The organism is Kocuria sp. ZOR0020 (assembly GCF_000800955.1).
GTDB lineage: Bacteria > Actinomycetota > Actinomycetes > Actinomycetales > Micrococcaceae > Kocuria > Kocuria subflava.
Map to the genome: position 1 here is coordinate 1 of NZ_JROX01000159.1, position 47,176 is coordinate 47,176.

The window sequence follows — 47,176 nt, forward strand, 5'->3', positions numbered from 1 at the left end:
CCCAAGCGCCCTCACCATGACCGATCAGCAACACGGGCCGATCAGGCGAGAGCTCGTCAACCAGGGCGTGGAGATCGGCCGCGTGCGCTGACAACGACGGTCCACCGTCCAACGGGGAAGGCGCGTGGCCCCTCAGATAGGGGGCAACTGTCACGTATCCGTGAGCTGCAAGGTGGCGTCCCAAGGCATCAAAGGTGGCGGGGTGGTCAGCAAACCCGTGCAGAGCCACAACCACCGGGCCACCAGGGTTTCCAACTGCCCGCACGGCGAATCGAGCCTGTGCGGTGTCAACGTGAACATCAGTCACGGCGTAATCCACCGGCGGTCTCCCCCCATCATGTCCGGCACCTCGACCTATTCAACAGCATGAAGTTGGCCGAGCCTCCTCAGCGCACGTCCACAGAACCGTGCTGAATGCAGAGGAATACTTCTCCAGTGATGCCACTGATTGACACAGAACGCTTTACTGGACTTTGGTCCAGGGTGAAACAGAATAAATGCACCCATCTGCATGGAAATCAAGGTCTAGATCAGACTTTTTTAACCGGAAAATCCAGTGGTGGGCATTGTTTGATGCGACTGCCGCAGCGCACCATTCCGCGCGTGATGTGTCACCAAACGGAAATGAACCCGCATGCATCCACCCATCCCCCGTTGTGCGATCCGTTGTCACCACAGCCCGATGATCGATACTGTGTGCGTGTTTGAACTAGTCAAACCTGGTTGGATCGCAATTGGATCCATTGGCCACACCTGTCACCCCTGGGCCCGTGACAGTTGTGTCCAGTTGTCCCCCGTCTCCGCAGTCCGTGGGTGAAACCATTCATCCGCGGGAAAGGACTCAACCATGAAAACCCTCATGCGAATTGGCGCTGCCGTTGCAGCCACTGCATTGGCCATGTCCACCGCCCCTGCCGTTTCTGCCCATGAAACCGGGGCAGATCACTCCCACCAGAAACCCAGTTGGCAACAATTCGAATCGGAAACTTTCCGCGACACGGACGGGCAGTACATTGTGGACGGCGACATTCCCGTTCCCAACACGGGCTCCCTGTTCAAGTTCTACGATTCGCTGCCCAGCGGACCGGTGGCCCCGGAGTCCGGCGGAACAGGTGACCTGATTGCCAACACGGACGTCTACGGCAACGCCACCCTGTGGCCTGCTTCCCAGGCCAAGAACCTGACCTATTGCGTGTCCAACAACTTTGGCTCCCGCAAGGCCACGGTAGTCAACGCCATGCAGCGAGGGGCCGCCATGTGGGAGAACTCCTCGTCCGGCATTGACTTCCGCTACGTGTCCTCTCAGGACGGCAACTGCAACACCCGCAACAACTATGTGGTGTTCTCCGTGGAACCCACCTCATCCACCGGATACATTGCACGCGCGTTCTTCCCCAATTCGCCCAAGTCCAGCCGTAACGTGCTGGTGGCCGACCAGTTCTACTCCTCCGGATGGCAGCAGGAGGCCATCATGGCTCACGAACTCGGCCACACATTGGGCTTCCGTCACGAACACACCCGACCTGAGGCCGGCACGTGTTTTGAGGACAACAACTGGACACCCCTGACTCCGTACGACTCGGTGTCGATTATGCACTACCCGCAGTGCAACGGAGGCTCAGCCAACTTGAGCTTCTCCCCCTATGACCGCAGCGGTGTCCAGCGAGCCTACGGTTCCTGACACGCTCTGACCGGCTGCCATCACCGCCAGGCGCCGTGGACGGGGGTGAGATCCCCCGCATCCACGGCGCCTGGCGGTGTGTTGGGCGTAGCATCGAGCGGGTGAATTCCCACCCCCACCCCGCGCCCGAGGGCAACTCACCAGACCCCAACCGTGGGCGCATTCTGGTGATTCTGCTGTCCTCCTTGTTCATGGCGCTGATGGCCGTGAGCATCGTCAACGTGACTCTCCCGTCCATCCAGGAGGGTTTGGGAGCCACGGACACCGGGCTGCAGTGGATCCTTTCCGGATACGCCTTGTCCTTCGGCATTGTGCTGGTTGCAGCAGGCCGTGCCGGTGATCTGCTGGGCAGGGAACGCATCTTCATTGCCGGAATTGCACTGTTCACGGTGTCATCACTGGCGGCAGCCCTGGCGCCGTCGATCACCTGGCTCAATGTGGCCCGGGTGGTCATGGGTGTGGCCTCCGGACTGGTCAACCCCCAGGTGGCCGGGCTGATTCAACAGCACTACCAGGGTGTGGAGCGGGCCCGAGCCTTCGCCTCCTTTGGTGCCGTGGTGGGTGTGGCCGTGTCCGTGGGACCGGTGATCGGCGGCTTCCTCCTGGGGATCTTCCCTGTGGAGGTGGGTTGGCGCACCACGCTGGGCATCAACGTCCCCGTGGGCGCGGCCATCACGGTGCTGGCTTGGCGTTGGATGGACCTACGGCCCCGGCCCAGGGGCGGCCGCAAGCTGGACATTGATCCTGTGGGGGCAGCCCTGTTGGGCACCGCGGTGCTGGCCATCATGCTCCCGTTCATGCTGGCCTCACGGCATCCATCCGCATGGTGGTTGGTCCCGGGAGGCTTGGTGCTCACCTGGATCTGGGTGCGCTGGGAGCGGCGCTACCAGGCAATCGGCAACCAGCCCATGGTGGACCTGGATCTCTTCCGGATCCGCAGCTACACCCTGGGTTCCATGATGATTGGCGTGTACTTCATGGCGGCCACCTCCATCTGGGTGATCCAGGCCCAACTGGTGCAGCAAGGGTTCGGCGAATCGGCACTGACGGCAAGCCTCCTGACCCTTCCGGCGGCCGTGTTCACGGCGGTGTCGGCTCAGCTGGGCGGCCGCCTGGTGGTCCGCATCGGACGCTGGACCGTGGTGATCGGGCTGCTCATCATGCTGGTCGGCTTGATCGCCACGGTGATCATGACCCCGCTGATCACTCAGCAGAGCGTTCCCCTGTGGATCCTGGCCGTTTCCATGGCGCCCATTGGCATCGGCGGCGGGTTGGTGACCAGCCCCAACCAAACGCTCACACTGCGGGAAGTGCCGGTGGCACAGGGCGGTACGGCTGCAGCCATCACCCAGACCGGTCAGCGCATCGGCACCGCCGTGGGAACCGCCGGGATGACGGGTGTGTACTTCCACCTGTTGCCGCATGGTGCAGACGTTGCCGCGGACACCACCTACTCCCTGATCGGGGTGGTGTTGGTGGTTGCTCTGGTGATTTCAGTGGTGGATGCGCTGGGGACCCAACGGCGCCAGCACACCTCCAGGCTATGAGCCTGCCGTTGCCCGGTTGACCCCATCCAACAGGGATTTCAGGTCCTCCACCGGAATCTGTCCCGGGGCGGATGCCCGGCCCACAGACCCGAAAGAGGCTGCGGATCCGAACACGTGTCCACTGATCCGGGAGACTGCACCCAGCCCGGCCATGGACATGGTGATCACAGGGATTCCGGCACGCTCCGTGTGACGTGCGGTGGCAAGCAGGAGGGTGGCCACATCTGCGGCCGTCTGCGGCATCACGGCCACCTTTGCCATCCCGGCCCCCATGTCCTCCTGTTCTTTCAAGATCGCCATGATCTCCTCCGCAGGCGGAGTGGAATGGAAGTCGTGGTAACTGGCAACCACCGGTACATCGTGCTCGCGGGCCAGCGTGAAAAGTGCTTGCGCACCGTCCCTGCGGTATTCGATGTCCACCAGATCAGCACTGTGCGCCCGGATCACGGACTCCAGCAGCTGCGTGTACTGATCGCCTTCCGGACCCGCTCCGCCCTCCGCCGTGGTACGCACTGTGAACAGAACGGGTACGGCACCAGCCGCCTGCCGCAGCTGGGTCAACACTTCCGTCAGGCCTGGCCCGTCAGACCCGGCACCGTGGCAGGCCAACCAATGGTCGGCCCTCCACTCCACGATGTCGGCACCGGCCTCCACAGCACCCCGAACTTCCGCGACCAGATCATCAGCGGCAACTGAAGTCAACGGCACGATGACGGCGGGGGCAGCAGCGCTCAGCACTTCTGCCCCCACCTTGACGGAAGCACTCACCGGTTCAGCTCCGTCAGCTCAGGGCCGCTACGGCGTCGTCGTAATTGGGTTCCCGGGTGATCTCCGGAACCAATTGCGTGTAGGTGACCGTGCCGTTCTCATCCAGGACCACCACGGCACGGGCCAGCAGACCCTCCAACGGTCCGTCCACCATCTCCACGCCCCAATCCTGACCAAAAGTGGAACGGAAGCTGGAAGCCGCCACCACGTTCTCGATGCCCTCGGCGCCGCAGAACCGCTCCTGTGCGAAGGGCAGGTCAGCTGACACACACAGCACCGTGGTGTTCTCCAGGCCCGCAGCCAATTCATTGAAGCGGCGCACCGAGGCGGCACAGACGCCGGTGTCCAGGCTGGGGAAGATGTTGAGCACCACGCGGCCCCCGGTCAGATCCTGCGCACTGACGGTTGAGAGGTCCGTACCCACCAGGGTGTACGACGGCGCCTGCTCACCTTCAGCGGGCAACTGGCCAACGGTGTTTACGGGATTGTCCTGAAATGCAGTCTCCATGGCCCCACCATAACCAAGAATCGGGTGACGCCCACCACTCGCGTAAAATTGGACGCGTCCATTGCGACGCCCGAACCCGTCCGCCGTGTGCACCTGCGCCGGCATTGAAAGGTCTACTCATGATCCCGGAACCACTTCCCCCCGCAGCCGGCGAGAAACTCCCCGTGAAAAACGTCCGCGGTGCCGTGGTGCTGTGGGTGGTGATCGATGTGCTCCTGATCTGCGTGTTCGCCACTGTGGGTCGTGCAGCGCACGGAGAGAACCCCTTGGGCTTCCCGGACACCGCATGGCCGTTCCTGGCAGCCGCTGCCGTGGGCTGGGTGGGAATCGCCATGGCCGGGCGACCCGGGATCTCGATCCAAGGAGGTCTGCTCTTGTGGATCGTGACCGTTGTGGGTGGCATGGCCCTGCGCACGGTCTCCGGGCAGGGAGTGGAGCCATCATTCATCCTGGTGGCGGCCACGGTGCTCTTGGTGTTCCTGGTCGGGTGGCGGGCCATCGTCTGGACCGTTCTACGACGACGACGCCACACCCGCTCCGCGTCCAACACCTCGGCCTGACCCCCGGCACAGTCTGCGCCACCCTTAACCAGTCAAGGAGACACCAATGCTCACTGCCATCGTGATGGTCCGCACCGAACCCCAGCGCATCCCGGAGGTCGCGCAGGAGATTTCGGAGATCCGGGGTGTCTCGGAGGTCTACTCCGTCACTGGCGACTGGGATCTGATTGCCATGGTTCGCGTGCAGCAACACGATCACCTGGCAGAGGTGATCGCGGACAAGCTGTCAAAGGTTGAAGGTGTGGTGGAGACTGTGACTCAGATTGCCTTCCGCATGTACAGCCAACACGATCTGGATGACGCCTTCTCCTTGGGGATGGATTGACCCGCGGCTCAGTCAGTACCACGGGAATGCTCAACCCATCGGTGGAGCACGTTCGCGGCAGCACCTGAGTCGATGGAGGTGGCTGCTCGCTGCACGGCGGACTCGAAGCGCTGTTCGAACGGCGCCTGAGCTGATTCGTCAAGTGCCACCAGCGCCGCTGCGGCGTTCAGCAACACGGCATCTCGGACCGGCCCCTGCTCCCCCGCCAGAATGCGGCGCGCGACGGCGGCGTTGTATTCGGCGTCCTGGCCCCTCAGATCCTCCACCGTGGCCAGGGCCATGCCCAGATCTGCTGGATTGAGGATGTGCTCGGTGACTTGACCGTCACGGACCTCCCAGATCTCTGAGGTACCGGTGACGGTCAACTCATCCAAGCCGTCCTCGCCGCGGAAAACCAAAGCACGGTCACCACGGTCACGGAAGACCCCGGCCATCATGGGCGCCAGATCACGGTCGGCAACACCGATGGCGGAGGCCTTGACCCGTGCCGGATTGGTGATGGGCCCCAGGAAGTTGAAGGCCGTCGCCACCCCCAGTTGTTTACGGGTGCCGGCTGCGTACTTCATGGACGGGTGGAAGGTCTGGGCGAAACAGAACGTGATTCCCACGTTCTCAGCGCAGGAAGCCACCATCTCCAGGGGCATGTCAAGTTGCACACCCAGGGCCTCCAGACAGTCTGCAGAACCTGACTTGGAGGATGACGCGCGGTTGCCGTGCTTGACCACCTTGGCTCCGGCACCGGCGGCAACCAGTGCAGCCATGGTGGAAATGTTCACCGACCGCAGGCGGTCCCCTCCCGTACCGACGATGTCCACGGCCGACCCAGGAACAAGAATGTCCCGAGCGTGAGCCACCATGGCATCGGCAAGGCCTCTCAGTTCCTCAACGGTCTCACCCTTGGCACGCAGTGCCACCAGAAAGCCGGCCAAGACCACATCAGCGACCTCACCGGACATCACGGAGTCCATGGCTGCATAGGTCATCTCGGACGTCAGATCCGTGCCACCAATCAGGTCCGTGATCATCTGGAACCAGTCCACCTCTCGGGGGGCGCGAGCTGCTGGGTACGACGTCGAAGAATGTGTGGAAGTCACGCCTGCGATTCTAACGGGGGCATGACGTGTGCCATAAGTTGCCTGTAATCGGCCGCCCTGCTCGTCCTGGTTGCCGAGTTGCCACGTACCGGGCACACCACTGCTCAAGCCCTGTCACACCTGGGAACGCAACAGAGGAACCTCCACCCAGATACTTGGAAGTCAGAACTTCGGTTGCTTCACGGGGTGTCTCGGTTGGTCCGGGCGACCGTTTGGCGACATAATGTCGTTCGTGACGACAGCAACCCATGCCCCAGCAGCGCGGCAGCCCGCCCCGGCCATCAATCGCCCGAACCTCACCGCAGTGGGGACCATCGTGTGGTTGGCCTCCGAGCTCATGTTCTTTGCGGGTCTGTTCGCCATGTACTTCACCCTCCGCGCCACCCAGCCTGAGCTGTGGACCGAGGAAGCAGCCAAGCTGAACATTCCCCTGGCACTGGCCAACACCACTGTCCTGGTGTTGTCCTCCGTGACCTGCCAGTTCGGTGTGTTCGCAGCAGAGCGCTTGCAGCCTCGCCGCACCGGCAGCATCTTGCAGGTCGGCAAGTGGGGCATGATCGAGTGGTTCATCCTCACGTTCTTCATGGGCGCGGTCTTCGTGTCCGTGCAGACCTTTGAGTACGCCGAACTGGTCTCCCACGGCATCACCATCGCCGCCAACGCCTACGGCTCGGCCTTCTACATCACCACCGGCTTCCACGCCATCCACGTGACCGGCGGTTTGATCGCCTTCCTGATCATCATTGGACGCGCCTATTTGGCCAAGCGGTTCGGGCACTTTGAGGCCACCTCGGCCATCGTCGTGTCCTACTACTGGCACTTTGTGGATGTCATCTGGATCGCGCTGTTCATCATCGTGTACTTCCTCCGGTAACGCGTTCCACCGCTCAAGTCCCGCTCCGCTCAACCCTTAAGGAACTTCTGACGTGAAGGCTCTCTCACAGAAGCGACGCCACCCGCTGGCCCTGCTGGCCCTGCTCATGTGCGCTCTTCTCCTGACCGGTGGTCTCTACGCTGTCGCCACGACCACCAACCAGGCCAAGGCCGCCGATGACTACACGGCTTCAGAGGTTGATGAAGGCTCCAAGTTGTTCATCGCCAACTGCTCCACTTGTCACGGCATGAACGGTGAAGGCTCCGACGCCGGCCCGTCCCTGGTGGGCGTGGGTGCTGCATCGGTCGACTTCCAGGTCAGCACCGGCCGTATGCCCATGCAGATGCAGGGCCCCCAGGCCCAGGTGAAGCCGGAGCAGTTCACTGACGAACAGACCCGCCAGCTGGCCGCCTACGTGGCCTCCTTGGGCGCCGGACCGGCCGTTCCTGAGGACGAGTACCTGGACGTGACCCAGGGCGATCCCGCCAACGGTGCCAAGGTATTCCTGGCCAACTGCGCCATGTGCCACAACGCAGCCGGCGCCGGCGGCGCCCTGACCCGCGGCAAGTACGCTCCCTCCCTGATGGGCGTGGACGAGGCTCAAATTTACGAGGCAATGCAGACCGGCCCCCAGAACATGCCGGTCTTCAACGACGCCAACATCACGCCTGAAGAAAAGCGCGATGTGATCACCTACTTGAAGTCGATCGACAACAACACCGATCCGGGCGGGTTCGGTCTGGGCTCCTTGGGCCCGGTCTCCGAGGGCCTGTTCATCTGGACCATCGGCCTGTTGATCATCATCGGCTTTGCCGTCTGGCTCACCTCACGGTCTGCCTGATCATCAACTGCACTACGCCGGGCAACCGGTGAACAAGCGCCACATTTCACACTAGAAAAGAAGAAGAGGGACCACATGGCTGACCACCGTGACGGCCTTCCCCAGGGGAAGAAGGGAAACGTGCTGGACCGCACCGCGTCCGCACCGGAGATCTTCCAAGACCCGGGTCTGCCTCCGCACCGCCCCCGCAGCACCGACGTCGACTCGGGTGCGGCCAAGCGAGCTGAGCGCCAGGTGGCGCTGCTGTTCGCCGTATCCATCATCGGTTCCGTGCTCTTCTTCATTGGGTACTTCGGTATCCGCGTGGACGGGGACATCTACTCGGTCACGGATCCTGAGGCCACCTCCACCTTGCGCCTGCAGAACCTGCTGCTCGGCGGCGGCATTGCCCTGGGCATGCTGGGCATCGGTGTGGGCGTTGTGCACTGGGCCCGCACCTTGATGCCGGACCACGAGCTCGTGGAAGAACGCCACGACGTCGTGACCGAGGCTCAGCGTGCTGAGGCGGAGCAGATCATGGGCACCATCCTGGACGAGTCCGGGATCAAGCGCCGTCCGCTGATCCGCAACACCCTGATCGGTGCAGCTGTCCTGGCCCCGCTTCCGTTCGTGGGTCTGCTGCGAGACCTGGGGCCGTTGGATCTGACTCCCCTGCGCCACACCCTGTGGGAGGACGGCGTTCGCCTGGTACGTGACCCCTCCGGCACGCCCATCAAGGCCTCTGATGTCACCTTGGGTTCCACCTTCCACGTGCTCCCGGAGAACCTCTCCGGCCTCAGCCACGACGACGGCTACCTGGACGAGAAGGCCAAGGCCGTTGTGCTGCTCATGCGTTTGGACCCGGACACGGTGAACGTGAGCCCGGGCCGCGAGGACTGGAACGTGGACGGCATCTTTGCCTACTCCAAGGTCTGCACCCACGTGGGTTGCCCCATTGCTCTGTACGAGCAGCACACGCACCACCTGCTGTGCCCCTGCCACCAGTCGACCTTCGACCTGGCCAACGAGTGCGAGGTAATCTTTGGACCGGCCTCCCGTCCGCTGCCCCAGTTGCCCATCTCCGTCGATGACGAGGGCTACCTGGTGGCCACCGGTGACTTCCCGGAGCCGGTCGGTCCCACCTATTCCCAGCGCGTGATCGCGGTCAACGAGATGGAAGAGGAAAACGGTAACTGATGTCTGCCTCCACCACCACGTCCACTCACGGCACGTCCGCTGAGTACCAGGCCGACACCAACGTCGGCAAGATCGCGAACTTCGTGGACACCCGCGTGGGTCTGTCCCCGATCATCAAGGAATTCGGCCGGAAGATCTTCCCCGACCACTGGTCCTTCATGTTCGGTGAAGTCGCGCTCTACTGCTTCATCATCCTGCTGCTCTCCGGCACCTTCCTGGCCTTCTGGTTCGACCCAACCATGGCCACCACGGAATACACCGGAAACTACGTCCCCATGCAGGGCGTGGAAATGTCAGCGGCCTACGCCTCCACGCTGCACATCTCCTTCGACATCCGCGGCGGTCTGTTCCTGCGCCAGCTGCACCACTGGGCAGCTCTGCTCTTCTCAGTGGCGATCATGGTGCACATGGCCCGCATCTTCTTCACCGGTGCCTTCCGCCGCCCGCGTGAACTGAACTGGGTGGTCGGCTGCCTGTTGTTCGTCATGGCCCTGGTGGCCGGCTTCTCCGGCTACTCCCTGCCCGATGACGTGCTCTCCGGCAACGGCCTGCGCATCGTGGACGGCCTGGCACGTTCCATCCCGCTGGTTGGCGCTTACATCTCCATGCTGATCTTCGGCGGCGAGTTCCCGGGTCACGCCATCATCGGCCGTATGTACATCGTGCACGTGTTCATTGTGCCGGTGATCATCCTGGCCTTGATCGTGGTGCACCTGTTCATGGTGGTTGTGCACAAGCACACCCAGTTCCCCGGCCCCGGCCGAACCGAGAACAACGTGGTGGGCTTCCCGGTCGGCCCGGTTTACGCGGCCAAGGCGGGTGGCTTCTTCTTCATCGTCTTCGGTGTGCTGGCGGCCATTGCCTCGATGGTGCAGATCAACGCGATCTGGAACTACGGCCCCTACGATCCCTCCCCCGTGCAGGCAGGTTCCCAGCCTGACTGGTACATGTTGTGGACCGATGGCGCGCTGCGTCTGATGCCGGGTAACTGGCCGTTCAACTGGGAATGGGACCTGTTCAACCTGGTTTCCCTGCCCATGGCCGTGCTGTTGCCGATCCTGGCTCTGACGGTCTTTGTGATCGGCATGTTCATCTGGCCTTGGGTGGAGCGTTGGGTCACCAAGGACAACCGGGTGCACAACATCCTGGACCGTCCGCGCAACGCCCCCACCCGCACGGGCTTGGGTGTGGCCGCCATGGTCTACTACGGCGTCTTGATGATCGCCGCCACCGGTGACCTCATTGCCACCCACTTCCACGTGGCTGTCAACGATGTGATCTACCTGCTGCGGTTCCTGTTCTTCTTCGGACCGATCATCGCGTTCATCATCACCCGCCGCATCTGCCTGTCCCTGCAGCGCAAGGACCGCGAGATCGTGCTCCACGGCCGTGAGACCGGACGCGTGCAGCAGCTGGCCCACGGTGAGTTCATCGAGGTGCACGAGCCCCTGGACGAGTACCGCCGCTACACGCTGGTGTCCTACGAGGACGCCCAGGTGATGCCTGCTCAGGAGAACGCCAAGGGCAAGATCACCGGCTCGGAGAAGGTTCGCGGACGCTTGTCCCGCTTCTTCTACGAGGACCGCGTGGCCCCGGTGACCCCCACCGAGTTGGAGGCCGCTCACCACGAGCACGCCCACGACGTCGACGAACTCGAGTCCGCGGGAAGCACCTCGACGCGCCACTGATGATCACAGGGGTTCACAAGAACCTCGGTGGTCCCCACCAACAAGGGCCCGGTTCAGCGCTGCTGAACCGGGCCCTTGTTACAACGACCTTGAAACGATCCGACACGTCGCACCAGCTCCTCCTGTGCATGTGAGTACGCTTACAGGCAGACGGAACACCCGTTGCGACCACATGCACATGCGTTTCGCGCATCCCGCGCGCAGCTGACACTGACGGAGGGCACGATGACTGGCACCATCATTTTGATTGCACGTACTGCTGATCTGGTACCCCGCTCCAGCTCTGCCCAACTGCCGGGGCGTCATGCCGAGCCAGATGATCAGGAAGCGTTGGCCCACCTGTTCCATGCCGCCTATGAAGCCGTGGGTCTGGACAGTGCCAACGGCGGGGTGGACAACCTGGATCAGGCCAAGGAGATCGTGGCCGGACTGTTCGCCGGCGAGTACGGAACGTTTCTGCCGGAGGCCTCCCCGGTGGTACTGAATGACGAGGGCGAAATCGTGGCCGCGTCACTGGTGGTGGAGCGCAGGGCGGGTGAAGGCCTGCCGGATGCCCCGTACATTTTTGAGCTGTTCACCCACAGCGCCCACAGGCGTCAGGGTCTGGCTGAGCGCTTGGTTCGGGAATCCGCAGCCGCTCTGAAAGAGGCCGGCCACGAACGGGTGAGTTTGCGCATCCGTGAGGACAACTCCCCCGCCCTGGCCTTGTATCTGACCTTGGACTTCAACCGTTGGCAGCAGGAAGCCGAGGACGACTACCTCTGACGGTCAGAGACCCAGATCACGCAGCACGGCGGCAGTCTCAATGGCTGCCGCCGTTGCTTCGTAGCCCTTGTCCTCCTGCGAATCGGCCAGTCCTGCGCGATCCAGCCCCTGCTGTTCTGTGTCGCAGGTCAGGACGCCGAATCCCACGGGCTTGCCAGTTTCCACGGAAACCTTGGTGATGCCATTCGTAGCAGCCTGGCAGACGTAGTCAAAATGGGGGGTACCACCGCGAATCACCACACCCAAGGCCACCACAGCGTCGTAGGTGGCAGCCAGTCGAGCAGCAGCCACCGGCAGCTCAAAGGAGCCCGGGACTCGCACCGTCACGCTGTTGCTGATGTTGGCATCCTGCAGGGCACGCCGGGCACCGTCCAGCAGACCGTCCATGATGGTGGTGTGCCAACTGGAGGCGACCACGGCAACGGACAGTCCTTGGGTGTTGATGGTGGACAGTTCTGGGGTGGGTGCGCCGTGACCGCTCATGATGGCTCTCCTCCGATGTGTTCTTGATGTGGGGGCAGCACGTCGTCGATGTGCTGCAGTTTGTGGTTCATGCGGTCCCTCTTGGTGACCAGGTATTCGTGGTTCTCGGCTCTGGCATGGACCTCGTTGGTAACGATTTCCACCACGTCAATGCCAAGTGTTCGCAATGCCGCTTCCTTGGCCGGATTGTTGGTCAGCAAGCGCACCTTGTCCAAGCCCAACTCCCGCAGGATGGTGGCAGCCGCTCCCCAGTCCCGGGCTTCTGCGGGTAGCCCCAACAATTCATTGGCCTCAACGGTGTCCGCACCACCGTCCTGGAGGCGATAAGCCTTCAGCTTGTTCACCAAACCGATGCCTCGCCCCTCATGGCGGCGGACGTAGATCAGGGTTCCCCCGTGTTGAGCCAACATGTTCAGCGCTTGGTGCAGCTGCGCTCCACAATCACAACGGAAGGAACCGAACACATCCCCCGTGAGGCATTCGGAGTGCAATCGCACCAGGGGCGGGTTCTCCGAGATCATGGGTCGATCGGTGCCCGGGTCAAGGGCGGTCAGGCTGAGGTGCTCACCGATGGTGGTCCCGTCAGCATCCGGGACCTGCCAGCCGCGGACCTGGAACCTGCCCTCAGGCATGGGAATCACCACGGCTTCAGAGGTGGCCGTGATGGTGCGTGGGACTGCAACTGCAGGCACCACGTCAGCCGCATCACCCTGGTCCGTGGCTTGCGCCGCAACATGACTGACCAGGTCTTCAATGCTTATCAGAGGTAGTCCGTGCTCCGTGGCGAATTCCCGCAGGGCGGGCAGACGCATCATGGATCCGTCGTCGTGCACCAACTCCGCAATCACACCAACGGGCTCCAGCTCGGCCAGGCCGCACAGCTCCACAGCGGCTTCCGTGTGACCGGGACGTTGCCTGACGCCACCGGCCACCGCACGCAGCGGCAGCATGTGCCCGGGGCGGGTGATGGCTTCAGGCCCGGAATCCTTGGCCGCCAGGACACGGGCGGTTCTGGCACGGTCAGCTGCACTGATCCCCGTGGTGACCCCAAGGCGGGCATCGCAGGTGACGGTGTAGGCCGTTCCCTTGGAATCCTGGTTGACGGCCGTCATGGGCGGCAGACCCAGAGCATCGGCGCGCTCTGCCTGCATGGGAACGCACAGCACCCCGGAGGTGTGGCGCACCGTGAAGCCTGTGAGTTCTGCCGTGGCGTGCTGGGCCGCAAAGATCACATCGCCTTCGTTCTCCCGGTCCTCGTCATCAACGACGACGACCGCCCCACCTGTGCGGATGGCCTCCACCGCGGCCTCAACAGGATCCAGGAAGGTCTCTTGTGGTTGTACAGTCACTGGTGGTCACCTCCGGCAAATGCCGCCAGGCGTGCGGCGTACTTGGCCATCACGTCCGCTTCCAGATTCACCCGAGATCCCTCCGTCTTGTGCCCCAGCCCGGTGGCTGCCAGCGTTGCGGGGATCAGACCGATTTCGAACCAGTGCTCGGTCTCCCGGGCTGCACTGACCGCGGTGACTGTCAGGGACACACCGTCCACGGCAATGGCACCTTTCTGAGCCAGCAACGGTGCCAGTTCCCGCGGGACGCTGATCCGTACCGTCTCCCAGGCGCCGTGATCCACGCGCTGAGTGATGGTGCCCGTTGCATCCACGTGACCCTGGACCACGTGCCCGTCCAATCGCCCGGCGACAGGCAGGCAGCGTTCCAGGTTGACGGTGTCTCCGGGTTGCAATCCGCCCAGAGTGGTCCGGGCCAAGGTCTCCCCCATGACATCTGCTACAAACTCTCCAGCGGCTGGTCCACCGGTGGCCTGACGGGCACCGTCATTGTCCGCAGTGACGTGATCGGCCCGCGTGAGGCACACGCCGTCAACTGCCAGTGAGCCTCCCGGCGGCAGATCATCCACGATCTCCCCCGCCTGGATGCGCACGGTCACGGTGCCATCCCCTGCCCCGGGTGCACCTGGGTGAAGGGCCACCACAGTTCCGGTGGTTTCCACGATTCCGGTGAACATCAGTGGTTCTCCTGACGGTTGGTGAGGGTGTGAGGTTGGGGTTCCAGGTGCCACAGCAGGTCATCGCCCAGGTGGTGCAGTGCGCCGCCGTCGCTGACATCAGCGCGGTAACGGCGGGCCTGTCCCAGTGTGTGAATGCCCAGGTTCGGGAAGGAACTGCGCCCTGCGCCAAGAATCATGGGGGCCTGATAGATCGTGAGTTCATCGGCCAGGTCAACTTCCAGAAAGGCACCCACCACGGTGGCGCCACCTTCCACCAAGGCGTGCCGGACGCCGTCGTCGTAGAGCTGGGTGAGAGCGGCGCGGGGATCCCGGGTGTTCAGATGCCGGAAGCGGCCATCCGTTCCGCGCATGCGGGCCGCGGCCGGGACGCAACGATGCCCCATGGCCACCCGCAGCGGTGCGGGATCTGCTGGGGGATCGGGGGCAGCAGCGGCCTGGTGCCGCACGGTCAGGCGCGGGTCATCGGCCAGAACGGTGCCGGTGCCCACAACAATGGCCTCCACCCTGGCCCGGATGGAATGGGCGTGTTCTCTGGCAGCAGCACCGGTGATCCACTGACTGGTCCCATCGGCTGCAGCAATACGACCGTCCAGGGTCTGCGCCGTCTTGACCGTCACGAACGGGCGCCGCTGCTCCTGCGCCATGATCCAGCGGTGGTTGAGTTCGGTGGCTTGGTCTGCCATCAGGCCGTCCTCCACCTGCACGCCGGCAGCGCGCAGAGTGGCCGCTCCGCCGGAAGCCGCAGTGGTGTCCTGTGCCGCATGGACCACCCGAGGAATCCCTGCAGCCAATATCGCCTGGGCGCAGGGCCCGGTCCGGCCGGTGTGGTTGCACGGTTCCAGAGTCACCACCATGGAGCACGCCTGTAGGTCCGTTCCGGCTGCCTGGGCCTGCCGGATGGCGTCCACCTCAGCGTGGGGCGTGCCTGCCCCGCGGTGGTGGCCCACATGAAGTACGCCGCCATCCGGTCCCACCACCACGGCACCCACCAGGGGGTTGGCCCCGCGCGGGCCCAACCGTGCGGCATCCAGGGCCGCTCGCATGGCCGACTGGTCTGCGGGTGAAAAGGACTGTCCCACCTGCTGAGTCATTCCGGCTTCCTCTCAGCCGATTCCACCGTGACCGTGACATCCGGGAAGGCTGTTTCCACGGAGACCACCTGGTTGTTCGCGGTGTTCACGAAGCCGTGGGCTCCGGTGGCCGTGCCAGCGGATTCTTTGCGCTGCACGCGCCACCACACGAAAAATCCGATCAGGGTGAAGGCACCGTAGAACAGGTACATGGCCGCCGAGGCCCAGTAACCGGTGCTGATCAACAGGGGTACGCCCACAATGTCCACGGCCACCCACACCAGCCAGAACTCTGTCCACCCCCGGGCCATGCCCCATGTGGCAACCACGGAGCCCACAAAGATCCAGGCATCGGCCCAAACAGGCTCGTAGGATCCCAGTGCGCGGAAGATGGGGGTCAGCACCACAGTGCCCAGGATCAGAAGTACCACCAGGAGGATGCGCTCACGTCCTGAGGCCCAACGTGGTGTCACCGCGGCTTTGCCGCTTCCGCGGCTCTGCTGCCAGCGGATCCATCCGTAGATGGCCACCGCAATGAACATGATCTGGCGGCCTGCTTGGCCCAGGAGGTTCACCGGATTCGGGGATCCGAAAACGGCCCCCATGAACACTGTGAACAGCAGGACGTTGCCGATGATCCCCACGGGCCATGCCCAGATCTTGCGGCGCATTCCACCCAGGGCGGAGAGCAGGCCGAACACATTGCCCAGCACCTCACGCCACAGGATGAAACCGTCGCCAATGTGCAACTGTGCTTCAAAAAGCCACCGCAAGACGTCCACGCCGGGGCCTCCACCGCTTCCCATCCGGTGTGCACGTCACCAGATGCCTGCCGAATTGATCTCGTCATCGGCCGGGCTGTGCTGGCGCCGGCCGTCTGGCGACCGGCGCGTTCGAGACTGGTGGCATGGGAGAGTCGCGGCACGCCACATGGGCGGACCGCTGGTGCCCCTCCCATCCAGACTGTTCTGTCGGCACCGGAATTTTCACCGGTTAGGCCGAGGTAGCAACCAGTGGGATCTGCTGTAGTGGAGATCTCCCCTGTTGCTGCACTCGGTTAGCGGGCTGTCACCGCCGGCTCGGAATTTCACCGATCTCGAGGCACGTCGTGTCGTCAGTGCCGATTATCGCACGCAGGCAGCAGCGGGCGTGCACGTTCGCCGGCGGCGCCAGGACCCGTTGGTTCGAGTCCTAGGATGCGTTGGTTGCGGCCTCACGCAGTGCGGCGATCGCGGCAGCCGGATCTGAAGCACCGTAGACCGAGGAGCCGGCCACAAAAACATCGGCGCCGGCCTCGGCTGCCCGCACAATGGTCTCCTCGGTCACACCACCGTCCACCTGCAACGCCACCTGACCGCCGCCTGCCTTGATGGCCTCCGCTGCGCGTCGGATCTTGGGCAGGGTCACGTCCAGGAACTTCTGGCCACCGAATCCCGGTTCAACGGTCATGACCAGCAGCATGTCGATCTCCGGTAGCAGGTCCAGATAGGGCTCCACGGCCGTGGCTGGGCGAATCGCCAACCCGGCCTTGGAGCCTGCGGATCGCAGTTCCCGTGCCAGGCGAATGGGTGCCGTGGCCGCCTCAGCGTGGAAGGTCACCGAGTCACAGCCAACCTCCGCATAGGCCCGTCCCCACCGGTCCGGGTCCTGGATCATCAGATGAATGTCCAGGGGAATGGGCGAAATCTTCTGCAGGCGCTCCACCACGGCCAGACCCAGCGTGAGGTTGGGGACAAAGTGATTGTCCATGACGTCCACATGGGCGGCATCCGCCGTGGCAATCCGCGCGAACTCTGCTTCCAGGTTGGCAAAATCGGCGGACAGGATGGACGGGTTGATGCAGCAGCGGCTCATGATGTTTCCTTCACTCCGGACGGTGGCCAGGACCTGCGCCCCGCCCAGTCAGTTGTTCTTGCGGAAATGGGCGATGAACATGGCGTCGGTCCCGTGGATGTGGGGCCACAGTTGGGCAGTCGTTGCAGGGTGGCCGGTCGTTGCAGGATTTTCCGATGTTGCGGGTTCGCCCGTACGTGCCCGGCTGCCGACATGAATCTGGGCTGGATCGGCGTCGCCGTCCAGGGCCCCGGGCAGTGCGGCGGCCCTCACGGCAGCACCGGTGTCCACCAGGTTCAGTTCCGGGTGTGCCTTCAAGACGTCATCCACGGCCACCATGGTTTCGGCAGCGTGGGGTGAGCAGGTGGCGTAGACCAGCAGACCGCCGGGCTTCAGCGCACCCACGGCGGCGTCGAGCAGCTCGCCTTGCAGCACGGTCAGGTCAGCCAGGTCCTGAGGCGTCCGGCGCCACCGAGCTTCCGGACGACGACGCAACGCACCCAACCCGGTGCACGGTGCATCCACCAGAATGCGATCAAATCCGGCTTCCCCGGAGCTTTGACCGGCATCAGCCGCCGTGATGCGCCTGCCATCAGCGCACCGGACGGTCCAGGCCTGCGGATCCACCACGGCAAGTGCCTGGCGGACCAGGTCGGCTCGGTGGGAGGCCACCTCGTTGGCGGTCAGATGTGCTCCGTGCTGCGCTGCCAGGGCAGCCAACAGGATGGCTTTGCCGCCGGGTCCGGCGCACAGATCCAACCATTTCTCCCCGTCAGCCACGGGTGCTGACTGGAGCACGGAATGAGCCACCAGCTGGGATCCAGCGTCCTGGACTCGGACGGTGCCGTCACGTACTTCCTGGACTCGGCGCAGGTCACCACCGGCACTGGTTGCAGCGTCAGCCACCAGGGTGCTGGGGGTGGCGCCGTCGTCAAGGGCTGAGGTCAACTCCCCCAGCCCCGGCAGTGCCACCAGATGCACCTGGGGTGCGGCGTTGTCGGCCTCCAGCAGCCGCGTGATCTCAGCGGGGTTGCGCCCGTGGACGGTGAGAGCTTGGCGCAGGGCGCGGACGATCCAGGTGGGATGGGCACCTTCCAACGCCAGGCGGGTGACGTCGTCGGTGTTGCGGGTCAGGACCTCAAGCCACTCGGTGAGGTCATGGGCCATGACTTTGCGCAGCACCGCGTTGACCAGCCCGGAGGGTCCGGCGCCGATTTCAGCGCGGGTGAGTCCCACGGTTTGATCAATGGCCGCGTGATCCGGGATGCGCATGGCCAGTAGCTGGTGGACACCCAACCGCAGAGCGTCCAGAACGGGGGGATCAATCTTGGCCAAGGGGCGGTCCACGCAGTGCGTGAGCACGGCGTCCCATGTTCCTTGGTGCCGCAGCGCCCCGTAAGCCAGCTCTGTGGCCAGTCCGGCGTCCCGGCGGTTCAGCTGGAGGCGGCGCAGGTGGTCAGGCAGAACCAGGTTGCCGTAGGCGTCGTCCTCAGCCACGGCGCGCAAGGTTCGGAACGCAGCAAGCCGTGCAGGATCAGTGCGCCGGGTCCGTTGCGACGGAGCTGAGGAGGAATAGCGCCGCTCACCCATTGCCTGGCGGTTGCGCTGGCGGCCGCGGTTGTCCCGGTAACCGCCCGATTCACCGGTCCCACCGGAGCGACCGGAACCACCGGAACGACCTGGCCCATCCGAAGGACCGGAGCCACGTGAGCTGCCGGCACCACGGGACCGGCCCGTATCACGAGACGGGCCAGCACCGCCGCTTCCACCGGCACCACGTGATCCACCTGTGCGGCGCGTGTTCCCGGGACCTTGGCTCATGCGAATTTGACCTCTGAAGTGTCTGCCCCGGTCATGCGACCACGGGCCCAATCGGATGCTGCCATGGACTTCTTGCCAGCCGGCTGCACCAGAGTCAGCTCAACGGGATGAGTTCCGGTTCCCACCAGCACGGACCCGTGGTGAATCATCACCTGGCCGGGTGGTGCTGGAACTTCCTGGGCGTCGGGCTCGTGGCGCTGAACCACGTGGCCCGTGATCTTGAACCGGGCCCCGTCCAGTTCCGTCCAAGCCCCGGGTTCAGGGGTCACGGCGCGCACGCGTGCTGCAATGCGCTCGGCAGGCTGGTTCCAGTCGATGCGCCCGTCTGTGCCGGTCAGCTTGGGTGCCTTGGTGCCCTGCCCCGGCTGCGGGGTGGGTGTGACGCCGTTGGCCAGATCCCGCAGGGACTCGGCCAGCACGGGTGCTCCCACCTCGCTCAGGCGGTTCAGCACGGTGCCAGCCACATCATCCGCTCGGACAGGATCCGTGAACCTTCGCAGGACCGGACCAGTGTCCATACCTTCGTCCAGCACAAACGTGGTGGCAGCGGCTGTGGTCTCCCCGGCCAGCAGGGATTGTTGCACCGGTGCCGCACCGCGCCATGCGGGCAATGCCGAGAAATGCAGATTGACCCAGCCCATGGGCAAGGCTTCCAATGCCGCAGGCTTCAACAACGCACCATAAGCCACCACAGCACCCACCTGGGCGCCGGTGACCAGAATCTGGTCAATGACCGCGGCATCCACGCGATCCGCTTTGATCACTGCCAACCCGAGCTCAGCGGCAGCCTGGGCCACGGGTGAAGGCGTCAGGGTCTTCTTCCGTCCCACGGGGGCGTCTGGGCGGGTCAGGACGGCCACGACGTCCAGGTCTTCCTGGTCAGCCAGATGTTTCAGCGGCTCAACAGCCGCCTGCGGCGTGCCTGCAAAAAGCACCTTCACAGGGCACCTCCTGAACGGTCAAGGCCCGCATGATTGCGGACTGGACGGTTGGCGCGGTTCGTCGTCGTTGTTGTTGTGGTGGAGGCTGCGGCAGTGGGGGCTGCCGGTGCACCAAAACTGGAGCCGCGCCCGGAGGCCAAAGAATCCCCCCGCTGCTGATGCACGTCCGCCACCACGGATGTGTAGTTCAGGCTCCGAATGGCCTGCATGGCCTGCTTCTTGGACGTACCCCGCAAACGGTCCACGTACAGCGTGCCGTCCAGGTGGTCTGTTTCGTGCTGGAGGCAGCGCGCCAACAAGCCGTGACCCTCAACGGTGACCGGGTCTCCCGTGACGGTGAAGCCGGTCACCTGTGCGTAGTCAGCACGCGGGGTGGGATGCCCCATGCCAGGAACGGACAAGCACCCCTCCGAGCCCTCCTGCGGTTCATCCCCTACAGTCAGTACGGGGTTGACCACATGGCCGGACTCCCCCGCGATCTCATAGACAAAAATGCGCAGGCCAACACCGATCTGCGGGGCAGCCAGCCCCACGCCCTGGACATCGTGCATGGTGTCCACCATGTCGTCCACCAAGTTCTGAAGGTCATTCCTGGTGGCGTCATCAAAGGTACGGACGGGTTCCGCCACGCTACGCAGCACGGGGTCACCAATGGTTCGGATGGGGCGTACTGCCATGAAGTGGGGCTCTCCTGGGTTGTTCACACGGGTGTGGGCCTCCACAGTCAGGGCTGAAGGCCAAAGTTCTTCACGTTGTGTCCAAGTTTAGGGCGCAGCGCTTCAGGCCGGTGGAGGCGGTACCGGACGCAGTTGGGCGCCGGCTGCGTCCAACAATGTTTCGTGCGTCCAGACCCGGCGAAGCGCGCAGAACTTGTGCCAGTGGGCAGCCAGTACCTCCGGGACCGCTTGTTGCGCCACCACTTCCGTGGGCCCCACGGCCACTCCCAGCAACAAATCAGCCTGACCGTAACGCCACGGTTCCCACTGTCCCGTCTGCGCGTCCACCAGTTGTTCCTCAGCCTTGAGCCCCGCCACCAGCTGCGTGACCACCTTGGGGTCCAGAGCCTTGACCCGACCATTGCGGTCCGTGCCCTTGGTCTTGTAGTCGATCAAACAGACCTTGCCCGCGATCTCAGCCACCAGATCCAGAGTTCCTGCGTAGCCCACGGTGTGGTTCCAGACCGTGATCTCCGCTGCCAGGGGCTTGGGTGAGTAGAGATCCCACCATTCATCGAACCGCGCGGCATAGGCCTCCTCGCCGTGGTCGCGCAGCACCGCGCGGGCCTGTTCAACATCTGCAGGCTCACCCATGGCCTGCAGCGCGGTTTGCTCGCAATAGTTGTGCACGCGGTCCCCGCGTTCAGCCGCCCGATCCCGGTAGCGTTCGGCGGCACCGGCAGCATCACGGGCCACGGTCCTCATCCGCGACGGCGACCCCAGGGCACCCGCCAGCCGGTCATCCTCCAGGACAGCTTGAGCCGCCAACCAACCGTGCCAGCCACCCAGGTCCACTGCCGCCCGGGACAAGACGGTGGTGATGGACGGGACGGTGGCCACCTCCCCCTCTGCCCGGGCGTACATGCGTCCATGAGCCGTCTGCTCGGCCAGTCTTGGCTGCGTCATGCTCTCCCCATCGGTGTGAATCGCCTGGTGGTGACGGACGCTGCGGCCCGTACGGTGGTCAAAAGCCAAGAGCCCCACCCGGAAGTCCATCCCGGGTGGGGCTCTTGGTCACAAACACGTGCGCGATACTGGGATCGAACCAGTGACCTCTTCGGTGTGAACGAAGCGCGCTACCGCTGCGCCAATCGCGCTTGCGACCTGGAAACCATAACGCAGGTGACCCGGTTCGTGCCAATCGGCGTCCACACGCCGCTTGGTGCACCGATCCCTGCACCGATCCCTGCACCGATCCACGGACCACGTACGGGCCACCGGGAGCCGATTTGCGCGGAGCCGATCAGGTCCCCTAAAGTCTCTGGCGTCGGAAACGGCAACAGCCAAAGGCGAAGTCACCGGGCAACCGGGACCAGCAAGAAGCTGTGCTAGAGTTTCCGATCGAACGTTGGCCAAGGAAACGGAAACCAACGATCAAATGCGGTTGTAGCTCAGCTGGTAGAGCATCACCTTGCCATGGTGAGGGTCGCGGGTTCGACTCCCGTCAACCGCTCTGAGAAGCCGACACTTCCGGGTGTTGGCTTCAAGGCCAAGTCCTTCACGGACTACAGGTCCCGGTGGGGTGGCCGAGTGGTTAGGCAGCGGCCTGCAAAGCCGTCTACGCGGGTTCGAATCCCGTCTCCACCTCGGTAAATCCCACCAAGCTCGTAAGTTTCCGACTTTCAGCGAGCGCGATTGGCGCAGCGGTAGCGCGCTTCCCTGACACGGAAGAGGTCACTGGTTCGATCCCAGTATCGCGCACCACCTCCCACCAGGGAGAACAGCCCCCGGCAACCACAAGTTGCCGGGGGTTGTTCGTCTTCCATGGTTCAGGCTCGTGTTCACGGCCCGGGCTGGTCCGCACTGCGTTGGCTGGTCGGCACCGCGTTTGAGGGTCGACACTGCGTTAGCGGGTCGGGAGCGCGGCATACGTGGGTGTCCGCCCCGGACATGTCCGGTTACGCCCCCTGTGAGTTCGGTTCCGCCTCAAAGCCGCTCAATTCCTGGTCGCAACCGAACATGGAACTGGCATAACCGTCCCCGGTTCCATGCCAGGCCCCATCGGGCGAGCGGCAGGACCAGGTGTCTTGGCCCCGCGTGTCAGAGGGCGGCGTCCCACGACTGTGGCATGCAGCAACACCCGTTTAGCCGCGAGCGTAGATCGGCTCCCTGGGCCCTTGTGTCCTGGACAACGTGTTCCTGTTCAAGCACAGTGGTGGCAGTCAGATTGATGACGAACTGACTGATCCCAACCGAAAGGAGACAACCCATGGTGGACCTCGGAGGATTTGCAGACAAGGCCAAGCAGGCCGCTTCGGACAACCCGGAGGCTGTCGACAAGGGCGCAGACTTTGCCAACGACAAGACCGACAACAAGTACGAAGATCAGGTCAATCAGGCGAAGGATTCCCTGAACGGCGATTCGGACAACTGATCGCGTGAGGCTCGTGGTTGACCGATCCGGCCACGTACGGGCACAGGATGAACAGAGCGCCCCTCCCACACGTGAGGGGCGCTCTGTCATACGTCAGGTCCCAAGCCGTCAGCTCTCGGCCAGGCCTTCGCGTGCCAGCGCTGTGAGACGGGAGACCGCACGGTAGTACTTCTTCTGGTAGCCGCCTGCCATCATCTCCGGGGTGAAGATCTGATCAAAGGAAGCTCCGGAGGCCACGATCGGCAGGTCACGGTCATACAGTCGGTCGGTCAACACCACCAGACGCAAGGCCAGGGCCTGCTGGTCCACGGTGTGAACATTGCGCCACACGATCCCGTCCAGGTCCTTGATCAGGTGCCGATAGCGGGAGGGGTGAACGGTACTGAGGTGCTCCACCACGTCGCTGAAGTCGTCCACGGCCACGGTTTGTCCGTCAAAACGCTGGTCCATGAACGATTCGATCTGCTCATCCGGCAGGGAGGCAGGGGCTTCCGGGAGTCCACGGTGACGGAAGTCCTCGCCGTCGATCCGCAAGACCTCGAACTGGTCGGAGAGCACCTGAATCTCGCGCTGGAAACCAGCTGCGGCAAAGCGTCCCTCCCCCAGTGAGCCCGGGAGAGTGTTGGAGGTGGCGGCAAGCTTCACCCCGGCATCGGAGAGTTCACGCATGAGCCGGGACATCAGCACGGTGTCCCCGGGATCGTCCAGTTCGAACTCGTCAATGCACACCAGGCTGTACTGGCTCAGCGCCTGAACGGTTTTGGGGAAGGTGAGTGCACCCACCAGGTTGGTGTACTCCACGAATGTGCCGAAGGCTTTGGGACCCGGGGCCTCATGCCAAAGGGAAGCCAGCAGGTGGGTCTTGCCCACCCCGAATCCACCGTCCAGGTAGATCCCCTGTTTGGTGGCCGCGCCGCCGCCACCACCACCGAACATGCGGGAGAAGAACCCTCCGCCCTTGCCGGATGCCTTGCCGGAACCAGTCACACTGGCGGCAAAGCGCTGCAGTTCCTCCACGGCCTGGGCCTGTGACGGTTGCGCGGGATCCGGACGGTAGGTCTGGAAGGACACCTCACCGAACCGCTCGGACGGACGGAACCCGTCCAACAGTTCTTCTGCCGAGACGGCCGGCCTGCGGTCAACCAGTCGCTGGATCTGCGGGCTCACAAGGACCTCTTTCAACCGTGGTGATGGGCGCCAAGCACCTGGTGCGGTGCCAATCGTGTGCTGTGGCGCAGACCGAGGCTGCAGGTGCGGTCCACACCACATGCGAGCTTACCGGTTCGCCGCTCGCGCACATTCGTTGACCGCCGCGCTAAAGCGGTCACGACGGCGATAGTGTGGTGAACGATTTCTCTGATCCCTCTGTGTGAAGGAGTCCCCATGCCCATCGGTGCGGACACCACTGACCCCAAGTTTGCCGAATACGCGCACCCGCAGCGCCTGGTTTCCACGGCGTGGGTGGCCGAACACGGTCAGGACGCGGGCGTCGTCGTGATCGAGTCCGATGAGGACGTCCTGCTGTATGAAACCGGGCACATCCCCGGTGCCTTGAAGGTCGACTGGCACACGGATCTGAACCTGCCGGACGTGCGTGACTACCTGGACGGCGCTCAGTTTGCGGAGCTGATGAGCAGCAAGGGCATCACCCGGGAGGACACCATTGTGGTCTACGGGGACAAGTCCAACTGGTGGGCCGCCTACGCCCTGTGGGTCTTCACCCTGTTCGGGCACCAGGACGTCCGCCTGATGGACGGCGGCCGGGACAAATGGGTGGCTGAGGGCCGCGAGCTGACCACGGAGACCACCACGCGGGAGCGCACCGACTACCCGCAGGTGCAGCGCGACGACGCCCCCATCCGCGCCTACCAGCCCCAGGTTCTGGAGGCGTTGGGGCAGGTTCCGTTGATTGACGTCCGTTCGGAGCCCGAGTACACCGGGCAGCGAACGCACATGGCTGAGTACCCGCAGGAAGGGGTGCTGCGTGGCGGTCACATCCCCACGGCGGCCTCGGTCCCGTGGGCCCGTGCCGCTGCGGAGGACTCCACGTTCAAGCCGCGCGCCGCGTTGGAGGCGATCTATCAGGAAGAAGTCGGTTTGGATCCCACGCAGGAGGTCATTGCCTACTGCCGTATCGGTGAGCGCTCGGCCCACACCTGGTTTGTTCTCCAGCACCTGTTGGGCTTCCCGCAGGTTCGCAATTACGACGGCTCCTGGACCGAATGGGGCAATTCCGTGCGGGTCCCGATTGTGTCCGGCCCCGAACGCGGCGAGGCGCCGGGGGCTGCTCGATGAGCGCCCAGGACACCACCGACCTTCCGGCCTCCGTGGCGGAGCTGGTGGAGGATTTCCATGCCGTTCCGCAACAGGACCGCCTGCAACTCTTGCTGGAGTTCTCCCGTCAGTTGCCGGCTCTGCCCGAACGCTACGGTGAACACCCGGAGGCCCTGGAGCAAGTGGTGGAATGCCAGTCACCGCTGTTCCTGACGGTCGAGTGGGAGGACCAGGCGGCAACCGGGGAGGATTCCACCCCGGTCCGCCTGTTCTTCTCCGCCCCCATGGAGGCGCCCACCACCCGCGGATTCGCCTCCATCCTGCATGAGGGACTGGATGGTCTGACGGCGTCACAGATTGCGGAGCTGCCTGCCGATCTCACGGAGCGGTTCGCCCTGACCCAGTTGGTCTCTCCCCTGCGGATGCGTGGCATGTCCGCCATGCTGGAGCGCATTCGCAGGCAAGTGGCTCAGCTGCCGCGCACCACGGACTGAACATGGCTGCCCGAACGGGGTTGATTGAACATGGCCAAGAAAACCAAGAAATCCGCTCAGTCCTCCCACGGTGACAGCACCCCCGCAGTGGTCTTTCTCCACAACGCCGGGGTGGCCTTCCGGGAGGCCTCCTACGTTCATGACGACGACGTCACCAACTTCGGTGCCGAGGCCGCCCAGGCGCTGGGGGTAGAGCCTGACCGCGTGTTCAAGACGTTGCTGGTCTGCCCCGCCGACTCCACGGCGGGCTCCTCCTCCAAGACCTTTGGTGTGGTGGTGCTCCCCGTCAACCGTCAGGTCTCCATGAAGGTCGCCGCATCTGCCTTGGGGTGGAAGAAGGCAAAGATGGCTGACCCGGTGGCCGCGCAGCGTCACACCGGGTACGTGGTGGGTGGCATTTCCCCGTTCGGGCAGAAGCAACCATCCCCCACGGTCCTGGAGGCCGCGGCCCTGGAGCAGAGCTCCATCTACGTCTCAGGTGGCCGGCGTGGTCTGGACGTGGAGGTGGCACCGGAGGATCTGGTCTCAGCGCTGGGCGCGGTGGTTGCTCCCATCAGTGCCTGAGACCAACGGCTTCAACCATGCCCTGACAGCGTTCTCCCAGCGCTGGGGAGCCACATTCCACTCCTTGGTGTGGCGTGCCTTCCGGAAGGCCACGAACTCCACCAACGGCGAGAGCCGGGCGAGCTGCCGTCCTGCGGTGTCCGGGACGAATTCATCGTCCTTTGAATGCAGAATCAGCGTGGGCGTGCGCAGTTCCCGGTAGCGGGTGACCCAATCAAGGCTGGCCAGGTCCACCGGAGCGGCCAAGCCCGTCAGGTGGCGTCCGCGCCGTGAACTGATCAGCCCGGAGGCACGGCGACCGATGGCCGCCGGCAACTTCCGGTTGGCGGTGTGATGCGTGAACAGTGTGAACCAGTCCACCACCGGACCGGTCAGCACCATGGCCACAATGTCACCGCGGTAGAACGACTGATCGGCCGTGGCCATGCAGATGGCCCCACCCATGGACCAACCGAACAACACGATCTGTGTGGCACCACGGGACTTGGCGTAAGAGATGGCCACCTGAACGTCTTTCCATTCGGTGAAACCCAACCCGTAGCGCCGGTCCGCAGACGACGGTGCCTCCCGGTCATTGCGGTAGGAAATCAACATGGAGGTCAGCCCCAACTCTTGGGCCACCGCCACCGCCCGGAGGCCCTCCATCCTCTGGGCTCCACGGCCGTGGACCATGATCGCCCAGGGGCCTTCGATCAACCGGGGGCGCTGCCCCTCCTGCGTGACCTGCTCGTCCGCAGGAATGACCCAGGCCGGAGCCAGACCCACCTCAATGGGAATCTCCACGTCTTCAAAGGCGTAGCCGGCATGAGCGGGATCCGGATACACCGTCCCGGACCACCAGCCCTTGGTGGCCGTGCTGAGATCCCCCGAATAGACCTCCTCCACCGTCCGGACCACTTCCGAGGTGGCAGGGGACCACGACTTGATGGCACCGATCCGGGCGTGACCCGCTCCGGCGTCGAATCGCAGACTGTAAACACCGTCCACGGTGGTTTCCACGGTGGCAGCCAGGGTGACTTCACCGGCCCCAGGCGGCGGGACCGTCCCGTCTGCGGGAACCGGAGCCGGGGTGAAGGAGATGATGTTCAGATCCTCTGAGCGGTACCGCGGAGGCACCACCACCTGGCGGGCAAGATAGGCGGCCACGGCAGAGGTCAGCCCAAAGGTCAGGGATGCCGTGCCGGCCATGGCTGCAGCACCCACCACGGCACCGCGCTTCCACCCGGAAGGTGCCTGCGCAAGATCCGTACCACTAAATCCGGTGGCGGTGCTGCGGGATGCCGGACGGGGGATTCCACCTGGAGTCATGCCTGCCATCCTGTCACGGCATAAGACCGCCGGCTCAAGCGTTGTCACCAACAGGCCGAAGCCTCCGCTGAGACCTGCGGTGAGCCGGTCTGCCGAGTCCACACCACCATCTGAAAGGCAGAGATGTCTGAGCAACAGGATGCCGCCACCCACCAGAACGCCCCTGCGCCCACTCCGGCGTCGTCGTCGGAGCCCACAAACAGCGCCAACCCCATGTCTCGTACGGAAGACCAGTGGCGCGCGGTGCTGACTCCCCAGGAATTCCACGTGCTGCGGGAAGCGGGCACGGAGCGCCCGTTCACCGGCGAGTACTGGGACACGGAGACCGAGGGCGTCTACGCCTGCCGCGGTTGCGGTGCCGAGCTGTTCCGATCAGAGACCAAGTTTGGTTCCCACTGCGGATGGCCCTCGTTCTACCAGCCCTTGGCGCAGGACCGGGTCCGCTACATCCGTGACACCACCCTGGGCATGGAACGCGTGGAAGTACGCTGCGCGGCTTGTGACTCCCACCTGGGGCACGTGTTCTCCGGAGAGGGCTACCCCACCCCCACGGATCAGCGGTACTGCATCAACTCCGTGTCCATGCGGTTGCACCCGACAGGAGACTGAGCACCGGATGACTGTGGCCGGGCCACTCCGGGCCTGGCATCACGTCCAGAGGCCAGGTGTGGGGAGTTGGTCACAGTCGGCGGCAGGCGGCGTGCCACCGGAGGGTGACCCACGGCTGCCCCTACCCTGGAACCCGTGGGCGCGGTGACTGATTTGCATGAGGGGCTGGGTCGTTTTCGAGCGGCCGTGGCCTCCCTGCGCGCTGCGCAATGCCGCCCGGAGATCGAGTTGAATCAGATCTCCGTTCCCATGGGTCCCAGCGACTCCGTGGCGTTTTCCGCCACCGTCACCGATGCCACCGCCAGCGCCGCCGTGGTGGCCTCCTATCCCGGAATGAGCGCGATCGGGCGCACCGGCTCGGACGAGCTGGCCGAAGGGCGTTTCATCCTGAGCCACGCCCCCTCCCGCAGCGCGGAATGGGGTAACGAGTTCCGGATCGTCACCTTTGTCAAGGCTCAGGTGGAACGCGACCTCGGCCACGACCACATGTTGGCCTCCGTGGCCTGGAGTTGGCTGTTGGAATCCCTGGAACGCAACGGTGCCGCCTTCACCGGTGAAGGCGGCACCGCCTCACGGGTGGTGGCTGAAGGATTCGGTCAGTTGGCAGACACAGGTGAGGACATCGACGTCGAACTCCGTGCCTCCTGGACCCCCACGGACCAGAACTTTGGTGCGCACCTGGAGGCGTGGGCTGACATGGTCTGCACGTTTGCGGGTCTGCCCCCGGTGACCGACGGCGTCATCCCCCTGACCGGCCGTTAGCCCGCCACGGCGATCGGGGCGAAACCCCAGAAGTCGCCGGCCTCATCTGAGGCGCACCACCCTGTAGGGACGTGGCCTGCATCGGCCACAGGAGAACTGAGGAACTGACCGCAAACCGTGAGCACCACTGGCACACCACAGCACGCCACTGACGGTGGCACCCGGGCGCGCAACAGCTCCGGTGCCACGCAGAGCGCACCGGCGCTTGTGGTACCGGGATTCGAGGACTTCACCGTGCCGGAAACGGTCCACCTGGACCGTCCCCATGAGGGAATCCCCCGCGTGCTCAACTCCTTCTCCCAGGTGGAACGGGCAGCAGGCGAGCTGGCTGCAGGCCACGGCCCCGTGGCCGTGGACACCGAGCGGGCCAGTGGGTTCCGGTACGGGCAGCGCGCCTTTCTGGTGCAGTTGCGGCGTGAGGGCACCGGCACCATCTTGATCGACCCGGAGGCCGTGGGGTCCCTGGCCGTGGTCAACGAGGCCCTGAAGGGTGTTGAGTGGGTGCTCCATGCAGCAACCCAGGACCTCCCCTGCCTACGGGACCTGGACATGTGGCCGGATAAGCTCTTTGACACCGAACTGGGTGGGCGCCTGGCAGGCCTGGCCCGTGTGGGTCTGGCTGCGGAAACAGAAGAACTTCTGGGGTTCACCCTCTCCAAGGAACACTCGGCCGTGGACTGGTCCAAGCGACCCCTGCCGGAATCCTGGTTGACCTACGCCGCTCTGGACGTGGAAGTCCTGGTACAGCTGCGGTGGGCCGTGGAGGACCTTCTGCGTGAACAGGGCAAGTTGGACTGGGCGCTGGAGGAATTCGAGTCCATTCGCAGCGCCGATCAGCCCGTACCGCGCAAGGATCCATGGCGGCGAACCTCTGGGATCACCAAGGTTCGTAACCGCCGTCAACTCACCGCCCTGCGGAATCTGTGGTCTGCCCGGGAGGAGCTGGCCAAGAACCGGGATGTCTCCCCCGGCCGTCTGCTGCCTGACTCAGCGCTGGTGGCCGCTGCCATCACCATGCCCCGCACGGTGCCCCAACTGCTCAAGACCCCGGGCTTCCACGGTCGGGCAGCCTCCCGTGAAGCCCCCCGGTGGTTGACCGCCCTGCAGGAGGCCCGCCGGGAGGAGGAGCTGGTGCCCTTCAACATCGCCTCGGATGCCCTTCCGCCGGTCAAGGCCTGGGAGACCAAACGCCCCGCGGCGGCCACCCGCTTGAAGGTCTTCAAACCGGCCATCGCGGATCTGGCGGCAGAACACACCATGCCCACTGAAAACATGCTGGTGCCTGAACACCTGCGCCGTCTGGCATGGGATCCGCCCGCCGCTGCCACCCCAGCCGCAGTGGGCCAGACGCTCACGGAGCTGGGCGCACGTTCCTGGCAGGTCGACCTGGCAGCCCCCGTGCTCGCCGAACTACTGGGGCAACAACACCCCGGGTCCTGACCCGGCACGTCAAACCCGGGCCCGCAGGTCAAACCCGGGCCTGGCACATCAAACAAGCGCCAGACACACAACTGCCCCGCGCCAACAACACGGTGCGGGGCAGTTGTTCACGCTCGGATTCAGCTAATGGAATTCCGATTCAACTGATGGAATCCGATTCAGCTGGTGGAACCCGGAGTCGGCTGGACGGGACCGGGACCCGGCTTGGGGGCACCGGCGTCCTTGGATGCGCCGTCCAGGTTGTCCGTGGCGTCCCCGGACTTGCTCTTGGAGGCCTGATCGGCCTTGTCCTTGGCGGCGTCGGCGGCATTGCCCGCAGACTCCTTGGCCTTGGCTGTGGCGGACTTGGCGGCATCAGCAGCCTTCTCCCCCACCACGGGTGCTTGTTCCTTGACGGTGGCCGCAGCCTTCTCCGCACCTTCCTGGACCTTGCGGCGGACCTCAGGGTCCTCCACCACGCCGGTCACCTTGGCCTGAACCTTCTCGTACGGCTCGCGACCCATGTAGGAACCGACCAGGAAGCCTGCTCCGAAGCCGACCACAAATGCAGCTTTCCTCAACATCTCTGGATTCCTTTCGTTGCCCAGCGGGAACACCCCGCTCTCCAAGATCTCAGCCTACTGAGAAGTGATGGGTGCTACAACGTGGCGCGCGTACGCAAGTCGGTGCACGTCGTCGTGAATTCTGATCCTCCCGCAAGGATCAGCGCTCCCCCACGTGAGTGTGGGTCTCTGCGCTGTCATCCACGGGCCGTGCGTACGGAACCTTGGTGCCCAAAACGGAGGCCAGGGTGTCCTGGGCAATGCGCTGCGCGGTCAAACCCACCCTCTGAAGGATCTGGTCCCGGGAGGCGTGGGTCAGGAACTCGGTGGGCAGACCTACCTCATTGAGAGCGGTGTCCACTCCGGCATCCCGCAGGCTTTGGCGCACCAGGGACCCGATGCCACCTGAACGCACGCCGTCCTCCACCACCACCACGATCCGGTGGTTACCGGCAAGCCGAGCCAACGACGACGGCACCGGCAAGACCCAGCGCGGATCCACCACTGTGGCGGTCACACCGTGTGCTTCCAGGCGCGCAGCGGCATCCAGGCACACCTCTGCCATGGAACCCACTGAGACCAACAGGACGTCACGGTCGTGATCCGGCACCTCTTCACCGGTGCCGGTGCGCAGCAGCACGTCAACGCCGTCTTCCAACCGCTCCACGGCGGGGATCTGCGGCCCCACGTTGCCCTTGGGGTAGCGGATCACGGTGGGAGCATTGTTGATGGCAACGGCCTCACGCAGTTGTTCCACCAGGCTGGGTTCATCCCTGGGGGCTGCCAGGTGAAGGCCGGGCACGATCTGCAGCAGGGCAAGGTCCCACATGCCGTGATGGCTGGGACCGTCCGGTCCGGTCACCCCGGAGCGGTCCAGCACCACGGTCACCCCGGCCTTGTGCAGGGCCACGTCCATCAGGAGTTGGTCGAACCCGCGGTTCAGGAAGGTGGCGTACAGGGCCACCACGGGGTGCAGGCCGCCGAAGGCCATGCCGGCGGCCATGGTTAGTGCGTGCTGTTCGGCAATGCCCACGTCCACCACGCGGTCCGGGTGTGCTGCCTGCATCTTCTGCAGTCCCACGGGGATCAACATGGCCCCGGTGACCCCCACGATGTCTTCGCGTTCATCGGCGATCGCTGCGATTTCATCTCCGAACACCGCGGTCCAGGAGCGCCCTGAGCTGGGCTTCATGGGCTGCCCGGTCTCCGGGTTGATGGTGCCCACGGCGTGGAACATGTCCGCCTCATCCGCCAACGCCGGCGGATAGCCGTGACCCTTCTCCGTGATGGCATGCACGATCACGGGCCCACCAAAGTTCTTGGCATTGCGCAGGGCCTGCTCCAAGGCTTCCTGATCGTGCCCGTCCACCGGTCCCACGTACTTCATGCCCAGATCCGCGAACAGCCCGTGGGGCACCACCACGTCCTTGAGCCCCACCTTCATCCCGTGCAGTCCACGGTAGGCGGCCTGGCCGATGGGCCCGGCGTTCTTCAACCCGTCCTTGACGGTGGTCAGCAGTTCCTCGTACCGGCGGTCCGTTCGCACGGCGTCCACACCCTGTTGCACGTCCGCTTTGAGGTTGTGCAGTTGGCGGGCCAATCCACCCACGGTGGGGGCGTAGGAACGGCCGTTGTCATTGACCACAATCACCACGCGCCGGTCAGGATCCCCGGCAATGTTGTTGGCAGCCTCCCAGGTCATGCCGCCGGTCATGGCGCCGTCGCCAACCACGACGACGACCGTCCGGTCCCCCTGTCCCGTCATGCCGAAAGCACGTGAGATGCCGTCCGCCCAGGACAGAGACGATGATGCGTGGGAGGACTCCACGACGTCGTGCTCTGACTCCCGGCGATCCGGGTAGCCGGCCAAACCGCCCTCCTGGCGCAGCGTGGTGAAATCCTGGCGGCCCGTTAGCAGCTTGTGCACGTAGGACTGGTGCCCCGTGTCAAAAACGATGGGGTCACGCGGGGAGTCGAACACCCGGTGCAAGGCAAGCGTCAGCTCCACCACACCCAGGTTGGGGCCCAGGTGACCGCCCGTGGCCGCCACGTTGGTCACCAGGAAGTCGCGGATCTCCTGCGCCAGTTCAAGCAGTTCCTGCTGTGACAGTGCCTCCAGGTCCTCCGGACCGTTGATGCGCTCGAGCAGGGTCATGGTTGTCCTCCTGGCCCCCGGTAGTTCCTCATCCATCGATCGTACGCGTCCACGGCCTCCCGTGCTTTCATCTGGCCCCTCTGACGGCGCCGTGGACCGAGCCAGGGGCACCGCGTGGTGGCCACCGGTCAGCGCCCCGGAACCAGGGTCGGTTCCGCCACCACCGTGTTCGGTTGCGACCACGTGGGGCCCGGAAAAGTGGCGAAATCGAACATGACCGTGGCGCAACCGGACAGCCGGTGACGGTCTGGCCGCATGAGTTGGGCCCGCCCCGTGCATGACGGGGCGGGCCCAACCCGTCAACCAATCAGTGGAAACTGATCAGTTGGCCGCGATCTGGCGCAGCACGTACTGCAGGATGCCGCCGTTGCGGTAGTAGTCGGCCTCACCTGGGGTGTCGATGCGAACATCGGCGTCGAACTCCACGGTGGAGCCGTCTTCCTTGGCGGCGGTGACCTTGACGGTCTTGGGGGTCTGGCCCTCGTTGAGAGCGGTGACTCCTGCGATCGAGAAGGTCTCCGTGCCATCCAGGTTCAGGGACTCGGCGGACTCACCGGCGGGGAACTGCAGCGGCAGCACGCCCATGCCGATCAGGTTGGAGCGGTGGATACGCTCGTAGGACTCGGCGATCACGGCCTCGATGCCCAGCAGCGCAGTGCCCTTGGCCGCCCAGTCACGCGAGGAACCGGAGCCGTACTCCTTGCCTGCCAGGACGACCAGCGGGGTGCCGGCTTCCTGGTAGTTCTGGGAGGCGTCGTAGACGTAGGCCTGCGGGCCACCCTCCTGGGTGAAGTCGCGGGTGAAGCCACCCTCAACGCCGTCCAGCAGCTGGTTCTTGATGCGGATGTTGGCAAAGGTGCCGCGAATCATGACCTCGTGGTTACCACGGCGGGAGCCGTAGGAGTTGAAGTCCTTGCGCTCCACGCCGTTGGCCACCAGGTACTGACCGGCCGGGGTCTCCGACTTGAAGGAACCAGCCGGGGAGATGTGGTCGGTGGTGACCGAATCGCCCAGCTTGAGCAGCACGCGGGCTCCCTCGATGTCGGAGACCGGGGTGGTCTCCATGGTCATGCCCTCAAAGTACGGTGGCTTGCGCACGTAGGTGGAGTTCTCATCCCACTCGAAGACCTTGCCCGTGGGGGTGTCCAGGTTCTGCCAGCGCTCATCCCCGTCAAAGATGGTGCCGTACTCGTTGGTGAACATCTCCGTGTCGATCGAGGCGTCGATGATCTTCTGGACCTCGGCCGGATCCGGCCAGATGTCCTTCAGGAAGACGTCGTTGCCATCGGCATCCTGGCCCAGGGCCTGGGACTCGAAGTCGAAGTCCATGTTGCCGGCCAGAGCGTAAGCGACCACCAGCGGCGGGGAGGCCAGGTAGTTCATCTTGATGTCCGGGTTGATACGGCCCTCAAAGTTACGGTTGCCGGAAAGCACCGAGGTCACGGCGAGGTCGTTGTCCTGGATCGCCTGGGAGATCTCATCCTCGAGCGGGCCGGAGTTGCCGATGCAGGTGGTGCAGCCGTAACCCACGATGTAGAAGCCGAGCTCCTGCAGTGCAGGGACCAGGCCGGACTTCTCGTAATAGTCGGTGACCACCTTGGAGCCCGGGGCAATGGAGGTCTTGACCCACGGCTTGGCCTTGAGCCCCTTCTCCACCGCATTGCGGGCCAGCACGGCGGCAGCCATCATCACGGACGGGTTGGAGGTGTTGGTGCAGGAGGTGATCGAAGCGATCGAGACCGCACCGGTCTCCAACTCGAACTCGCGGCCGTCTGCCATGGACACCGATGCCGACTCCGCGCCCTTGGAGGACGGGTAGTTGGTGATGTCCTTGGCGAACTGCTCCTTGGACTTGGACAGCTCGATGCGGTCCTGGGGGCGCTTGGGTCCGGAGATGGACGGCACCACGGTGGAGAGGTCCAGTTCCAGGTACTCGGAGAACTCGATCTCGCGGGAGGGATCGTGCCACATCCCCTGTTCCTTGGTGTAGGCCTCCACCAGAGCAACCTGCTCGGCGGAGCGCCCGGTCAGGCGCAAGTAGTCCATGGTGACGTCGTCGATCGGGAAGATCGCGGCGGTGGAACCGAACTCGGGGCTCATGTTGCCAATGGTGGCGCGGTTGGCCAGCGGCACCGCACCCACGCCTTCGCCGTAGAACTCCACGAACTTGCCGACCACACCGTGGGCGCGCAGCATCTCCGTGATGGTCAGCACGACGTCGGTGGCGGTGGCGCCGGAGGGGATCTCTCCGGTGAGCTTGAAGCCGACCACACGCGGGATCAGCATGGAGATGGGCTGGCCCAGCATGGCTGCCTCGGCCTCGATGCCACCCACGCCCCAGCCGAGAACGCCGATGCCGTTCTCCATGGTGGTGTGGGAGTCGGTGCCCACGCAGGTGTCCGGGTAGGCCCGGGTCACGCCGTCGACCTCGCGGGTCATGACCACGCGAGCCAGGTTCTCAATGTTGACCTGGTGGACAATGCCCATGCCCGGGGGGACAACCTTGAAGTCGTCGAATGCGGTCTGGCCCCAGCGCAGGAACTGGTAACGCTCCCCGTTGCGCTGGTACTCGATGTCCATGTTGCGCTCGATCGCCTGGCTGTTACCGAAGGAGTCGATCTGCACGGAGTGGTCGATGACCAGCTCGGCGGGTGCCAGCGGGTTCACACGGGCGGGGTCGCCGCCGAGTTCGGCAATGGCCTCACGCATGGTGGCAAGGTCCACGATGCAGGGCACGCCGGTGAAGTCCTGCATGATCACACGGGCAGGGGTGAACTGGATCTCCGTGTTGGGCTGGGCGGATGGATCCCAGTTGGCCAGGGCCTCGATGTGGGCCTGGGTGATGTTCGCTCCGTCCTCGGTACGCAGCAGGTTTTCCAACAAAACCTTGAGGCTGAACGGGAGCTTCTTTGCTCCTTCCAGCGCGTTCAGACGGTAAATCTCATACTCTTTGCCATTGACGTCAAGAACGCCCTTGGCTCCGAAACTGTCCACGGTGCTCATATTGCCCGGAACTCCTCTCGCCACGGTTGTGCTGTACCGCGGACGTCATGGGGTCGCTTCCGTGACCGGCACTCGTGGCCGGCCGGCGACGTCGACGTCCCGGCAGTCGCCGCCCAATATACCGCTTTCAGACACCTGCACAGGTTGCGACGCCGTCTTACGACTCCGTTTGACGACAATTTGTCACCCGGCTGCTGCACAGTCAGCCGCTGACCCCCTGTGCCAACCTCACCGGGTGAGGGTCACCAGGGTTTCCAGGTGGTGGGTGTTGGGGTACATGTCCAGTCCGGAGATGGATCGGATCTGCCAACCGTGGTGCCGGAACCGCGCCAGGTCCCGCGCCAACGTTGCCGGGTCGCAGGACAGGTAGACCACCCGCTGCGGTTGCAGCGCGTGAATGGCATCCACCACAGCTTTGCCAGCACCGGCCCGCGGGGGATCCAGAACCACGACGTCGGGGCTCGCCACAGCGGGACGCTTGCCGTTGCCACTGCTGCGGAGCTCAGAACCAGACCGCCTGCGGCGAGTTCCCCCACTGCCTTGAGTGCCCTGGCTGCGAGCGCCGTGACGCCCACGCGGGGCCCGAACACGCTCCGGCCAGATCCGGGCCAGGCTGCGTTCCACCTCCCCGCGCTCAACGTCCACGTGGGGAAGCTCGGCAAATGTGGCGGCGGCATCCGCGCTGGTGACCGGCGATCCCTCAACAGCCACCACCCGCCCGGACTCCCCCACGGTCTGTGCCAGGGCCGCTGTGAACAACCCGGCGCCTGAGTACAGGTCCAGCACGGTCTGTCCGGGTTCAAGCCCTGCCGCTTGGCTGATCCGGGGCAGCAATGTGGATGGTGCCTGCCGGTGGATTTGCCAGAATCCTCCGGCGGAAACCGTCCAGGTCAGATCGCCCACACGTTCTTGCGTGTGGCCCCGGCCCATGAGCACTGCCGGTTCGCCACGCACCCCCTCGGCCGGCCCCAGAACCAGGGATGCCTCCGGGGAGACCGATTGCAGGTGGGACACCAGCCCAGCTTGAAGTCGTTCCGGCAGGTCCGCATCCCCCGCTGATGGTGGCGTGACCAGGACCAGAGGACCCGCTTCCCCGCTGGGTGCAGCCACATCCACTCGCACCACACCCCGCAGATCGGCCTGGGCCAGGTTCAGGTTGCGCAAGGCGGGGACCATGAGCGGAAAGTCATCCACCGCAACCAGGTGGTCACTGCGGTGCGGGTGCATGGCGATGACGCCGTCGTCGTTGACCGCAAAGTGGGCGCGGGTGCGCCACTGCAGCCCCAAAGGGTCTTCGTACGGCAGGGAGGTCACGATGGGCTGAAGGTCCTCCAGTTCCTCAGGCCTCAGTCCACCGATCCCACCCAGCAGCTCATGAAGCACCTGGGTCTTGATCTGGCGCTGGCGGGACACGGAGAGGTGGCCCAGCTCAGCTCCTCCCACGGGCTGAGCGCCGTCGGAGGCGCACAGAACGGCGTCAGCGGCTGCCCACGGGTGGTGCTCGCGTCGGTGTTCGGAGCCCGTGAGCACCTCAACGGCGTCCCCGCGCCAGAACTTGGCCTCTGGCTGGTGCTCGGTCAGACGTACCCGGACCTGCTCCCCCACATCCGCATGCCGGACGAACACCACACGACCCTGATCCGTGCGTGCCACGGTGTGCCCGCCGTGGGCCCAGGCGTGCGGTGTCAGGATCAGTTCCGGGCCGTGGTGCTCGCGGTTCACAAGGTTCACGTGTTCTCCGTGGAGGTGGATGCCGGGCGGTCAGCGGCATGGGAATCAACGTGCCAGGGTACCGAAGCAATCATGACCCCGGGTTCAAGACGCAATCGATGCGCCAAGGCGGCCGTGGACTGGTTGTGCAGCACCCGCTCCCACCAGGAGCCCACCACGTACTCCGGGATGTAGACCACAACAAGGTCCCGTGGGGAGCGGCGTCGGACCCGGTGAAGGTGATCGATCACGGGCTGCACGGAATTGCGGTACGGGGCATCCAGGACCGTGACGGGCACAGGAACCTCCAGGCGCTGCCAGTCCTCCAGAATGCGGGAGGTCACCGCCGGCGACACATCCACCACCAAGGCTTCCAGTGTGGACGGACGTGAAGCGCGCGCGTAGGCCAGGGCACGCATGGTCGGCTTGCGCACCGAGGGCACGATGATCATGGCGTGCACCCGGGATGGCAGTGCCCTTGCGGAAGAGTTCTTGGCCAGCACCAGTTCCCGGTCCACGGCGTCGTAATGCTTGCGGATGGCTAGCATCAGCCCGCCCAGCACAGCCATGGCCAGCAGCGTGATCCACGCACCCTGCGCGAATTTGGTGACCAGCACGATCACCAGCACCGTGGCAGAGAAGACCAGAGCCACACAGGCCAGCACTGCCGGCCCCACCAGACGACGACGTTGCTGCGGCTGGTGCACGTTTCTGCGCTGCCGCTTCCAGTGCCGGACCATGCCGGCCTGGGTCACCGTGAAGGAGGTGAAGACACCCACCACGTAGAGCTGCACCAGGTCATTGACGTTGGCGCGGAAGACCACCACCAGAACGGCGGCTGCCACCAACAAGGCGATGATGCCGTTGGTGAAGGCGAACCGGTCCCCGCGGGCCTTGAGCTGACGTGGCAGGAACGAATCACGGGCCAGCCGGGATCCCAGGGCAGGGAATCCGGAGAATGCCGTGGAGGCAGCCACCATGAGCACCAACACCGTGGCCCCAATGACCACGTAGAACATGGGGGTTTCCAGGCCGAACACCGCACGTGCCAGCTGACCCAACAACGGGTTCTGGTAGAAGTGCTCCTCCGGCGCGTGACCGTTGATTCGCAACTGCGTGGCCGGGTCCAGAACCACCACGGCACCGGTGCGCTGCACCAGGTACATGACTCCCATCAGCAGCACGGCGGAGATCACGCCCATGATGGTCAGGATGGTCGCGGCATTGGCAGCCCGTGGCTTCTTGAGGTACTGCACGGAACCGGAGACTGATTCCACACCGGTCACGGCCACGGCCCCCGAGGAGAACGCCCGCAGAATCAACATGATCATGCCCAGCGTGGTCCACACCGTGTCCGAGCCGCCTGCCGGGAGCACCTCCCATGCAGCGGAAGGCGCCGGGTCCAGGGAACCGGTGCGGGATTCCACCAAGCCTGTGCCGATCAACACCAGCATGACGGTGATGAAGACATAGGTGGGAACAACCGTGGCCCGACCCATGAACCGCAGCCCACGCAGATTCAACAGCCCCGCCACCACAATGCCCACCAGGGCAACGGCCGTGCGGTGATCGATCAGGCTGGGGAAAGCTGCCGCCAGGTATTGCGCGGCCGCTGACATGGAGACCGCCACCACCAAGGTGAAGTCCACCATCAGGGCCGCACCCACCACCACGCCGGCTTTGCGTCCAACATTCTTGGAGGCGATCTCAAAGTCACCGCCACCGGAGGGATAGGCCCGCACGTTTTGACGGTAGGCGGCCACCACCACCGCCATGACCAGCACCACTGCCAGTCCCACCCAGGGCGAAATGGCCACCGCTGCCACACCGGCAAGGGCCAAGGTCAGCACGATCTCATCCGGTGCATAGGCCACTGAGGACAGAGCATCGGCGGAGAACACCGGCAGACCGGTTCGCTTGGACAGGGCGGTGTCAGCAAACCGTGCGTTGTGCAGGGGGCGCCCCACCAAGGTGGTCCGCACGGCATGGAAAAGGTTCACGGCCACAGGCTAGTCCTGTCTGCCCCTGTGCACCGGACCAGGCCCGTGTTGCCACCACCACACCAGCTCCCCATGTGAATCACCCGCGCCCACCTGCCCCGCCGGAACGGCCCGACTAATCTGAACTCATGCCGCATTTTGTGATCATGGGCGCCGGCCGCGTGGGAGTCATGTTGGCCCAAGCCTTGGAGGATTCAGGCCACTCCGTGGCAGTGATTGATCAGGACGACCGTTCACTGCGCCGCCTGCGCTCCACCTTCAGTGGCAAGAAAGTCACCGGCCACGGATTCGACCGTGACGTCCTGCGCCGGGCAGGCATTGAACAGGCGTACGCGTTTGCGGCCGTCTCCAGCGGGGACAACGCCAACATCCTGGCCACCCGCGTGGCCCGCGAAACCTTTGGCGTACAGCGTGTGGTGGCCCGCATTTATGACCCTGCCCGCGCCGAGTTCTACCAGCGGTTGGGCATCCCCACAGTGGCAGCCGTGCGGTGGTCAGCCGATCAGGTGCTGCGTCGGATGCTCCCTGAACAGCGCATTGCCGGTGACTGGCGGGAAGCCTCCGGCCGGTTGCAGTTGGGTGAGCTCGCCCTGCACGACTCATGGTCCGGATTCCATCTGGACGCCATACAAGAGGCCACGGGTGTCCGGATCGCCTTTGTCACCCGATTCGGTGAGGGCATTCTGCCGGGGGCCTCCACCAGCTATCAGAAGGGGGACATCGTGCACGCCATGATGCACATTGACGCCATCGACGACGTCGCCCGTGTGCTCGCCCAACCGCCGTCGGCAGAGGTGAAGGAGATGGCCCAGTCCATGCACCTGAATGATGAGAACAGCGAAGGGGTCGATCAGGCATGAAGGTGGCAGTGGTGGGTGCGGGCGCGGTGGGCTCCTCGATCGTTCGCGAACTGGCCGGGCACGGTCATGAGGTCCTGGTGATCGATGAGAAACCCGATGCAATCGGGCGTGCGGATCTGCGCAACAGCGGGTGGATCGTGGGGGATGCCTGTGATCCCGCCATTTTGCGTGAGGCGGAGTTGGAGCAGATGGACGTGATGGTGGCAGCCACCGGGGACGACAAGGTCAATCTGGTGGTCTCCATCATGGCACGCTCCGAGTTCGGTGTGCCGCGCACCGTGGGGCGGGTCAACAACCCTAAGAACGAATGGATGTTCGACCAAGCCTGGGGCGTTGACGTGGCGGTCTCCACGCCGCGACTGATCACCGCCTTGGTGGAGGAGGCCGTTGAGGTGGGTGATGTGGTGCGCCTGCTCAACCTGCAATCGGACCGCGCCACGCTCAACGCATTCACCGTGCCCCACGGACACACCGTCATCGCCACCACCGTGGGAGAGGTCCCCTGGCCACAGGATGCCACTCTGGTGGCCATCCTGCGTGACGGGATGCCCATTGCACCCACCCGCGACGATGTCATCGAGGCCGAGGATGAACTGTTCTTCCTGGCCACCGGCGACGGTGAACATCAGCTCCAGGTGTTGTTCAGTCGCTGAATCAGCGGGCTTAAGGAACCTGAATCCGGGCTGCTCAGCGGACCGCGGAAGCCTGCGGGCGCGAGACCATCCAAGCCAACCACAGCACCATGGCATACAGCGGCACGCCCATGACCAATCGCGCGATCCCCAGGGCGGCGACGTCGTCGGCAAAGTACAGCGGAAGCTGAACGGCCAGGCGGGCGGCGAACATGGCCACCACGAATCCCGTGGCCAGACGGTAAGCCTTCATGCGCAGCGGATCCGCGCGCCATCCGGTGCCTTCACCGCGGATGTAACCGAAGACCACGCCCAAAATCGGCCAGCGAACGGCCATGGAGATCAGCAACACCAGACCGTAGGCGGCGTTGATGAAGAAACCAGGAGTGTAGTAGTCCCGGGCCTCCCCTGTGGTGTTGGCAAACAATGCGCAGATGCCCACGCCGATAAGTCCGGAAACGGCTTGGACCAACGTCTGACGCTGCACCAGCCGCACCACCGTGAACACCACGGCCACGGCCAGGGCACCTACCAGGGCCGTGCCCAACTGGTTCGTGATGATCAACACCGTCAGGAACAGCGCGCCGGGCAGCAGGGCTTCTGTCAAACCGCGCCAGCCACCGATCGCGTGCATCACGTCCAGGTGGCCGTCTGCGGTGCGCCGCATCCCTGAGCGCTGGGCGTAGGCCGCAGCGACCTGATCGGCTGACGGATCCGTGTTCTGTTCCGGCTTCCCGTGGGGCTCCGTTGGGGAGGAAGTCACCGTTGCACCTTCTTGGCCACGATCTCGTACCGGGGGTTGAAAATGGTGGGCTGGTTCTCCCTGCTGCACAGCAGTCCCACGCAGTCCAGGACAACGCCCACGGCCACACCGGGTACTGCGCGCTGGCCTTGCCACACCAGGCGCACGGGGGTGGGCTGCGCCTTGGGATCGCGGTGGTTGGTGGCCATCAACAAGGCGGTGAACTGTGCGGTTGCCTGAGCAGGTGCCACTCCCACCTCAGCCACCACACCGGCGGCCCGGACTGATTGGCGGGCCCCTCCTGCGCGCGTGGTCAGATCAACGTCTGCCACCGGGGTGACCGCCACCGGCATGGAGCGCGTCAACACGGAGGACATGGAGGCCGTGCACGGAACGCTCGGGTCAGTCACCGGACCTCCGCGATCTCCGGGCCACGTTCCGGCGGCTGCGTGGTCGTACTGGACTGAGCTGAGCCATTGTTCTGCGGCCGGGCAGGAGGTGCGCTGCCTTGGGCGGGGCCCACTCGTTGGGCACCCTCCGGGACGTTCAGGGGCAGCAGGTCACGGGGAGGCATGGGATCCTTGCCGCGAACCACCACCAGGCCGCGAATCAGTTCGTCGAACTTCTTGGAGGCCTCGGGATCGATGGCCGCTGCACCGGAGATCACGGTGCGCAAGAACCAGCGTGGGCCATCGATTCCCACGAATCGGGCAGGACGGTAGCCGGTGGTTCCTTGGGAGGTCTTAGCTGGGAACCGCGCGCGCAGCTCGGTGCCGAAGGTCCCCTCCACGGCTTCCGGAGCACCGTTGTTGCCCTGTAGGGAGGTGGTGAGGTCCTGGCGGATCTCCTCCCACAGCCCGGCGGTCTTGGGGGCGGCGAACGCTTGGACCTGGGCTGTGGAGCCTGCCACGTCCAAAGTGATGGCCCGTGGGCGCTTGGTCTTTTCATCCACTTCCAGCCGCAACCCCACACCGGGCTGGGGCTTGATCAGGATGGAGCCCAGATCCAGGTAGTCATCCTTGGATTCGATCTCGGAAACGTCGTACGGGCCGTTCGCGCGGACGTCGTCGTCGTTGAACGGCGCGGTCTCAGCCTGAGATGCGCTCGCCGAAGCCTCCGGGGAGTCTGCGTTCTTCTTCTTGCGTCCAAACATTTCTGGGTTTCTCTCAAATCTCTGGATGAGCGGAAGGCGGGGCTGCCGGTCCTTCGGCGGGTGCGCCGCGCCCGGGAGGTCCCGGCGCGGTGCTTCACTGACTGCCGGAGGACCCGAATCCTTGGTCGCCACGCTCAGTGACATCCAGTTCAGTCACTTCGACGACGTCTACCACCGCCACCCGTTGGAGGACCAGCTGAGCAATCCGGTCTCCACGTTCGATGCGGAAGGCGTGGGTGGTATCAGTGTTGAGCACGGTGACCTTGACTTCACCCCTGTACCCAGAATCCACTGTTCCGGGCGCGTTGACCACCGTGATGCCATGTTTGGCGGCCAATCCGGAGCGAGGGTTCACAAAACCGGCCCACCCTTCCGGGACGGCGATGGCCACGCCCGTGGGAATCAACGCACGTTGACCGGGTTCCAGAACAACGGACTCCCGGGCGCGCAAGTCCATTCCGGCATCCCCCGGCCGCGCGTTCACCGGCAACGGCAGATCAGGGTCCAGTCGCTGAATGCGCAGTTGGAGCCGTTGCGGAGCCTGATGGTTCTGGTGAGGGTCGGTCACAGTGCCCCACTTTAACCATGCCTGCGCCAAGACCCCATTCGGCTCCGCTGCCCCGGGCGCATCCCTGCAGACGTGAGATCATGGCGATCATGACGCAGGACAACAACCCTTCACCTCACGCACCTGTGGAGAACACCTCCGCCCAAGACTTTCCCGCCGTGGAGAACACCGTGCTCTACCACGAGCGTTTGAACCCGGCGTGGTGGATGTGGCTGCTGTTCCTGGGCTTTGGACTCTCCGTGCTGATTGCCCTGGCACCCATTGCCATGTGGTTGGGCATTGTGGGCGCGCTGCTGGCGGTAGCCATCTGCGCCGTGGTGGCCTACACACGAGCCACAGCCATTGTGGTGACTGATCACGACCTGCAAGTGGGCCGAGCACGGATCGAGCGCAGGTTCGTGGGCCTGGTGGAACCCTTCACCGACCCCCAGGAGATCCGGCAGGTGCGCGGGCCACAACTGGATGCCCGCGCCTACATGAACTTCTCTGCCTCCGTGGGGCCGATCTGCCGGATCGAGATCACCGATCCCGTGGATCCCACCCCGTACTGGTTGGCTTCCACCCGCCGCCCCGCACTGTTGGCCGAGATCCTCAACGGCTGATGCTCGGCCACTCCCCTGGGACGGTAAAGCCCTGGGCAAGAAAAAACCCCACGCGGATGCGTGGGGTTTTTCATGCGTGTCTCAGCCGGCGCACTCGACGCAAATCTTCAGACCGTTGCGCTCCTCAGCCACCTGGGACCGGTGACGTACCAGGAAACATGACCCGCAGGTGAACTCGTCTTCCTGGGCCGGCAGCACCACAACGGAGAGTTCCTCATGGGACAGATCAGCACCGGGCAGCTCAAAACTCTCTGCTGCCACTGCCTCGTCCTCGTCAACGCTGGCGGACTGCTGGCCGCCGCGGCGTGACTTCAACTCCTCAATGGAGTCTTCCTTGAGTTCCTCGTCTTGCTTGCGCGGTGCGTCGTAATCTGTGGCCATCTCGTTCCCATCCATGCAAAGAACTGTGTGTAAACGTAGGCGGAGAACGCGCCCTCCAGTGGGGGAACTCGAGTGGCGACGTCGGCCCGTGTCGCTGAGATTGTTCACCATGAAGTCTCAAAAATCCAACCACAGCCGCTGACAACGGACGGTTGCCGAACAGATGTGATGCAACTCACTGCTAAGTAGGCTGTGTGTGACGTGGTCAGCACCAAAATGTCGCGCAGCGGCAGCGCCCATTAGACTGCTCCACAACACTGAGTGCCACTTCCCCACATGGGCTGCACACACCCTCCCCCGCCACTGCCGGTGAGGACCGTGCCAGCCCGTCCCGCCGCACTCGAGAACCCGAAAATCTGTAGCGGAGGCTGGAGAAGCATGGATGAATTGCGCCTTGTGGGCGTTCACGACGACGGCGAGCACCTGGTCCTCCAGGATGCAACCGGCGGGCGCTTCCTGCTTGTGCTGGACCAGCAACTGCGCGGCACCGTGCAACGTGCACGCCGCGTGGCACCACGACGCAACACCAACGTCTCCGGGGATTTCGGCCCCCGTGAGATCCAGGCACGCTTCCGGGCCGGTGCCACGGTGGATGACATCGTGGAGGAGTCCGGCTGGGAGGCTGCCCGGGTGAAGCGCTACGAGTGGCCCATCCTGGCCGAACGCGCCCACGTGGCACGTGAGGCCCAGAAGGTGGAGGTGGTCACCGGCACGCCCCGCAACGCCAGCTTCCGCTCCGTGTTCGACGGCGAACCCCAGACCCTGGCCCGAACCGTGGCATCCCACGCTGCTGATCTGGGTGTGGCCACCACGTCCTTGGACTGGGACGCCTGGCAGCGTCCCGACCAGCAGTGGCAGGTCACAGTCCGGTTCCGTTTGAGCAACCCCGCTGTCACACCACAGGACGTGGTGGACCAGCAACCTGCCGCCCAATGGATCTTCAACCCGGCCGGCCTGACCGTCACGGCTGACAATCAATGGGCTCGTCTCTTGACCACAACCCCGGAGGACTCACGAGCTCTCTCAGGCAGTGACAGCCTGTTCGGTGCACCGCGTACACAGGCCACAACGCACGCAGTTGCGCCGTCGTCGACCCCCGAACCGGCACCTGAACAGCCGGCCGCAGACGTCGCTGAGCCCGTGGCCGAGCCCGCCCCTGACGCGGCCTCCGCAAGCGGTGACGCGCGGCAGCCCACCACGGCCGCCCAAGGTGCCTCCGCACAGGACACGGACGAGTTGCTGGAGGTCCTGGAGGCACGCCGTGGCCGGCGACTGGGGCAGGACACCGACTCGGATGACCACCTGGCCGAAATCCTGGGTCGGAACATGGGTCACGTGGACCGCCACCCGCGCCCGATTTCCGCCCCGCAGGACTCCACGCTCTTTGACGGCCCCGCTCACGCCGCTCAGGGTGATGCGGACCAGAGTGCTGGTTCTGACGCTGTATCCCACACCCAGACGCGTTCCGATGAAGCCGGTGCCGATCAGGAAGCCCCCACACAAGAGGCCACCATCCACCACCTGGGCCGCGCCGATGAGCGCACCAAGCCGGCCACGCCGGTGGTTGAGATCACAGACGACGACGCCCGTCCGTTGGACACGTCATCCCAGGCTGACCAGGAGGAATCCTCGGTCGCCGCCAAGGCCTCCCAGGACACGGTGACGCACCTGCGCGGTGCCCGGAAGGAACAGGGTGCGCATACGAATCAGGCTGAGGAAACTTCCCAGCAGGCTCACCAAGAGCCCACGGACGGCGCCGAAGCCAACACCGGTGATGCGGCGGGCCAGAACACTGCGACTGAATCCACTGACACCGTCGCCGAGCAGCAGTCGGACGAGTTCCCCGCTGCCGATGCAGACTCCGCAGCACAAGAACCCGCTGCGCGTCCGCGGCCCCGTGGCCGAGTGAACTCCAAGCGGTCACGCTCCTCCGTTCCCAGCTGGGACGAGATCGTGTTCGGCGCCAAGACCGACGACTGATCGGACCAGGATCCCCCCACCATGTCATCAACTCCACCCCCCTCTGCTCCCGAACCGTCCGGACGGCAAGAACCCCCCACGGAGAACCTCTCCACACAAGCGCACGCCTCGTCCCTTGAAGGTGCCGCCACCGCCGCGCTGCCCATGCAAGATCCTCAGCGCAGTGGTGTCACGGGGCGCAGCAAAGCGCTGGCCGCTGTGCTGCTGGGTCTGGTTGCTGCCCTGGTGCTGGCCGGAGCGGTGTACCTGGTGGTGCTGGCCACCTCCGGTGAGTCAGATGATGCCGCCGGTACAGGGGAGCAG

At 64.6% G+C, this 47,176-nt stretch carries 47 protein-coding genes and 4 tRNA genes; 24 read left to right on the forward strand and 27 right to left on the reverse strand.

Annotated features, from left to right (window positions below; all coding sequences use genetic code 11):
- A partial coding sequence (locus L979_RS09680) for an alpha/beta hydrolase (RefSeq protein WP_197052125.1) occupies positions 1 to 307 on the reverse strand: 307 nt, incomplete at its 3' end.
- Between the two features lie 540 nt (positions 308 to 847).
- On the opposite strand from L979_RS09680, the gene L979_RS09685 reads away from it, so the two are divergent.
- Positions 848 to 1,681 carry a M57 family metalloprotease gene (locus L979_RS09685; protein WP_052209749.1) on the forward strand — a complete coding sequence of 278 codons (834 nt, stop codon included), beginning with the start codon at positions 848 to 850 and terminating at the stop codon, positions 1,679 to 1,681.
- Between the two features lie 101 nt (positions 1,682 to 1,782).
- On the forward strand, positions 1,783 to 3,228 hold the full coding sequence (locus L979_RS09690) for an MFS transporter (RefSeq protein WP_047692040.1): 1,446 nt from the start codon (positions 1,783 to 1,785) through the stop codon (positions 3,226 to 3,228).
- Here the strand turns inward: L979_RS09690 and aroD are convergent.
- Entirely contained in the window at positions 3,223 to 3,996 is a 774-nt protein-coding gene (aroD, locus tag L979_RS09695) for a type I 3-dehydroquinate dehydratase (protein WP_052209750.1), read from the reverse strand. The genes L979_RS09690 and aroD overlap by 6 nt on opposite strands.
- Before the next feature lie 13 nt (positions 3,997 to 4,009).
- The gene (gene tpx / locus L979_RS09700) at positions 4,010 to 4,504 is read right to left on the reverse strand and encodes a thiol peroxidase (RefSeq protein ID WP_047692011.1); all 495 of its coding nucleotides are present in this window, start codon (positions 4,502 to 4,504) and stop codon (positions 4,010 to 4,012) included.
- A gap of 119 nt (positions 4,505 to 4,623) precedes the next feature.
- Between tpx and L979_RS09705 the strand changes: the two genes are divergently transcribed.
- Both L979_RS09705 and L979_RS09710 read left to right on the forward strand, forming a co-directional pair.
- Positions 4,624 to 5,064 carry a DUF3054 domain-containing protein gene (locus tag L979_RS09705; protein WP_081994231.1) on the forward strand — a complete coding sequence of 147 codons (441 nt, stop codon included), beginning with the start codon at positions 4,624 to 4,626 and terminating at the stop codon, positions 5,062 to 5,064.
- 46 nt (positions 5,065 to 5,110) lie between these two features.
- Positions 5,111 to 5,389, forward strand: coding sequence for an Lrp/AsnC family transcriptional regulator (locus L979_RS09710; protein WP_047692012.1), 279 nt, complete (start codon positions 5,111 to 5,113; stop codon positions 5,387 to 5,389).
- A gap of 8 nt (positions 5,390 to 5,397) precedes the next feature.
- Here L979_RS09710 and trpD read toward each other — a convergent pair whose 3' ends face one another.
- Complete coding sequence (gene trpD, locus L979_RS09715; protein WP_052209756.1) at positions 5,398 to 6,414, reverse strand: anthranilate phosphoribosyltransferase; 1,017 nt, start codon at positions 6,412 to 6,414, stop codon at positions 5,398 to 5,400.
- A 430-nt stretch (positions 6,415 to 6,844) separates the two neighbouring features.
- On the opposite strand from trpD, the gene L979_RS09720 reads away from it, so the two are divergent.
- The 5 genes from L979_RS09720 (at position 6,845) to L979_RS09740 (ending at position 11,827) form a co-directional block, all read left to right on the forward strand.
- Positions 6,845 to 7,357: a heme-copper oxidase subunit III gene (locus L979_RS09720; protein ID WP_369792988.1), complete on the forward strand. Its 513-nt coding sequence runs from the start codon at positions 6,845 to 6,847 to the stop codon at positions 7,355 to 7,357.
- Between the two features lie 52 nt (positions 7,358 to 7,409).
- Positions 7,410 to 8,198 (forward strand): c-type cytochrome, encoded by a 789-nt coding sequence (locus L979_RS09725; RefSeq protein WP_047692015.1) that lies wholly within the window; start codon positions 7,410 to 7,412, stop codon positions 8,196 to 8,198.
- A gap of 75 nt (positions 8,199 to 8,273) precedes the next feature.
- Positions 8,274 to 9,374 (forward strand): ubiquinol-cytochrome c reductase iron-sulfur subunit, encoded by a 1,101-nt coding sequence (locus tag L979_RS09730; RefSeq protein ID WP_047692016.1) that lies wholly within the window; start codon positions 8,274 to 8,276, stop codon positions 9,372 to 9,374.
- Positions 9,374 to 11,062, forward strand: coding sequence for a cytochrome bc complex cytochrome b subunit (locus tag L979_RS09735; protein ID WP_047692017.1), 1,689 nt, complete (start codon positions 9,374 to 9,376; stop codon positions 11,060 to 11,062). Before L979_RS09730 ends, L979_RS09735 begins: the two co-directional genes overlap by 1 nt.
- Positions 11,063 to 11,287: 225 nt before the next feature.
- Entirely contained in the window at positions 11,288 to 11,827 is a 540-nt protein-coding gene (locus L979_RS09740; protein ID WP_047692018.1) for a GNAT family N-acetyltransferase, read from the forward strand.
- 3 nt (positions 11,828 to 11,830) lie between these two features.
- Here the strand turns inward: L979_RS09740 and ribH are convergent, their stop codons facing one another.
- The 11 genes from ribH to L979_RS09795 form a co-directional block, all read right to left on the reverse strand.
- A complete protein-coding gene (gene ribH, locus L979_RS09745) occupies positions 11,831 to 12,310 on the reverse strand; it encodes a 6,7-dimethyl-8-ribityllumazine synthase (protein ID WP_047692019.1) in 480 nt (159 codons plus the stop codon).
- Entirely contained in the window at positions 12,307 to 13,659 is a 1,353-nt protein-coding gene (gene ribB, locus L979_RS09750) for a 3,4-dihydroxy-2-butanone-4-phosphate synthase (RefSeq protein ID WP_052209751.1), read from the reverse strand. The genes ribH and ribB overlap by 4 nt, the downstream gene beginning before the upstream one ends.
- Positions 13,656 to 14,336 carry a riboflavin synthase gene (locus L979_RS09755; RefSeq protein ID WP_047692020.1) on the reverse strand — a complete coding sequence of 227 codons (681 nt, stop codon included), beginning with the start codon at positions 14,334 to 14,336 and terminating at the stop codon, positions 13,656 to 13,658. The genes ribB and L979_RS09755 overlap by 4 nt, the downstream gene beginning before the upstream one ends.
- A complete protein-coding gene (gene ribD / locus L979_RS09760) occupies positions 14,336 to 15,430 on the reverse strand; it encodes a bifunctional diaminohydroxyphosphoribosylaminopyrimidine deaminase/5-amino-6-(5-phosphoribosylamino)uracil reductase RibD (RefSeq protein ID WP_047692021.1) in 1,095 nt (364 codons plus the stop codon). The genes L979_RS09755 and ribD overlap by 1 nt, the downstream gene beginning before the upstream one ends.
- On the reverse strand, positions 15,427 to 16,191 hold the full coding sequence (gene pnuC, locus L979_RS09765) for a nicotinamide riboside transporter PnuC (RefSeq protein ID WP_156125532.1): 765 nt from the start codon (positions 16,189 to 16,191) through the stop codon (positions 15,427 to 15,429). Before pnuC ends, ribD begins: the two co-directional genes overlap by 4 nt.
- A gap of 409 nt (positions 16,192 to 16,600) precedes the next feature.
- Positions 16,601 to 17,263, reverse strand: a complete 663-nt coding sequence (rpe, locus tag L979_RS09770) for a ribulose-phosphate 3-epimerase (protein ID WP_047692023.1) — start codon at positions 17,261 to 17,263, stop codon at positions 16,601 to 16,603.
- A 48-nt stretch (positions 17,264 to 17,311) separates the two neighbouring features.
- Positions 17,312 to 19,063: a transcription antitermination factor NusB gene (locus L979_RS09775; RefSeq protein ID WP_081994234.1), complete on the reverse strand. Its 1,752-nt coding sequence runs from the start codon at positions 19,061 to 19,063 to the stop codon at positions 17,312 to 17,314.
- The gene (gene fmt / locus L979_RS09780; protein ID WP_047692024.1) at positions 19,060 to 20,004 is read right to left on the reverse strand and encodes a methionyl-tRNA formyltransferase; all 945 of its coding nucleotides are present in this window, start codon (positions 20,002 to 20,004) and stop codon (positions 19,060 to 19,062) included. The genes L979_RS09775 and fmt overlap by 4 nt, the downstream gene beginning before the upstream one ends.
- On the reverse strand, positions 20,001 to 20,681 hold the full coding sequence (def, locus tag L979_RS09785) for a peptide deformylase (RefSeq protein ID WP_081994237.1): 681 nt from the start codon (positions 20,679 to 20,681) through the stop codon (positions 20,001 to 20,003). Before def ends, fmt begins: the two co-directional genes overlap by 4 nt.
- Before the next feature lie 102 nt (positions 20,682 to 20,783).
- Complete coding sequence (locus L979_RS09790; protein ID WP_047692046.1) at positions 20,784 to 21,626, reverse strand: cytochrome P450; 843 nt, start codon at positions 21,624 to 21,626, stop codon at positions 20,784 to 20,786.
- A gap of 119 nt (positions 21,627 to 21,745) precedes the next feature.
- Positions 21,746 to 21,817 (reverse strand) — tRNA-Val (locus L979_RS09795).
- A 283-nt stretch (positions 21,818 to 22,100) separates the two neighbouring features.
- On the opposite strand from L979_RS09795, the gene L979_RS09800 reads away from it, so the two are divergent.
- The 4 genes from L979_RS09800 to L979_RS15095 all read left to right on the forward strand — a co-directional run bounded on the left by L979_RS09800 (position 22,101) and on the right by L979_RS15095 (position 23,094).
- Positions 22,101 to 22,173 (forward strand) — tRNA-Gly (locus tag L979_RS09800).
- Positions 22,174 to 22,236: 63 nt separating this feature from the next.
- Positions 22,237 to 22,307 (forward strand) — tRNA-Cys (locus tag L979_RS09805).
- Positions 22,308 to 22,349: 42 nt separating this feature from the next.
- Positions 22,350 to 22,424, forward strand: a tRNA-Val gene (locus L979_RS09810).
- A gap of 505 nt (positions 22,425 to 22,929) precedes the next feature.
- Positions 22,930 to 23,094 (forward strand): antitoxin, encoded by a 165-nt coding sequence (locus tag L979_RS15095; RefSeq protein ID WP_081994239.1) that lies wholly within the window; start codon positions 22,930 to 22,932, stop codon positions 23,092 to 23,094.
- A 108-nt stretch (positions 23,095 to 23,202) separates the two neighbouring features.
- Here the strand turns inward: L979_RS15095 and zapE are convergent, their stop codons facing one another.
- Positions 23,203 to 24,261: a cell division protein ZapE gene (zapE, locus tag L979_RS09815; protein ID WP_047692025.1), complete on the reverse strand. Its 1,059-nt coding sequence runs from the start codon at positions 24,259 to 24,261 to the stop codon at positions 23,203 to 23,205.
- Between the two features lie 216 nt (positions 24,262 to 24,477).
- On the opposite strand from zapE, the gene L979_RS09820 reads away from it, so the two are divergent.
- Genes L979_RS09820 through ybaK form a run of 3 tightly spaced genes read left to right on the forward strand, consistent with a single transcriptional unit; the run spans position 24,478 to position 26,426 of the window.
- Positions 24,478 to 25,389: a sulfurtransferase gene (locus tag L979_RS09820; protein WP_047692026.1), complete on the forward strand. Its 912-nt coding sequence runs from the start codon at positions 24,478 to 24,480 to the stop codon at positions 25,387 to 25,389.
- A complete protein-coding gene (locus L979_RS09825; RefSeq protein ID WP_047692027.1) occupies positions 25,386 to 25,862 on the forward strand; it encodes a SufE family protein in 477 nt (158 codons plus the stop codon). The genes L979_RS09820 and L979_RS09825 overlap by 4 nt, the downstream gene beginning before the upstream one ends.
- Before the next feature lie 30 nt (positions 25,863 to 25,892).
- A complete protein-coding gene (ybaK, locus tag L979_RS09830) occupies positions 25,893 to 26,426 on the forward strand; it encodes a Cys-tRNA(Pro) deacylase (protein WP_047692028.1) in 534 nt (177 codons plus the stop codon).
- On the opposite strand, the gene L979_RS09835 is transcribed toward ybaK, so the two are convergent.
- Complete coding sequence (locus L979_RS09835; protein WP_081994245.1) at positions 26,388 to 27,734, reverse strand: S9 family peptidase; 1,347 nt, start codon at positions 27,732 to 27,734, stop codon at positions 26,388 to 26,390. The two genes, ybaK and L979_RS09835, sit on opposite strands and share 39 nt — an antisense overlap.
- Positions 27,735 to 27,857: 123 nt before the next feature.
- Here L979_RS09835 and msrB point away from each other — a divergent pair, with 123 nt between their 5' ends.
- The 3 genes from msrB to L979_RS09850 all read left to right on the forward strand — a co-directional run bounded on the left by msrB (position 27,858) and on the right by L979_RS09850 (position 30,545).
- Positions 27,858 to 28,343, forward strand: coding sequence for a peptide-methionine (R)-S-oxide reductase MsrB (msrB, locus tag L979_RS09840; protein ID WP_047692029.1), 486 nt, complete (start codon positions 27,858 to 27,860; stop codon positions 28,341 to 28,343).
- Between the two features lie 144 nt (positions 28,344 to 28,487).
- Positions 28,488 to 29,105: a DUF3000 family protein gene (locus L979_RS09845; protein WP_052209758.1), complete on the forward strand. Its 618-nt coding sequence runs from the start codon at positions 28,488 to 28,490 to the stop codon at positions 29,103 to 29,105.
- Between the two features lie 207 nt (positions 29,106 to 29,312).
- Positions 29,313 to 30,545 (forward strand): HRDC domain-containing protein, encoded by a 1,233-nt coding sequence (locus L979_RS09850; protein ID WP_052209759.1) that lies wholly within the window; start codon positions 29,313 to 29,315, stop codon positions 30,543 to 30,545.
- A 158-nt stretch (positions 30,546 to 30,703) separates the two neighbouring features.
- On the opposite strand, the gene L979_RS14685 is transcribed toward L979_RS09850, so the two are convergent.
- The 5 genes from L979_RS14685 to L979_RS09875 form a co-directional block, all read right to left on the reverse strand.
- Complete coding sequence (locus L979_RS14685) at positions 30,704 to 31,108, reverse strand: hypothetical protein (protein ID WP_052209752.1); 405 nt, start codon at positions 31,106 to 31,108, stop codon at positions 30,704 to 30,706.
- A 139-nt stretch (positions 31,109 to 31,247) separates the two neighbouring features.
- On the reverse strand, positions 31,248 to 33,242 hold the full coding sequence (gene dxs, locus L979_RS09860) for a 1-deoxy-D-xylulose-5-phosphate synthase (RefSeq protein ID WP_047692030.1): 1,995 nt from the start codon (positions 33,240 to 33,242) through the stop codon (positions 31,248 to 31,250).
- A 321-nt stretch (positions 33,243 to 33,563) separates the two neighbouring features.
- Complete coding sequence (acnA, locus tag L979_RS09865) at positions 33,564 to 36,245, reverse strand: aconitate hydratase AcnA (RefSeq protein ID WP_047692031.1); 2,682 nt, start codon at positions 36,243 to 36,245, stop codon at positions 33,564 to 33,566.
- Between the two features lie 228 nt (positions 36,246 to 36,473).
- Positions 36,474 to 37,976 carry a class I SAM-dependent RNA methyltransferase gene (locus L979_RS09870; RefSeq protein ID WP_231559487.1) on the reverse strand — a complete coding sequence of 501 codons (1,503 nt, stop codon included), beginning with the start codon at positions 37,974 to 37,976 and terminating at the stop codon, positions 36,474 to 36,476.
- Positions 37,973 to 39,961, reverse strand: coding sequence for an APC family permease (locus L979_RS09875; protein WP_047692032.1), 1,989 nt, complete (start codon positions 39,959 to 39,961; stop codon positions 37,973 to 37,975). Before L979_RS09875 ends, L979_RS09870 begins: the two co-directional genes overlap by 4 nt.
- Positions 39,962 to 40,083: 122 nt before the next feature.
- Between L979_RS09875 and L979_RS09880 the strand changes: the two genes are divergently transcribed.
- Positions 40,084 to 40,815 (forward strand): TrkA family potassium uptake protein, encoded by a 732-nt coding sequence (locus L979_RS09880; RefSeq protein WP_047692033.1) that lies wholly within the window; start codon positions 40,084 to 40,086, stop codon positions 40,813 to 40,815.
- Positions 40,812 to 41,468 carry a TrkA family potassium uptake protein gene (locus L979_RS09885; RefSeq protein WP_047692034.1) on the forward strand — a complete coding sequence of 219 codons (657 nt, stop codon included), beginning with the start codon at positions 40,812 to 40,814 and terminating at the stop codon, positions 41,466 to 41,468. The genes L979_RS09880 and L979_RS09885 overlap by 4 nt, the downstream gene beginning before the upstream one ends.
- A gap of 34 nt (positions 41,469 to 41,502) precedes the next feature.
- On the opposite strand, the gene L979_RS09890 is transcribed toward L979_RS09885, so the two are convergent.
- The 4 genes from L979_RS09890 to dut all read right to left on the reverse strand — a co-directional run bounded on the left by L979_RS09890 (position 41,503) and on the right by dut (position 43,910).
- Complete coding sequence (locus L979_RS09890; protein WP_047692035.1) at positions 41,503 to 42,210, reverse strand: DUF3159 domain-containing protein; 708 nt, start codon at positions 42,208 to 42,210, stop codon at positions 41,503 to 41,505.
- Positions 42,207 to 42,599, reverse strand: a complete 393-nt coding sequence (locus L979_RS09895) for a hypothetical protein (RefSeq protein WP_052209753.1) — start codon at positions 42,597 to 42,599, stop codon at positions 42,207 to 42,209. Before L979_RS09895 ends, L979_RS09890 begins: the two co-directional genes overlap by 4 nt.
- Positions 42,596 to 43,342 carry a DUF3710 domain-containing protein gene (locus L979_RS09900; protein ID WP_047692036.1) on the reverse strand — a complete coding sequence of 249 codons (747 nt, stop codon included), beginning with the start codon at positions 43,340 to 43,342 and terminating at the stop codon, positions 42,596 to 42,598. The genes L979_RS09895 and L979_RS09900 overlap by 4 nt, the downstream gene beginning before the upstream one ends.
- Positions 43,343 to 43,436: 94 nt before the next feature.
- Positions 43,437 to 43,910: a dUTP diphosphatase gene (dut, locus tag L979_RS09905; protein ID WP_052209754.1), complete on the reverse strand. Its 474-nt coding sequence runs from the start codon at positions 43,908 to 43,910 to the stop codon at positions 43,437 to 43,439.
- An 89-nt stretch (positions 43,911 to 43,999) separates the two neighbouring features.
- Here dut and L979_RS09910 point away from each other — a divergent pair, with 89 nt between their 5' ends.
- A complete protein-coding gene (locus L979_RS09910; protein WP_081994256.1) occupies positions 44,000 to 44,512 on the forward strand; it encodes a DUF3093 domain-containing protein in 513 nt (170 codons plus the stop codon).
- 81 nt (positions 44,513 to 44,593) lie between these two features.
- Here the strand turns inward: L979_RS09910 and L979_RS09915 are convergent, their stop codons facing one another.
- Positions 44,594 to 44,893 (reverse strand): DUF4193 domain-containing protein, encoded by a 300-nt coding sequence (locus L979_RS09915; RefSeq protein ID WP_047692037.1) that lies wholly within the window; start codon positions 44,891 to 44,893, stop codon positions 44,594 to 44,596.
- Between the two features lie 378 nt (positions 44,894 to 45,271).
- Here L979_RS09915 and sepH point away from each other — a divergent pair, with 378 nt between their 5' ends.
- Together sepH and L979_RS09925 are read left to right on the forward strand one after the other, a co-directional pair.
- On the forward strand, positions 45,272 to 46,873 hold the full coding sequence (gene sepH, locus L979_RS09920; RefSeq protein ID WP_047692038.1) for a septation protein SepH: 1,602 nt from the start codon (positions 45,272 to 45,274) through the stop codon (positions 46,871 to 46,873).
- Positions 46,874 to 46,894: 21 nt separating this feature from the next.
- The coding region (locus L979_RS09925) for a hypothetical protein (RefSeq protein ID WP_047692039.1) at positions 46,895 to 47,176 on the forward strand (282 nt) is incomplete at its 3' end.

What these genes read in the sequence shown, in the direction of transcription:
- L979_RS09705 (WP_081994231.1), top strand. Translation starts at nt 4,624, where the DNA reads ATGATCCCGGAACCACTTCCCCCCGCAGCCGGCGAGAAACTCCCCGTG.
- L979_RS09915 (WP_047692037.1), bottom strand. Translation starts at nt 44,893, where the DNA reads ATGGCCACAGATTACGACGCACCGCGCAAGCAAGACGAGGAACTCAAG.
- L979_RS09755 (WP_047692020.1), bottom strand. Translation starts at nt 14,336, where the DNA reads ATGTTCACCGGAATCGTGGAAACCACCGGAACTGTGGTGGCCCTTCAC.
- L979_RS09735 (WP_047692017.1), top strand. Translation starts at nt 9,374, where the DNA reads ATGTCTGCCTCCACCACCACGTCCACTCACGGCACGTCCGCTGAGTAC.
- trpD (WP_052209756.1), bottom strand. Translation starts at nt 6,414, where the DNA reads ATGATCACGGACCTGATTGGTGGCACGGATCTGACGTCCGAGATGACC.
- L979_RS09720 (WP_369792988.1), top strand. Translation starts at nt 6,845, where the DNA reads ATGTACTTCACCCTCCGCGCCACCCAGCCTGAGCTGTGGACCGAGGAA.
- rpe (WP_047692023.1), bottom strand. Translation starts at nt 17,263, where the DNA reads ATGAGCCGCTGCTGCATCAACCCGTCCATCCTGTCCGCCGATTTTGCC.
- acnA (WP_047692031.1), bottom strand. Translation starts at nt 36,245, where the DNA reads ATGAGCACCGTGGACAGTTTCGGAGCCAAGGGCGTTCTTGACGTCAAT.
- ybaK (WP_047692028.1), top strand. Translation starts at nt 25,893, where the DNA reads ATGGCCAAGAAAACCAAGAAATCCGCTCAGTCCTCCCACGGTGACAGC.
- ribH (WP_047692019.1), bottom strand. Translation starts at nt 12,310, where the DNA reads ATGAGCGGTCACGGCGCACCCACCCCAGAACTGTCCACCATCAACACC.
- tpx (WP_047692011.1), bottom strand. Translation starts at nt 4,504, where the DNA reads ATGGAGACTGCATTTCAGGACAATCCCGTAAACACCGTTGGCCAGTTG.
- L979_RS09900 (WP_047692036.1), bottom strand. Translation starts at nt 43,342, where the DNA reads ATGTTTGGACGCAAGAAGAAGAACGCAGACTCCCCGGAGGCTTCGGCG.
- L979_RS09820 (WP_047692026.1), top strand. Translation starts at nt 24,478, where the DNA reads ATGCCCATCGGTGCGGACACCACTGACCCCAAGTTTGCCGAATACGCG.
- L979_RS09775 (WP_081994234.1), bottom strand. Translation starts at nt 19,063, where the DNA reads ATGAGCCAAGGTCCCGGGAACACGCGCCGCACAGGTGGATCACGTGGT.
- L979_RS09825 (WP_047692027.1), top strand. Translation starts at nt 25,386, where the DNA reads ATGAGCGCCCAGGACACCACCGACCTTCCGGCCTCCGTGGCGGAGCTG.
- L979_RS09910 (WP_081994256.1), top strand. Translation starts at nt 44,000, where the DNA reads ATGACGCAGGACAACAACCCTTCACCTCACGCACCTGTGGAGAACACC.
- L979_RS09685 (WP_052209749.1), top strand. Translation starts at nt 848, where the DNA reads ATGAAAACCCTCATGCGAATTGGCGCTGCCGTTGCAGCCACTGCATTG.
- dxs (WP_047692030.1), bottom strand. Translation starts at nt 33,242, where the DNA reads ATGACCCTGCTCGAGCGCATCAACGGTCCGGAGGACCTGGAGGCACTG.
- L979_RS09740 (WP_047692018.1), top strand. Translation starts at nt 11,288, where the DNA reads ATGACTGGCACCATCATTTTGATTGCACGTACTGCTGATCTGGTACCC.
- L979_RS09880 (WP_047692033.1), top strand. Translation starts at nt 40,084, where the DNA reads ATGCCGCATTTTGTGATCATGGGCGCCGGCCGCGTGGGAGTCATGTTG.
- def (WP_081994237.1), bottom strand. Translation starts at nt 20,681, where the DNA reads ATGGCAGTACGCCCCATCCGAACCATTGGTGACCCCGTGCTGCGTAGC.
- L979_RS15095 (WP_081994239.1), top strand. Translation starts at nt 22,930, where the DNA reads ATGGTGGACCTCGGAGGATTTGCAGACAAGGCCAAGCAGGCCGCTTCG.
- sepH (WP_047692038.1), top strand. Translation starts at nt 45,272, where the DNA reads ATGGATGAATTGCGCCTTGTGGGCGTTCACGACGACGGCGAGCACCTG.
- L979_RS09885 (WP_047692034.1), top strand. Translation starts at nt 40,812, where the DNA reads ATGAAGGTGGCAGTGGTGGGTGCGGGCGCGGTGGGCTCCTCGATCGTT.
- L979_RS14685 (WP_052209752.1), bottom strand. Translation starts at nt 31,108, where the DNA reads ATGTTGAGGAAAGCTGCATTTGTGGTCGGCTTCGGAGCAGGCTTCCTG.
- L979_RS09790 (WP_047692046.1), bottom strand. Translation starts at nt 21,626, where the DNA reads ATGACGCAGCCAAGACTGGCCGAGCAGACGGCTCATGGACGCATGTAC.
- msrB (WP_047692029.1), top strand. Translation starts at nt 27,858, where the DNA reads ATGTCTGAGCAACAGGATGCCGCCACCCACCAGAACGCCCCTGCGCCC.
- L979_RS09730 (WP_047692016.1), top strand. Translation starts at nt 8,274, where the DNA reads ATGGCTGACCACCGTGACGGCCTTCCCCAGGGGAAGAAGGGAAACGTG.
- L979_RS09710 (WP_047692012.1), top strand. Translation starts at nt 5,111, where the DNA reads ATGCTCACTGCCATCGTGATGGTCCGCACCGAACCCCAGCGCATCCCG.
- L979_RS09835 (WP_081994245.1), bottom strand. Translation starts at nt 27,734, where the DNA reads ATGACTCCAGGTGGAATCCCCCGTCCGGCATCCCGCAGCACCGCCACC.
- ribD (WP_047692021.1), bottom strand. Translation starts at nt 15,430, where the DNA reads ATGACTCAGCAGGTGGGACAGTCCTTTTCACCCGCAGACCAGTCGGCC.